General features: G+C 33.9%; 57 protein-coding genes and 1 tRNA gene (2 of these 58 cut by a window edge). 24 read left to right on the top strand and 34 right to left on the bottom strand.

Annotated elements, in window-relative coordinates:
- From BUA98_RS13280 to dnaA, 6 genes are all read right to left on the bottom strand, one after another.
- Positions 1–572, bottom strand: the 5' portion of a protein-coding gene (locus BUA98_RS13280) for an SDR family oxidoreductase (RefSeq protein WP_072973230.1). It extends 310 nt beyond the left edge of the window; only the first 572 of its 882 coding nucleotides appear in the window; its start codon is at positions 570–572; the stop codon falls past the left edge of the window.
- Between the two features lie 74 nt (positions 573–646).
- Entirely contained in the window at positions 647–1,774 is a 1,128-nt protein-coding gene (locus BUA98_RS13275) for a methionine aminotransferase (protein ID WP_072973228.1), read from the bottom strand.
- Positions 1,775–1,905: 131 nt separating this feature from the next.
- The gene (locus BUA98_RS13270) at positions 1,906–2,433 is read right to left on the bottom strand and encodes a hypothetical protein (RefSeq protein WP_072973226.1); all 528 of its coding nucleotides are present in this window, start codon (positions 2,431–2,433) and stop codon (positions 1,906–1,908) included.
- Between the two features lie 333 nt (positions 2,434–2,766).
- Positions 2,767–3,480, bottom strand: coding sequence for an SAM-dependent methyltransferase (locus BUA98_RS13265; protein ID WP_072973224.1), 714 nt, complete (start codon positions 3,478–3,480; stop codon positions 2,767–2,769).
- A 72-nt stretch (positions 3,481–3,552) separates the two neighbouring features.
- On the bottom strand, positions 3,553–4,020 hold the full coding sequence (locus BUA98_RS13260) for a low molecular weight protein-tyrosine-phosphatase (RefSeq protein WP_072973222.1): 468 nt from the start codon (positions 4,018–4,020) through the stop codon (positions 3,553–3,555).
- A gap of 9 nt (positions 4,021–4,029) precedes the next feature.
- The gene (gene dnaA / locus BUA98_RS13255; protein ID WP_072973220.1) at positions 4,030–5,457 is read right to left on the bottom strand and encodes a chromosomal replication initiator protein DnaA; all 1,428 of its coding nucleotides are present in this window, start codon (positions 5,455–5,457) and stop codon (positions 4,030–4,032) included.
- 186 nt (positions 5,458–5,643) lie between these two features.
- On the opposite strand from dnaA, the gene BUA98_RS13250 reads away from it, so the two are divergent.
- A complete protein-coding gene (locus BUA98_RS13250) occupies positions 5,644–6,048 on the top strand; it encodes an acyl-CoA thioesterase (RefSeq protein ID WP_056196383.1) in 405 nt (134 codons plus the stop codon).
- Between the two features lie 31 nt (positions 6,049–6,079).
- On the opposite strand, the gene BUA98_RS13245 is transcribed toward BUA98_RS13250, so the two are convergent.
- From BUA98_RS13245 to ribD, 3 genes are all read right to left on the bottom strand, one after another.
- Entirely contained in the window at positions 6,080–6,712 is a 633-nt protein-coding gene (locus tag BUA98_RS13245; protein ID WP_072973316.1) for an IMPACT family protein, read from the bottom strand.
- 163 nt (positions 6,713–6,875) lie between these two features.
- Positions 6,876–7,478 carry an HAD family hydrolase gene (locus BUA98_RS13240; protein WP_072973219.1) on the bottom strand — a complete coding sequence of 201 codons (603 nt, stop codon included), beginning with the start codon at positions 7,476–7,478 and terminating at the stop codon, positions 6,876–6,878.
- Positions 7,471–8,520 carry a bifunctional diaminohydroxyphosphoribosylaminopyrimidine deaminase/5-amino-6-(5-phosphoribosylamino)uracil reductase RibD gene (gene ribD, locus BUA98_RS13235; protein ID WP_072973217.1) on the bottom strand — a complete coding sequence of 350 codons (1,050 nt, stop codon included), beginning with the start codon at positions 8,518–8,520 and terminating at the stop codon, positions 7,471–7,473. Before ribD ends, BUA98_RS13240 begins: the two co-directional genes overlap by 8 nt.
- Positions 8,521–8,629: 109 nt before the next feature.
- Here ribD and BUA98_RS13230 point away from each other — a divergent pair, with 109 nt between their 5' ends.
- Positions 8,630–9,121: a GNAT family N-acetyltransferase gene (locus BUA98_RS13230; protein ID WP_072973215.1), complete on the top strand. Its 492-nt coding sequence runs from the start codon at positions 8,630–8,632 to the stop codon at positions 9,119–9,121.
- A gap of 79 nt (positions 9,122–9,200) precedes the next feature.
- A complete protein-coding gene (gene prmC / locus BUA98_RS13225; RefSeq protein ID WP_072973213.1) occupies positions 9,201–10,055 on the top strand; it encodes a peptide chain release factor N(5)-glutamine methyltransferase in 855 nt (284 codons plus the stop codon).
- Between the two features lie 225 nt (positions 10,056–10,280).
- Here prmC and BUA98_RS13220 read toward each other — a convergent pair whose 3' ends face one another.
- The gene (locus tag BUA98_RS13220; protein ID WP_072973211.1) at positions 10,281–11,525 is read right to left on the bottom strand and encodes an ABC transporter permease; all 1,245 of its coding nucleotides are present in this window, start codon (positions 11,523–11,525) and stop codon (positions 10,281–10,283) included.
- 241 nt (positions 11,526–11,766) lie between these two features.
- Between BUA98_RS13220 and hisS the strand changes: the two genes are divergently transcribed.
- From hisS to BUA98_RS13165, 11 genes are all read left to right on the top strand, one after another.
- The gene (gene hisS / locus BUA98_RS13215; protein WP_072973209.1) at positions 11,767–13,194 is read left to right on the top strand and encodes a histidine--tRNA ligase; all 1,428 of its coding nucleotides are present in this window, start codon (positions 11,767–11,769) and stop codon (positions 13,192–13,194) included.
- A 120-nt stretch (positions 13,195–13,314) separates the two neighbouring features.
- Positions 13,315–13,385, top strand: a tRNA-Trp gene (locus BUA98_RS13210).
- Between the two features lie 479 nt (positions 13,386–13,864).
- Positions 13,865–14,443: a nucleotide exchange factor GrpE gene (locus BUA98_RS13205; RefSeq protein ID WP_072973207.1), complete on the top strand. Its 579-nt coding sequence runs from the start codon at positions 13,865–13,867 to the stop codon at positions 14,441–14,443.
- A 77-nt stretch (positions 14,444–14,520) separates the two neighbouring features.
- Positions 14,521–15,630, top strand: a complete 1,110-nt coding sequence (dnaJ, locus tag BUA98_RS13200; protein WP_072973206.1) for a molecular chaperone DnaJ — start codon at positions 14,521–14,523, stop codon at positions 15,628–15,630.
- A 163-nt stretch (positions 15,631–15,793) separates the two neighbouring features.
- Positions 15,794–16,723, top strand: coding sequence for an ABC transporter ATP-binding protein (locus BUA98_RS13195; RefSeq protein ID WP_072973315.1), 930 nt, complete (start codon positions 15,794–15,796; stop codon positions 16,721–16,723).
- A gap of 77 nt (positions 16,724–16,800) precedes the next feature.
- A complete protein-coding gene (locus BUA98_RS13190; RefSeq protein ID WP_072973204.1) occupies positions 16,801–18,117 on the top strand; it encodes an ABC transporter permease in 1,317 nt (438 codons plus the stop codon).
- A gap of 75 nt (positions 18,118–18,192) precedes the next feature.
- On the top strand, positions 18,193–19,356 hold the full coding sequence (locus tag BUA98_RS13185; protein ID WP_072973203.1) for a sigma-54-dependent transcriptional regulator: 1,164 nt from the start codon (positions 18,193–18,195) through the stop codon (positions 19,354–19,356).
- A 143-nt stretch (positions 19,357–19,499) separates the two neighbouring features.
- Complete coding sequence (locus BUA98_RS13180) at positions 19,500–20,165, top strand: DEAD/DEAH box helicase (RefSeq protein ID WP_056196354.1); 666 nt, start codon at positions 19,500–19,502, stop codon at positions 20,163–20,165.
- 86 nt (positions 20,166–20,251) lie between these two features.
- Positions 20,252–20,470 carry a putative signal transducing protein gene (locus tag BUA98_RS13175; RefSeq protein WP_026727963.1) on the top strand — a complete coding sequence of 73 codons (219 nt, stop codon included), beginning with the start codon at positions 20,252–20,254 and terminating at the stop codon, positions 20,468–20,470.
- A 127-nt stretch (positions 20,471–20,597) separates the two neighbouring features.
- Positions 20,598–21,425: a Cof-type HAD-IIB family hydrolase gene (locus BUA98_RS13170; RefSeq protein ID WP_072973201.1), complete on the top strand. Its 828-nt coding sequence runs from the start codon at positions 20,598–20,600 to the stop codon at positions 21,423–21,425.
- Entirely contained in the window at positions 21,409–21,939 is a 531-nt protein-coding gene (locus BUA98_RS13165) for a GNAT family N-acetyltransferase (RefSeq protein WP_072973314.1), read from the top strand. Before BUA98_RS13170 ends, BUA98_RS13165 begins: the two co-directional genes overlap by 17 nt.
- Before the next feature lie 99 nt (positions 21,940–22,038).
- Here the strand turns inward: BUA98_RS13165 and BUA98_RS13160 are convergent, their stop codons facing one another.
- Positions 22,039–22,560: a hypothetical protein gene (locus BUA98_RS13160; RefSeq protein WP_072973199.1), complete on the bottom strand. Its 522-nt coding sequence runs from the start codon at positions 22,558–22,560 to the stop codon at positions 22,039–22,041.
- A 491-nt stretch (positions 22,561–23,051) separates the two neighbouring features.
- On the opposite strand from BUA98_RS13160, the gene mtaB reads away from it, so the two are divergent.
- Positions 23,052–24,386, top strand: coding sequence for a tRNA (N(6)-L-threonylcarbamoyladenosine(37)-C(2))-methylthiotransferase MtaB (mtaB, locus tag BUA98_RS13155; protein WP_072973198.1), 1,335 nt, complete (start codon positions 23,052–23,054; stop codon positions 24,384–24,386).
- Positions 24,387–24,470: 84 nt separating this feature from the next.
- On the opposite strand, the gene BUA98_RS13150 is transcribed toward mtaB, so the two are convergent.
- The 7 genes from BUA98_RS13150 to BUA98_RS13120 form a co-directional block, all read right to left on the bottom strand.
- Positions 24,471–25,091 carry an FG-GAP repeat protein gene (locus BUA98_RS13150; protein WP_072973196.1) on the bottom strand — a complete coding sequence of 207 codons (621 nt, stop codon included), beginning with the start codon at positions 25,089–25,091 and terminating at the stop codon, positions 24,471–24,473.
- 2 nt (positions 25,092–25,093) lie between these two features.
- Complete coding sequence (locus tag BUA98_RS13145; RefSeq protein WP_072973194.1) at positions 25,094–25,603, bottom strand: hypothetical protein; 510 nt, start codon at positions 25,601–25,603, stop codon at positions 25,094–25,096.
- A gap of 246 nt (positions 25,604–25,849) precedes the next feature.
- Positions 25,850–26,566, bottom strand: a complete 717-nt coding sequence (locus BUA98_RS13140; RefSeq protein WP_072973192.1) for a 3-ketoacyl-ACP reductase — start codon at positions 26,564–26,566, stop codon at positions 25,850–25,852.
- A gap of 111 nt (positions 26,567–26,677) precedes the next feature.
- Positions 26,678–27,094 (bottom strand): TonB-dependent receptor plug domain-containing protein, encoded by a 417-nt coding sequence (locus tag BUA98_RS13135; RefSeq protein ID WP_072973190.1) that lies wholly within the window; start codon positions 27,092–27,094, stop codon positions 26,678–26,680.
- 92 nt (positions 27,095–27,186) lie between these two features.
- The gene (locus BUA98_RS13130; protein ID WP_072973188.1) at positions 27,187–28,149 is read right to left on the bottom strand and encodes a hypothetical protein; all 963 of its coding nucleotides are present in this window, start codon (positions 28,147–28,149) and stop codon (positions 27,187–27,189) included.
- 2 nt (positions 28,150–28,151) lie between these two features.
- On the bottom strand, positions 28,152–28,652 hold the full coding sequence (locus BUA98_RS13125; RefSeq protein WP_072973186.1) for an RNA polymerase sigma factor: 501 nt from the start codon (positions 28,650–28,652) through the stop codon (positions 28,152–28,154).
- Between the two features lie 364 nt (positions 28,653–29,016).
- A complete protein-coding gene (locus BUA98_RS13120; RefSeq protein ID WP_072973184.1) occupies positions 29,017–29,853 on the bottom strand; it encodes a DUF6929 family protein in 837 nt (278 codons plus the stop codon).
- Between the two features lie 206 nt (positions 29,854–30,059).
- Here BUA98_RS13120 and BUA98_RS13115 point away from each other — a divergent pair, with 206 nt between their 5' ends.
- Positions 30,060–30,935, top strand: a complete 876-nt coding sequence (locus tag BUA98_RS13115) for a PPK2 family polyphosphate kinase (RefSeq protein ID WP_072973182.1) — start codon at positions 30,060–30,062, stop codon at positions 30,933–30,935.
- Between the two features lie 190 nt (positions 30,936–31,125).
- Here the strand turns inward: BUA98_RS13115 and BUA98_RS13110 are convergent, their stop codons facing one another.
- Positions 31,126–31,671 (bottom strand): hypothetical protein, encoded by a 546-nt coding sequence (locus BUA98_RS13110; RefSeq protein ID WP_072973181.1) that lies wholly within the window; start codon positions 31,669–31,671, stop codon positions 31,126–31,128.
- A gap of 236 nt (positions 31,672–31,907) precedes the next feature.
- Between BUA98_RS13110 and BUA98_RS13105 the strand changes: the two genes are divergently transcribed.
- The 3 genes from BUA98_RS13105 to BUA98_RS13095 are packed head-to-tail and all read left to right on the top strand — an operon-like array spanning position 31,908 to position 35,530.
- The gene (locus tag BUA98_RS13105; RefSeq protein ID WP_072973179.1) at positions 31,908–33,293 is read left to right on the top strand and encodes an MATE family efflux transporter; all 1,386 of its coding nucleotides are present in this window, start codon (positions 31,908–31,910) and stop codon (positions 33,291–33,293) included.
- Between the two features lie 28 nt (positions 33,294–33,321).
- Positions 33,322–33,549, top strand: a complete 228-nt coding sequence (locus tag BUA98_RS13100) for a hypothetical protein (RefSeq protein ID WP_072973177.1) — start codon at positions 33,322–33,324, stop codon at positions 33,547–33,549.
- Between the two features lie 37 nt (positions 33,550–33,586).
- Positions 33,587–35,530: an LTA synthase family protein gene (locus BUA98_RS13095; RefSeq protein WP_072973175.1), complete on the top strand. Its 1,944-nt coding sequence runs from the start codon at positions 33,587–33,589 to the stop codon at positions 35,528–35,530.
- Between the two features lie 57 nt (positions 35,531–35,587).
- Here the strand turns inward: BUA98_RS13095 and meaB are convergent, their stop codons facing one another.
- From meaB to BUA98_RS13080, 3 genes are all read right to left on the bottom strand, one after another.
- Positions 35,588–36,682 (bottom strand): methylmalonyl Co-A mutase-associated GTPase MeaB, encoded by a 1,095-nt coding sequence (meaB, locus tag BUA98_RS13090; protein ID WP_072973173.1) that lies wholly within the window; start codon positions 36,680–36,682, stop codon positions 35,588–35,590.
- 139 nt (positions 36,683–36,821) lie between these two features.
- Complete coding sequence (locus BUA98_RS13085) at positions 36,822–37,463, bottom strand: NAD(P)-dependent oxidoreductase (RefSeq protein ID WP_072973172.1); 642 nt, start codon at positions 37,461–37,463, stop codon at positions 36,822–36,824.
- 57 nt (positions 37,464–37,520) lie between these two features.
- Positions 37,521–37,928, bottom strand: coding sequence for an RrF2 family transcriptional regulator (locus tag BUA98_RS13080; RefSeq protein WP_072973170.1), 408 nt, complete (start codon positions 37,926–37,928; stop codon positions 37,521–37,523).
- A 233-nt stretch (positions 37,929–38,161) separates the two neighbouring features.
- On the opposite strand from BUA98_RS13080, the gene BUA98_RS13075 reads away from it, so the two are divergent.
- Positions 38,162–39,091, top strand: a complete 930-nt coding sequence (locus BUA98_RS13075; RefSeq protein ID WP_317614828.1) for an AEC family transporter — start codon at positions 38,162–38,164, stop codon at positions 39,089–39,091.
- Positions 39,092–39,201: 110 nt separating this feature from the next.
- Complete coding sequence (locus BUA98_RS13070; protein ID WP_072973166.1) at positions 39,202–39,840, top strand: peroxiredoxin; 639 nt, start codon at positions 39,202–39,204, stop codon at positions 39,838–39,840.
- A gap of 97 nt (positions 39,841–39,937) precedes the next feature.
- Here the strand turns inward: BUA98_RS13070 and BUA98_RS13065 are convergent, their stop codons facing one another.
- From BUA98_RS13065 to BUA98_RS13055, 3 genes are all read right to left on the bottom strand, one after another.
- The gene (locus tag BUA98_RS13065) at positions 39,938–42,175 is read right to left on the bottom strand and encodes a cation:proton antiporter domain-containing protein (protein ID WP_072973165.1); all 2,238 of its coding nucleotides are present in this window, start codon (positions 42,173–42,175) and stop codon (positions 39,938–39,940) included.
- Between the two features lie 242 nt (positions 42,176–42,417).
- Positions 42,418–43,764: an adenylosuccinate lyase gene (purB, locus tag BUA98_RS13060; RefSeq protein ID WP_072973163.1), complete on the bottom strand. Its 1,347-nt coding sequence runs from the start codon at positions 43,762–43,764 to the stop codon at positions 42,418–42,420.
- Positions 43,765–43,844: 80 nt separating this feature from the next.
- Positions 43,845–44,534 carry an SIR2 family NAD-dependent protein deacylase gene (locus tag BUA98_RS13055; RefSeq protein WP_072973161.1) on the bottom strand — a complete coding sequence of 230 codons (690 nt, stop codon included), beginning with the start codon at positions 44,532–44,534 and terminating at the stop codon, positions 43,845–43,847.
- A gap of 87 nt (positions 44,535–44,621) precedes the next feature.
- Here BUA98_RS13055 and BUA98_RS13050 point away from each other — a divergent pair, with 87 nt between their 5' ends.
- Together BUA98_RS13050 and BUA98_RS13045 are read left to right on the top strand one after the other, a co-directional pair.
- On the top strand, positions 44,622–44,993 hold the full coding sequence (locus tag BUA98_RS13050; protein ID WP_072973160.1) for a hypothetical protein: 372 nt from the start codon (positions 44,622–44,624) through the stop codon (positions 44,991–44,993).
- Positions 44,994–45,056: 63 nt separating this feature from the next.
- Positions 45,057–45,719, top strand: coding sequence for a TrmH family RNA methyltransferase (locus BUA98_RS13045; RefSeq protein WP_072973158.1), 663 nt, complete (start codon positions 45,057–45,059; stop codon positions 45,717–45,719).
- A gap of 78 nt (positions 45,720–45,797) precedes the next feature.
- Here BUA98_RS13045 and BUA98_RS13040 read toward each other — a convergent pair whose 3' ends face one another.
- From BUA98_RS13040 to BUA98_RS13010, 7 genes are all read right to left on the bottom strand, one after another.
- Positions 45,798–47,393, bottom strand: coding sequence for a PepSY-associated TM helix domain-containing protein (locus BUA98_RS13040; RefSeq protein WP_072973156.1), 1,596 nt, complete (start codon positions 47,391–47,393; stop codon positions 45,798–45,800).
- 94 nt (positions 47,394–47,487) lie between these two features.
- Positions 47,488–49,647, bottom strand: coding sequence for a TonB-dependent receptor (locus tag BUA98_RS13035; RefSeq protein ID WP_072973154.1), 2,160 nt, complete (start codon positions 49,645–49,647; stop codon positions 47,488–47,490).
- Between the two features lie 101 nt (positions 49,648–49,748).
- Entirely contained in the window at positions 49,749–50,126 is a 378-nt protein-coding gene (locus BUA98_RS13030; protein WP_244279205.1) for a hypothetical protein, read from the bottom strand.
- 135 nt (positions 50,127–50,261) lie between these two features.
- On the bottom strand, positions 50,262–53,603 hold the full coding sequence (secA, locus tag BUA98_RS13025) for a preprotein translocase subunit SecA (protein ID WP_072973141.1): 3,342 nt from the start codon (positions 53,601–53,603) through the stop codon (positions 50,262–50,264).
- 89 nt (positions 53,604–53,692) lie between these two features.
- Complete coding sequence (locus tag BUA98_RS13020; RefSeq protein WP_007138072.1) at positions 53,693–53,914, bottom strand: DUF2795 domain-containing protein; 222 nt, start codon at positions 53,912–53,914, stop codon at positions 53,693–53,695.
- 239 nt (positions 53,915–54,153) lie between these two features.
- A complete protein-coding gene (locus tag BUA98_RS13015) occupies positions 54,154–54,723 on the bottom strand; it encodes a cob(I)yrinic acid a,c-diamide adenosyltransferase (RefSeq protein ID WP_072973140.1) in 570 nt (189 codons plus the stop codon).
- Positions 54,724–54,806: 83 nt separating this feature from the next.
- Entirely contained in the window at positions 54,807–55,493 is a 687-nt protein-coding gene (locus BUA98_RS13010) for an ABC transporter ATP-binding protein (protein WP_072973138.1), read from the bottom strand.
- A 293-nt stretch (positions 55,494–55,786) separates the two neighbouring features.
- Between BUA98_RS13010 and BUA98_RS13005 the strand changes: the two genes are divergently transcribed.
- Entirely contained in the window at positions 55,787–56,446 is a 660-nt protein-coding gene (locus BUA98_RS13005; RefSeq protein ID WP_072973136.1) for a DUF6565 domain-containing protein, read from the top strand.
- Between the two features lie 56 nt (positions 56,447–56,502).
- On the opposite strand, the gene BUA98_RS13000 is transcribed toward BUA98_RS13005, so the two are convergent.
- A complete protein-coding gene (locus tag BUA98_RS13000; protein WP_072973135.1) occupies positions 56,503–57,282 on the bottom strand; it encodes an O-methyltransferase in 780 nt (259 codons plus the stop codon).
- Between the two features lie 110 nt (positions 57,283–57,392).
- Positions 57,393–57,671, bottom strand: partial view of a hypothetical protein gene (locus BUA98_RS12995; protein ID WP_072973133.1) — the 3' portion only. The gene runs 264 nt beyond the window's last position; 279 of the gene's 543 nt are visible here — the last part of the coding sequence; its start codon lies off the right edge, out of view — the gene reads right to left on this strand; it ends in the stop codon at positions 57,393–57,395.

Raw genomic sequence — 57,671 nt, 5'->3', positions numbered from 1 at the left:
CGGATTCCGTATTTTGCCCACTCTACAGCTAAACTTCTTGTCATGGCTAAAACTCCCGCCTTTGCAGTGGCACTTGGTACTACATAAGCAGAACCTGTCCAGGCATAAGTTGTTACAATATTTAAAATAGTAGCTGATGTTTGTTTGCTGTCAATCCAGTGTTTTCCAAAAGCAAGTGTACAGTTTTTTGAACCTTTTAATACAATATCGATAACAGTATCAAATGCATTTGCAGATAAACGTTCTGTTGGTGAAATAAAATTTCCGGCAGCATTGTTCAAAAGAACATCTACTTTTCCAAATTCTTTCAAAACCGCCTGAAGCATATTTTCTACTTCCTCATAATGACGAACGTCACATTGAAGCGGTAAACATTTTCCACCAGTTTCAGCTTCAAGTTCTGTTGCAGTATTCTTTAGCTTTTCTAAATCTCTTGAAGTAATTGCCACCTGAGCTCCTAATTCTAAGAAATATTTAGTCATCGCTTTTCCTAAACCACTTCCACCGCCTGTAACTACAATAACTTTGCCCTTTAAAGCATCGTCACGTAACATTTTATCTGTATAGCTCATACTTTTCTTTTTTTACAATATTAATTAAAATAATAGGATGCATGCATAACAATGTTATAAAATTTTGATAAAATTTATATATCGCACAATTTTTTTGCTGCTGACTCTAATGTGAAGCTGTCTTTGGCAAAGCAAAAACGTATTAATTTTTGATCTTTATGATCGGAATAAAAAGTAGAAATGGGAATTGCAGCCACCCCATGATCTGTGATTAGTTTTTTACAAAATGTTACATCGTCGTCATCAGAAATAGTAGCATAAGAAGCTACCTGAAAGTAAGTTCCTTCACAGGGTTTTAATTCAAATCGGCTGTTTTGAAGGAGTTTTTGAAAGTAATCGCGTTTTTCCTGATAAAATTTTCCAAGTAAATTCACATCAACAACATCTAAATATTCGCTGATAGCAAATTGAGATATACTATTAACACTGAAAACCAAAAACTGATGTACTTTTTTGATTTCTTTCATTAGATATTCTGGCGCCACGGTGTAACCAATTTTCCAGCCTGTAATGTGAAATGATTTTCCGAAGGAAGAAACCATGATGCAACGATTTAAAAGAAAATCTTTGGTATGGGCTGAAATATGTTTTTCTTCAAAAGTGATGTATTCATAAACTTCATCAGATAAAACCAATAAATCAGGATATTTTGAAAGTAATTTTTCTAATTCTAAAAAATCATTTTCCGTCAAAATTTTTCCTGTCGGATTATGCGGATTATTGATAATAATCATTTTGGTTTTTAATGAGCAGGCTTTCTCGATAGTTTCCCAATTGGGTGTGTAATCATCGTTTAAAGCAACGCGAACAGGTTTTGCATTACAAAGTAAAACGGGAGATTCATAAGAATCATAACTCGGGTCCAGAATAACTACTTCATCACCAGTTTTAATTAAAGCTAAAATTGTAGTGAAAATTCCTTGTGTTGCTCCGGCTGTAACCAGAAGTTCTCTATCAGGATTGATAGTTCTGTTATAAGAATTCTGAATTAATTTAGCAATCTGATTCATCAAAGGCGGATAACCTGCCATTGGTGTATATTGATGCACATTTTCCTTTGTTAACCTCGCTAAAATGTCTGTTAGTCTTTCATCAACAGGAAAATTTGGAAACCCCTGCGAAAGATTAATCGCATTATATTCTGCTGCCATTTTAGACATTACCGTAAAAATACTAGTAGTTATATTTGGAAGTTTACTCATAATTATATTTACAAAAATTGTATTTATAAAAGTAATTGTTTTTTAAAGTAAAATGATTTTTTATTTTTAAAGCATAAAAAAGACATTAAAAGAAAGCTGTATTTTAATGTCTTTTGTTTTTGGATTTTTTCTTATTTTACAATTTCCCCATTTGGTTTTACAACAATTTTACGAACAGTATTGTCTTTTGCGATTTTCAGGTTATATTCCTTTTTTTTGATATCACCTTCCTTTTGGGTATAAAGAAATTTGTCTTTTACTATGGTCCAACCAGGATATTCTTTGTAGATGGCGTAAATTACTTTAGCAGGAAGCTTTACATTCTCATAATTTTCAACTACACTGGTTAACTTTCCATTGTGATTATAGGTTGCAGATAAAGAGCCTTTTGGACATTCTAAGACTACTAAAAAAGAGTCAAAGCCTTCGTAGTCTTTTCCTAAATTATAAGAAATAAACTCTTGTTGAAGTGCAATGACATGTGCATCTGGATTTCTGTCTGGTAAGTAAACAGAAAAGTCTTTTCCTGCGCTTTTAATTACAACTGCAGGTAGTTCGTCCATTTTAATTTCGCCCTCTTTTAATCCAGAGTTTTCACCTTGTGAAAAAGAGTTTGCCGTTAAACTAAAAAAAGATAAAAATAAAAGAAATGTTTTCATGATATTTTATTTTTTAAATTATTAATAGTTTAGGTTAATCTTAATGATTTAAAATATATGAAGGCTTCTTTTTTTTCTTCCCCTTTTTGATGATGTTTTTCTTGTTAAATCATTAAAGTTCAAGGCTTTGAACAATTTTTTTTAATCAGATAAAAGTAACTCTTATACTAATATAGAAGCGTTAAAGTTATCTTTATTGATTGTTAATTAAACAGGATTTTGGAGGTTTTTTTTAAGAGGAAAATGTACTGCTTTATTTGTTTTTTAGTACGAAAAAAAGCGATAAATTACTATGTTGAAAGTAGGAATTGTAAGAAATAAACAATTTTTGTATTACATTTTATGGATGATAAATATAGTAGGTCGATTATGAAGGTCGACTTTTAATTTTTTCCAATCTGAAACTCGCATTGTTTTGATAAATTCTGTTGGCAAAGTAATATCAGTAGCAATACATAAATGTGTTGATGGATTTACAATCTGTAAAATATCTTCAACCAATTTATTGTTTCTATAAGGTGTTTCAATAAAAATTTGTGATTGATTTTTATCCTGAGATAATTTTTCAAAATGTTTCAATGCCGATTTTTTCTCGTCCTTATCAATTGGTAAATAGCCATTGAAAGTAAAACTCTGACCGTTCATTCCGGATGCCATCATCGCTAATAGAATAGAAGAAGGACCAACTAAAGGTACAACCTGAATTCCTTTTTCATGCGCTAATTTTACAATTACAGCACCTGGATCTGCAACTCCCGGGCAACCGGCTTCACTCATTAATCCAACATTTTTCCCTTCTAACAACGGTTTGATGAAGTCTAAATGTTCGCTTGGTTCTGTGCGTTTATTAAGTGTGAAAAGTATTAATTCTGATTGTTTCTTTTCAGGAGAAACTGCTTTTATTGATTTTCGGGCCGTTTTTTCGTTTTCAACAATATAATGATCTATAAAATCAATACTTCTTTTTACGGTTTGTGGTAAAACATCCATCGGATCGCTTTCGCCCATTGTGGTTGGAATTAAATATAGTTTTCCTAGAAGTTTCATGTGATTTATTTTATAGATTATAAAATGAAAATTTTCAATTATTTAATAATTAAACAATTGAAAACAGATAAATTAAGAATGTCTTTTGATGAGCTTTTCAGAGATGATGTCAGCCACTTCGTCTAACATTTGGTAAACGTTGTCAAAACCATTAACAGCTCCAAAATAAGGATCTGGCACATCTACATTTTCGTCCGGAAATAATTCGTTTAAAATAAGATAAACTTTTTCTTTATGTTCAGAAGTTTTGGCAAGATGAATGACGTCGCGGTAATTCGAATTATCCATAACATAGATATAATCGAATTCATCAAAATCTGAAGTTTTAAATTGCCTTCCTTTTTGATTGTCAATACATAAGCCGTTTTTTTGGGCAACTGCAATTGAGCGTTTGTCAGGTGCATGCCCTACATGCCAGGATCCTGTTCCAGCGGAATCAACTATGAAATTGTCTTTTGGTAATTTAGAGGCCAGAATTCCTTCTGCTAAAGGTGATCTGCAAATATTTCCCAAACAAACCATTAAAATTTTTACCGGCATGATTCGCGTTTATAGCGTTAGTTTTTTGTTGATGTCTTCGACAAATTTTTTGAATTGTTTGTCTGTAGAAACTAAATTGTCAACTGTTTTACAAGCATGTAATACGGTAGCGTGATCGCGATCTCCAATTTGTGAGCCAATGTTTGCCAAAGAAGCTTTAGTGAATTTCTTTGCAAAAAACATAGCCAATTGTCTCGCCTGAACAACGTGCCTTTTTCTGGTCTTCGATTGAAGTGTTTCAATATCCAACTGAAAATAATCAGACACAATTTTTTGAATATAATCGATAGAGATTTCTCTCTTCACATTTTTAACAAATTTCTCTACAACACTTTTCGCCAACTCGATTGTAACTTCTTTTTTATTGAAAGAAGATTGAGCAATTAATGAAATAATTGCACCTTCAAGTTCACGAACGTTAGTTTTGATATTGCGGGCAACATATTCAATAATGTCTTCCGGCATTTCAACACCATCGCGATACAAAATGTTTTTTAAGATTGAAATACGAGTTTCGTAATCCGGCTGGTGTAACTCAGCAGATAATCCCCATTTAAAACGGGATAATAAACGTTGTTCAATATCCTGCATATCAACAGGAGCTTTGTCCGAAGTTAAAATTACCTGTTTTCCGTTTTGGTGCAGATAATTGAAAATGTGGAAAAATACGTCCTGAGTTCCTGATTTTCCAGATAAAAACTGAACATCATCAATTATCAAAACGTCAATTAATTGGTAAAAGTGAATGAAATCGTTACGATTATTCTTTTTAACCGAATCAATATATTGTTGTGTGAAAATCTCGGCAGAAATATATAAAACCGTTTTTTCAGGATATTTATCTTTTACTTCAACACCAATAGCATGGGCTAAGTGTGTTTTTCCTAAACCAACTCCACCAAAAATCAATAACGGATTAAATGACGTTCCTCCAGGTTTATTGGCAACAGCCATACCTGCAGAGCGCGCCAAACGGTTTGAATCTCCTTCTAAGAAATTGTCAAAACTGTAGTTGGCATTTAATTGCGACTCAATTTTTAAATTTCTAATTCCGGGAATTACAAAAGGATTTTTAAGTTCAGGATTTAAGTTTTTAAACGGAGCATCAACCTCTTGCGGTTTCATTGGCACTCTGTTGGCACTTGGCAACTGTTCGGTAAACGGTTGTTTATTGCCATAAGTGTTCTCCATTTTAATTTTATAGAGTAACTTTGCGTTTTTTCCTAGTTCTTTGGTAAGCGCAACTTTCAATAATTTTACGTAGTGCTCTTCGAGCCATTCGTAGAAAAATTTACTTGGTACCTGAATATATAATGCGTTGTCGGTTAGCTCAACTGATTTGATTGGTTCGAACCAAGTTTTATATGCTTGATCTTGAATATTGTCCTTTATAAAAGACAAACAGTTTTCCCATACCGATTGAGCAGTTTTAGTCATAGATTCAGATAAATTTTTTATTATTGATAAAGATTCTCCTAATAAAAAAGGAGCAAAATTTTTCCGTTTTTCAGGATAACAAATATGTGAACAAATTTCTGTAAAAAAAAATATTTTGGGGTCTAATTTTATAAAAAAATGTTGTAAGTGAACTTTGGGAAGTTAATTTTTTTTAATCAATAAATAATGAAAAATCATCAAACGCAAGTGCGTGTTCGTTACTCTGAAACAGACCAAATGGGGGTTGTTTATCACGGAAATTATGTGCCATATTTTGAGATCGGACGCGTGGAATGGCTTAGAGACAAAGGGATTTCGTATAAAAGTATGGAAGAAAGCGGAATCGGATTACCAATTGTTTCTATGCAAATAAATTATAAAAAATCGGCGCGTTATGATGAGCTTCTTACGATTCATACTACTTTCAAAAGTCAATCTTCTGTTAAGATTGAATTCGACTGTGCGATCTTTAACGAAGCGAATGAGTTATTAACAACTGCTGTGTTTATTTTAGTATTTATTTCGTTAAAATCAGGTCGTCCAACTGCCCCTCCGGATTATATTTTAGAATTGTTTAAAACACTTGTATAATTGTTAAAACGAGGTAGGTTTTTATATCAATTTATATAATTTTTATATCGATTTCAAACATTAAATCAAAAATGTCGAATACGGATTCGGCATTTTTTTTTCGTGTTTTTGTGATTATTTTGCCAATTGGAAGTCCGGAATCTTCGTTAATTTCCATTTCCTGAGAATTAATTTCCAGTTTTTTTTCTTTGATAACACGCATAACTTTATTCATATTTTTATAATCAAAAGAGATTAAAAAATGAACGTCGATGGTTTTCTCGACAATTTCACAAACTTCAAGTGTCATTTGTGCAGTTGTTTTGTAAGCAGCAATCAATCCGCCAACACCCAATTTAACTCCACCAAAAATTCGAACTACAACAACCAAAACATTTGTTAATCCAAAAGACTGTATTTGGCCATAAATAGGAGCGCCGGCTGTATTACTTGGTTCGCCGTCATCATTGGCACGATAAGATATTTTTGGTGCCGTGCCCAATTGATAAGCATAACAGTAGTGAACCGCGTGAGGATGTTGTTTTCTTAAGTTTTCAATAATAGGTTTTACTTCTTCTTCAGTTGAAATGGGAAATGCATAGCCAAAGAATTTACTTCCTTTTTCTTTAAAAAGTATTTCTTCTGATTCAAAAGCAATGGTTTGATAGGTATCGTTATATTCCAAAAGTAAAATTTCTAAATTATATTGTTTTTTTGCCACAGCGTTAATTTAACCGTAAGGAGCGCAAAGTATATTTTTTTGGTGTATTCTTAGTTGACTTTATTAAGTTCGCAAAGCTTTGTAGCGAACTTTGCGTAAACCCTTTGCGAGCTTTGCGGTTAAGAGGCTAAAGTATTTTTTTATCAAATAAATCCACAACATCTTCCTGACCCACTTGTAAATTCCATATATTAAAACCTAAAGCTGCAGCTGAGTCAGTGTTTTCTTTTTTATCGTCAATAAATAAAGTTCGTTTTGGTGACAACTCGTGTTTGTTAATTAAGTATTGAAAAACGTCAGCATTTGGTTTTCGTTTTCCAATTTCAAAAGAAAAATAAACTTTTTCAAAACATTGGTAGAAATCGCTATAAAACGAAATGCCACTTTTGGTTTCGAAAGTTTCTATATGAATCGAATCAGTGTTGCTCAATAAAAACAATCTGTATTTTTTAGAAAGCATTTGTAGAAATTCTAATCGATATAATGGAAAGTCTGCTAGAATTGCATTCCACGCTTCCAGAATATCTTCGATTGAAGCATTTGGAAGTTGTTTTTGAAAACCTGCTAAAAAATCATCATGCGAAATATCTCCAGTTTCAAACAAAAGATTCAAACGATCAAATTCTGAATTCCATTCGGTCATACCTAGTTTCTGCAATCCCGAAATAGTAGCTTGTTTATCTAAATTGATAAAAATATCTCCAAAGTCAAAAATTATAGTATCAATCATGATTTCTAACGTGTATTAATTCGTCGTTTTGAATGCAGGTTTTGGCTATGGTTTTCTTTTGTATAATTGGAGCTTTTGTTCCTTTAGCAAAAGTGTTTTTTCCGATAAAAATACGAGCTTCATCCCAAATATCGTGGTCGATAAAAGCTTGTAAAGTCTTCAGTCCGCCTTCTATAATAATAGACTGAATTTGGTTTTGATACAAAACAGCTAAAATCTGTGGAATTATATTTTGATTAAAATCGATTACTTCAAAGGTAGTGTTTTCTGCTGAAAAGCTACTTTCAGATTTCGTAAATATGATGGTTTTTACACTGTCATCAAAAATAAAACTCTCTTTTGAAATGCGGTTATTTTGATCTAAAACAACTCTTACAGGATTATTCCCGTACCAATCCCTAACGTTTAATTTCGGATTATCATCAATTACAGTTTGAGTTCCAACTAAAATGGCTTGTTCTTCACTTCGCCACTTATGAACCAATTGTCTGGAATAGGTATTGGTAATCCAAACTGGTTTTCGTTCCTGATCAATTTGTTTTTCTGGTGCCAGAAAGCCGTCCTGACTTTCGGCCCATTTCAATACAATATAAGGCCTGTTCTTGTTATGAAAAGTGAAAAAGCGTTTGTTTAGTTCGTAGCATTCGGTTTCTAAAATCCCAACGGTAACATTAACGCCGGCTTCAATTAATTTTTTGATCCCTTTTCCTGCTACTTTTTCGTTTGGATCTACAGTTCCAACAACGACATTCGGAATTTCATTTGCAATAATTAAATCACAACACGGCGGTGTTTTTCCAAAATGACTGCAAGGCTCTAAACTCACATAAATAGTAGCTTTTTTAAGCAACGATTTGTCTTTTACAGAGCGAACCGCATTAACTTCTGCATGTGGTTCTCCGGCTTTTTTATGCCAGCCTTCACCTATAATTTGGTCATTGTAAACAATTACACTTCCTACCATTGGGTTTGGGTAAGTTGTTCCAAAACCATTTTTAGCAAGTTCTATACAGCGCTTTATGTATTTCTCATGTGTATTCACGGTACAAAAGTAATTATTTTTGAGTTTAGTCCTATAGTTATTGATGTATGATAAGAAACTATCAAAAAACTATTTTTACTTTTGTAGATATTACACGAATAAACTTAATATGGAAAATTGGCTAATTAGAGAAATTAAAAAAGAAGACAATCAGGCAGTTGCAAAATTAATAAGATCAGTTTTTGATGAAATGGAAATCCCAAAAGTGGGTACAGCCTATGAGGATCCCTATTTAGATTTGATGTTTGAGGAATATAATAAGCCACAATCTGTTTATTTTGTGGTTGAAAATGAAGGTAAAATAGTAGGATGTTGCGGAATTGCTCCTTTAGAAAATGGAGATCCTTTAATTTGTGAGCTGCAAAAAATGTACTTTTTACCTGAAACAAGAGGTTTGGGAATTGGTAGTAAAATGATGGAGACATGCTTGGAGCAGGCTAAAGTTTTTGGTTTTGAGCAATGTTATATTGAGACAATGCCGTTTATGCATGCGGCTCAAAAATTATATAAAAAATCAGGTTTTAAATATTTAGATGCGCCAATGGGGTCTACCGGTCATTGTTCGTGCCCAGTTTGGATGTTGAAAGATTTGAAAAATTAAAGTGTAACAAATTAGGTTTATCAATACTTATTTGAAGGAAAATTGGTTTGCGCCAAAAGATAATACTCAAAGACCCGAAATGAAAATTAAACAATACCGCACTCAATTTATAAAAGAATTATCGCCTTTTTACGATGCGTATGAAGCGGAAAGTTTTTTCTATTTAATTTTAGAAGACAGGCATCAATTAAGGCAAATTGACCTGGCGTTAAATCATGAATTGAATTTTTCAGAAAGCGATTTTGTTGTTTGGAATTCATTGTTGGGGCAATTAAAAAAAGAAGTTCCGATTCAGTATTTACTGGGAAAAACAAGCTTTTATGGTTTGGATTTTGAAGTGAATGAAAATGTTTTGATTCCGAGGCCAGAGACAGAAGAATTGGTTGAATGGATTATCAATGAAAATTCAATAGCTGATAAAACTAAAAAACTTAGAATTTTAGATATCGGAACAGGAAGTGGTTGTATTGCTATTTCTTTGGCGAAAAATCTCCCGAATGCTGAAGTCTTTGGAATTGATGTTTCGAAAAAAGCGATTGAAACGGCAAAGAGAAATGCTATCAATAATAACGTAGATGTGACTTTTGTCTTTTTAGATATTTTAGAAGCTGATGTACTTACTTGTAATTTTGATATTATTGTTTCGAATCCGCCTTATGTTCGGAATTTAGAAAAAGAAGAAATAAAAAAGAATGTCCTGGATTACGAACCACATTTGGCTCTTTTTGTGGATGATAATGATGCCTTGATTTTTTACAGAAAAATAGCTGCTTTGGCGAAAAGTAATCTTTTAGAAAATGGTCAGTTGTTTTTTGAAATCAATCAGTATTTAGGAAAAGAAATGAAGGATTTGTTGGAAACAATGGATTTTAAAAATATTGAATTAAAAAAAGATATTTACGATAATGACCGAATGATGAAAGGGAGTATTTAGTTTTCGGTCTCAGTATTCTTCAGATTTCCGGTCACTTTTATCTGTAATTTTACTTTATTGCTTAATTTTTAAAGGTTAACAAAAGTTCTTAAAAGTTAAAAACTTCTAATCTAGCCCCGATAGTAGTGGAAATCCTTTTTTGCTGGGGTTCAGCAAAAAAGATTGCAACGGATAGTGGGACAAGACGTCTTATAAGGCTATTCATTCTGCTTCAAATAAATAAAACTACTCGTAACGTAAAGCCTCAATAGGATCGAGTTGAGAAGCTTTTATTGCGGGATATAATCCTGATACAATGGCTACGGCAAAACTGGTAGCAAAAGCAGCAAAAATTGCCATCCACGGAATTACAAATGCGAAATTCATTACGGCTGCAAAAGCAGAACCTACCAGAATTCCTAATACAATACCAACTAATCCTCCAATTTGCCCAATTAATAAAGTTTCAATAAAAAACTGAACTGAAATGGTAATTTTTGTGGCTCCTAAAGCTTTACGAACACCAATTTCGCGGGTACGTTCTGTTACCGAAACAATCATAATATTCATTAATGCGATTGATGATCCTAAAATGGTAATAATGCTTATGATCCAGGCTGCCCATCCTAAATATTGAGTAATTCCCAAAATTCGGTTGATTAAATCGTCGCTTCGGCCAATGCCAAAATTATTATCACGAACCGGACTTAATTTACGGACTCTTCGCATGGTACTTGTGGCGTTGTCAACAGCTTCGTCAAGAAGTTCTTTTTTAGAAACCATTACACTCATTGTATAATTGATGTTTGGTGCCGTAAATAAGGAACGTGCCACCTGAATTGGAATCAAGACACGTAAATCCTGGCTGTTTCCAAACGTTGATCCTTTTTCTTTTAAAACGCCTATGACTTTAAAACGGGCACCACGAATCGAAATTATTTTATCAATTGGATTAACATCTTTTAATAAACCTTTTTCAAAATCAGAACCTACAACACAGGAATACGTATTGTTGTCAATATCAAATTGATTGAAAGAACGGCCTAGTTTTACTTCTAATCCTGAGTTGCTTATAAAATGTTCGTCGACACCTAGGATTTTGATTTCCGGATCTGTTTTTTGATCTAAATATTTTACTTCGGCTGTTGATGTTGCGGTAAAGGAAAGAGAAGTTTCAGTAAAAGGATATTTGTATTTGTTTTTGAAAGCAACCGCTTCTGGGTAAGAAATAATGGGGTTTACAATTTCGCGTTCATTTCCGCCACGATTTTTAACGTTGTTTTCGTATTGATTGATGTTGAAGGTGTTGGCTCCCATAGAAGCAAAATTGGTCGAAACGGTATTTTCAAGAGCCGTTACAACTGTCAGGATTCCAACAAGTGCTGTAATACCAATCGCGATGATTAATACGGTAAGAATAGTTCGCAGCAATTGTGTTTTGATGGAACCAAAAGCAATTCGGATATTTTCTTTAAATAATTTTAGCATCATGACCAATTTGTCACGAAAATACGTTTTTTGTTACAAGTTTGTTTTCGAACTGCCAATATTTATTTTAAAAAATAAGATATTTGCAGACTTATTTAAGTCGAAAGTTGGAAAGTCATAAAGTCGAAAGTCCAAAGAGCGAACAATCTAAAAGAAAATCTAGAAATAAATTAATTTTAAAGTTTTTAGATTTTAGGTCTCAAAGAAATCTAAAATCTAAAATCAGAAATCTAAAATAAAAAAGATGGCTTCAAAACCAAGCATCCCACAAGGAACAAGAGATTTTTCACCTGCCGAGGTGTCAAAACGTCAATATATTATTCAGACGATAAAAAATAATTTTGAGAAATTTGGTTTTCAACCGATTGAAACGCCTTCGTTTGAAAATTCAGATACCTTAATGGGAAAATATGGTGAAGAAGGTGATCGTTTGATTTTTAAAATATTAAATTCAGGTAATTTCTTCTTCAATAAAAATAAAATTGAATTACCAGAATCTATTGAATCGTTGCAAGTTAATTCGGCTGAAACAATTGATTTGAGTCAAAGAATTGAGCTGAATAAATTCACAGGAAAAATTTCAGAGAAAGCGTTGCGTTACGATTTAACAGTTCCGTTTGCGAGATACGTTGTCCAGCACCAAAACGAAATTGAATTTCCGTTTAAGAGATATCAAATCCAACCAGTTTGGAGAGCTGACAGACCACAAAGAGGGCGTTACAGAGAATTTTATCAATGTGATGCTGACGTTGTAGGTTCAAAATCGTTGTGGCAGGAAGTAGAATTGGTTCAGTTGTATGATACTGTTTTTACATCATTAGGATTAGAAGGTGTTACCATCAAAATCAATAATAGAAAAATATTATCTGGAATTGCTGAAGTAATTGGCGCTTCTGACAAATTGATTGATTTTACGGTTGCTCTTGATAAACTGGATAAAATTGGTGAAGACGGCGTTAAAAAAGAAATGATCGAAAAAGGGATTTCTGAAGAAGCTTTGGTTAAAGTACAGCCGCTTTTTAGTTTTACAGGAACTTTTTCAGATAAAATAAACCAGCTTTCAGATTTATTAGCTTCATCAGAAGAAGGAATGAAAGGAGTGCAGGAATTAAAATTTATTTGTGACAATGTGGCTACTTTAGGATTGTCGACTGCGACATTAGATCTTGATGTGACATTAGCGCGCGGATTGAATTATTATACAGGTGCTATTTTTGAAGTTGCGGCTCCAAAAACAGTTTCGATGGGTTCTATAGGAGGTGGCGGAAGATACGACGATTTGACGGGTATTTTTGGTTTGAAGAACATGAGTGGTGTTGGTATATCTTTTGGTTTAGATAGAATTTACCTAGTTCTGGAAGAATTGCAATTATTCCCGGAAACAGTTGCGGCAACATCAAAAGCGTTGTTTATTAATTATGGAGATGCTGAGGCGTTGTATGCTTCGCAGGCGATTCAGAAATTGAGAAAAGAAAATATAAAAGTGGAATTGTATCCGGACAATGTAAAAGTTGGAAAACAGTTTCAATATGCAGATAAAAGATTAATTCCGTTTGCAGTAATTGTAGGCGAGCAGGAGATTGCTTCAAATTCGTATTCAGTTAAAAATTTAGTGACAGGCGAGCAGGTTTCAGTTGATTTCGAAGGATTGAAAAATACTTTGTTAGGTTAACTGTTTGAAACGTAGGTTTTTGCTGTAGATTGCCCAGATTTAAAGGGATTTCTTTTAAAATCTCTTGTTGAAATAGTTGCTGGAGAAGAAAAAAAACTTTTAATTTGCCCACCTTAAGTTACGGGCGTAGTTCAAGGGTAGAATAGCGGTCTCCAAAACCGTTGATGGGGGTTCGAATCCCTCCGCCCGTGCAATTTTTTTACCGCAAAGGACGCAAAGAATTTGTTTAAGAGTACTTTTAAAAAATACAAAGTTCGCAAAGCTATATCAATAGAAAGCTTTGCGAACTTTGTGTTTTTAAAAAGCTTAAAAGTAAAAAACGTTGCGTCCTTTGCGGTAAAATTTTTTCGCTTTTCAGGTTTTAGGTAGGGATAAGCATAAAAAAAGCTTCGTCTCTTAAGACGAAGCTTTTTTTTAATATAAGGTAAACTTGAATTAATAATTATTTATGAGGCCGAAGCCAACCCTTAAATTCAATTTTGATAGGTAATAATTTAGTTTTTCATTTTGGATACCAAATATACTATAAACTATAACGTAATAGTCTTAAAATTATACTAAATTTTATGGTGCTGTTGTAGTTTTTTAACCCTCTCATTTTTAATAAAGTGACAATTTGACATTTTAAGAGATTTGGCAGTACTTTTGCAATCCAACAGAAAGAATAAAAATGAAGTTTAAAGATATTTTTAAAAATAAAAGTAATATGACTACGGAAAATACAGAGTTCGATCAGGAATTAGATGATGTAACGTTAGAAAACAATGCCAACGGTGAGCAATTAATTGTTGAAGAATTAAGTGTTGAAGAGCAATTGGCTCAAGACTTGGCAAAAGAAAAAGATAAATTTTTGAGATTATTTGCCGAATTTGAAAATTACAAAAAAAGAACTTCAAAAGAGCGTATGGATCTGTTTAAAACAGCAAACCAAGAAGTTTTGTTAGCAATGCTTCCTGTTTTGGACGATTTTGACAGAGCGACAGTAGAGATCAACAAGTCTGACGATGAAAATTTGAAAAAAGGAGTTGAATTGATTCACGAAAAACTTAAAAGCACTTTATTAGCTAAAGGTTTAGAGCAAGTTGAAGTTAGATCAGGTGATGCTTTTAATGCTGACTTTGCTGAAGCAATTACTCAAATTCCTGCGCCTTCTGACAAATTGAAAGGTAAAATTGTTGACGTTATTGAAAAAGGATACAAATTAGGAGACAAAATTATTCGTTTCCCTAAAGTGGTTATTGGAAACTAAAAATGCAAATAAAATTCTAAAATCCAGCTTTTTAAGTACTGGAATTTGGGGTTTGTTATTTGGAATTTAACCTAATTATGAAAAAAGATTTTTACGAAATACTAGGCATTTCAAAAAATGCTGACGCTGCCGAAATAAAAAAAGCTTACCGAAAAAGTGCGTTGAAATATCACCCGGATAAAAATCCAGGCGACAAAGAGGCAGAAGAAAATTTTAAACTTGCGGCAGAAGCTTATGAAGTTTTAAGCGATCCTAGCAAAAAAGCAAAATACGATCAATACGGACATCAGGCATTTGATGGTTCTGGCGGATTTGGCGGTGGTCATGGTGGTATGAATATGGATGACATTTTCAGTCAGTTTGGTGATATTTTTGGTGGAGGATTTGGCGGTTTCGGTGGAGGCGGAGGTGGTCCTCGTCGCGCTAAAGGAAGTAATCTTCGAATTAAAGTTAAATTGACTTTAGAAGAAATTGCAAATGGAGTTGAGAAAAAAGTAAAAGTAAAACGTAAAGTTCAGGCTAAAGGTGTAACGTACAAAACGTGTTCGACTTGTAACGGTCAGGGACAGGTAATGCGTGTAACCAACACAATTTTAGGAAGAATGCAATCTGCATCAACATGTCCTACTTGTGGTGGTTCTGGACAAATTTTAGATAAAAGGCCTTCTGAAGCAGATGCACAAGGAATGATTCTGGAAGATGAAACGGTTTCTATCAAAATTCCTGCAGGAGTTGTTGACGGAATGCAATTGAAAGTTTCTAACAAAGGAAATGATGCTCCAGGAAACAGTGTTCCTGGTGATTTGATTGTTGCAATTGAGGAACTAGAACACGAATTTTTGAAACGTGAAGGTGAAAATATTCACTTTGATTTATACATTAGTTTTCCAGAGGCTGTTTTAGGTGTTTCTAAAGATATCGAAGCAATCAACGGAAAAGTTCGTATTAAACTGGAAGAAGGAATTCAATCTGGTAAAATATTAAGATTAAAAGGAAAAGGTATTCCAAGTATTAATGGTTACGGAAGCGGAGATTTACTGGTTCACGTAAATGTTTGGACACCAAAAACGTTGAACAAAGAGCAAAAACAATTCTTTGAAAATGCTCTTAACGACGAACACTTTGTTCCAAGTCCTGAAAAATCTGAAAAATCATTTTTTGAAAAAGTAAAAGATATGTTTTCATAAGCTAAACTTTTTTAGAAATGTTTAAATAAATATAAAACCCATTCTAACATAAATTTAGGATGGGTTTTTTGCGTATTAGTACTCAGATTCGCTGTGAATTATTTACTTTTACAGGCGCAAAGCCACAATGGTCAAATTGACCGCAGAAAATCTAAAAAATCGCATGAGCAACTTACTCGAAGTACATAAAGTCGTAAAACAATACGGTGATTATGTAGCGCTTAACGAAGTTTCATTAAATGTGCCAAAGGGCAGTATTTACGGATTATTAGGTCCGAATGGAGCTGGAAAAACTTCCCTTATCCGAATCATCAATCAAATTACTTTGCCAGATAGTGGCGAGATTATTTTGGATGGAGAAAAATTGCAGCCCAAACATGTGCAGACTATTGGTTATTTGCCTGAGGAAAGAGGTTTGTATACTTCTATGAAAGTGGGAGAACAATGTTTGTATCTGGCGCAGATGAAAGGACTTTCTAAAGCCGAGGCAAAAGTACAATTGGAATATTGGTTTGACCGCTTGGGAATTCAGGGTTGGTGGAACAAAAAGATTCAAGAGCTTTCAAAAGGAATGGCGCAGAAAATTCAGTTCGTGGTTTGTGTTTTGCATAAGCCTAAATTGCTGATTTTTGACGAGCCCTTTTCTGGTTTTGACCCGGTTAATGCCAATATTATTAAAGATGAAATTTTGGCATTGAAAGAACAGGGTGCAACGATTATTTTTTCGACACACCGAATGGAAAGTGTGGAAGAGCTTTGTGATCATATTGCTTTAATTCATAAATCGAATAAATTAATTGAAGGAAAACTGAGCGATGTAAAACGTCAGTTTAAAACCAATAGTTTCGAAGTTGGAATCCTCACAAGCAATGTTGAAGGTTTGATGTATGATATTACACAGAAGTTTACGGTTTCGCCAGCAAATTTTAAATCACTAAATGATGATTTGAAATTAAACATCCAAATTGGAGATGCTGCGCCAAATGAGTTATTGAATATTTTAACGCAACGTGGACAAGTGACACATTTTGTAGAAAAAATTCCAAGTGTAAACGATATTTTCATTCAAACGGTTACAGAGAGCAAAAACTAAAATCCCAAAAAATAAATTCCAAATTCCAATTTGAACGTTTTAAAATTGGAATTTAGAATTTGAAAATTAAAATATTTATGAGCATCATTTCGCTGATTATAAAAAGAGAATTTATTGCAAAAGTCCGCAATAAGTCTTTTGTTGTCATGACTTTTTTGAGTCCGCTTTTGTTTGTGGCAATTGCTGTTTTTATAGGGTATTTGAGTTCAATGAAAGCAGATACTAAACGAATTGCTATTCACGACGAAACGGGGTTATTTGCAGATGATTTTGTAAAACAGAATAAAAAAGATGCAGAATACAAATACCTTAATTTGTCTGAAATCGATACACAATCTTTGAAAGACAGTATTGCCAAGGAAGATTTTAGTGGTCTGATTGTGATTCCAAAAACAAACAATTTAAAGGATTTAGAAAGTAAAATAGAATTTATTTCGAATAACAGTCCGAGTATTGCTTTTATTGAAAATACACAGGATGTTATTGCAGGAAAGATCACAAAACTAAATCTGGAAAAAGCCAATTTAGATACACTTGCGATTCAGAAAGCTCAGGCTAAAGTTAATATTCATTTGGCAAAAGCATCCGGTGAAGAAAGTTTAAAAGGATTAAACGAAATCAAAATCGGTATTGGTGGTGCTTTCGGATATTTGATAATGATGTTCATTATCATTTATGGAAACATGGTGATGCGAAGTGTTATCGAAGAAAAAACAAACCGAATTATCGAAATCATAATTTCATCAGTAAAACCATTTCAATTAATGATTGGTAAAATTGTTGGAACTTCGCTTGCAGGAATATTGCAATTTATGATTTGGGCCATCATTGGACTTGGATTAATGTTTGCAGCTTCGGCATTTTTCGGAGTAAATGTTGGACCAACAGCCAGAATTTCTCCTGAATTAATGCAATCGGCACAACATGAAATGGGAGGAAAAGCACAAATGTACATTAGTGAATTATGGAATTTACCAATTGCCAGTATCCTGATTGGTTTTGTGGTTTATTTTATCGGAGGTTACTTTTTGTATAGTTCGTTTTATGCAGCAATTGGAGCAGCAGTAGACAATCAAACCGATTCGCAACAATTTCTTTTGCCTATTATTATGCCGCTTATTTTAAGCGTTTACATAGGATTTTTTACAGTAGTAAATGATCCACACGGAACCGTTGCGGTAGTATTTTCAATGATTCCGTTAACGTCACCAATTGTCATGTTAATGCGTATTCCGTTTGGCGTGCCTTGGTGGCAAATTGCGATTTCGGTATCATTATTGTTTGCTACCTTTTTCCTTGTAGTTTGGTTTGCTGCAAAAATTTACCGTGTTGGTATTTTGATGTATGGCAAAAAACCAACATGGAAGGAGCTTTATAGATGGCTAAATTATTAAATTCCAACCCTTACGGGGAAATTCCAAATTCCAATAGTTGGTTTTGGAATTTTTTAAAATTGAAAATTACGAAGAATGAGTAGGATACTAATTATTGAAGACGAAGCAGCGATCAGACGCGTGTTGGTAAAGATTTTATCAGAGGAAAATGATACGTATCAGGTTGATGAGGCGGAAGATGGTGCTGTGGGACTTGATAAAATAAAAAACAACGATTACGATTTGGTTTTGTGTGATATCAAAATGCCAAAGATGGATGGTGTTGAAGTCTTAGAAGAAGTAAAAAAGATAAAACCAGAAATTCCGATGGTCATGATTTCTGGTCATGGTGATATGGAAACTGCTATTCATACGATGCGTTTGGGCGCTTTTGATTATATCTCGAAACCGCCGGATTTAAATCGTTTATTGAATACAGTTCGTAATGCTTTAGATAAAAAACAACTGGTAGTTGAGAATAAAATTTTAAAGAAAAAAGTCAGCAAAAACTACGAAATGGTAGGGGAGAGCGAAGCTATCAGTCATATTAAATTAATGATTGATAAAGTGGCGCAAACCGAAGCCAGAGTTTTGATTACGGGGCCAAATGGAACTGGAAAAGAATTAGTAGCACATCAATTACACGAAAAAAGCGAGCGTGCTAATTATCCTTTAATCGAAGTAAACTGTGCTGCCATTCCGAGTGAATTGATCGAAAGCGAATTGTTTGGTCACGTAAAAGGTGCTTTTACATCGGCGGTGAAAGATCGTGCCGGAAAGTTTGAAGCAGCAGACAAAGGAACTATTTTCTTAGATGAAATTGGAGATATGAGTCTTTCGGCGCAAGCCAAAGTGTTACGTGCTTTACAAGAAAGTATGATTACCAGAGTTGGTGCTGAAAAAGATATTAAAGTTGACGTTCGCGTAGTTGCGGCGACCAACAAAGATTTAAAAACAGAAATTGCCGAAGGTCGTTTTCGTGAAGATTTATACCATCGTTTGGCAGTAATTTTAATTAAAGTTCCGCCATTGAATGAAAGACGAGATGATATCCCGGCTTTGATAAGACACTTTGCAGAGAAAATTGCTTCGGAACAAGGAAATGTAGTGAAAGTATTTTCACAGCCAGCCATAAAACTATTACAGGAATACGATTGGACAGGAAATATCCGTGAACTTCGAAATGTAGTCGAAAGATTGATTATTTTAGGAGGAACAGAAATTTCTGAAACCGATGTAAAAATGTTTGCCAGCAAGTAGGTGCTTCGCGCAATAAGCTGTAGGCTTTAAGCTATTAACGATGTAGAATTTTTGCCTATAGCTTATTGCTTAAAGCTTATAGCATTTTAAATATAAATAATTTTAGCTTACGGCTTATAGCCTAAAGCCTAAAGCATTAAAAAATGAAACTAAAAAAAATAAACGAGAAGTTACAAGATGCCTTAATTGAAAACGGTTTGACAGAAGCAAATATATTGCAGATGGAAACTTTTTCAACCATAAAAAGTGGTGCAGACTGTATGATTGTTTCTCCAAAAGGAACCGGAAAATCGACAACGATCGTATTGAATGTAATTCAGCAATTGGCTGGACATACAGAAGAATCGCCACGCGCTTTAATTATTGTGGAAGACAAGGAAAAAGTATTGGCGATGGAAGCTCTTTTCGAGAAATATGGAAAATATACCAATCTTGAAGTTTACGGCGTTCATGACAAAGGCGATATGGACTACGATAAAAACTATATTTCAACAGGAGTTGATGTTTTAATTGGAACGCCAAACAAACTGAGTGATATGTTTACTACCGCTGGATACAATGTGAATCGCTTAAAAATGTTGATTTTGGATGATGCGGATCCTATTTTGAGATTGCGTAATGAAACTAAAATCATGCGTATTTCAAACAGTATCGCGAAAACACAACGTATCATCTTTGCTGAAATATTGACAGAGCGCATCGAAATTCTGGCAGATAAATTCCTGTTAGAACCTTATTTCTTTGATATGGATGAAGAAGGAGAAGAGGAGTTGGACGAGGAAGAGGATGGAATCGAAGAGGAGGAATAAGTTATCAGTCGCAGTTTACAGTGTGAAGTGAAAACTGGTTCTTTGTAAATCAGCTACAATAAAAAATAACAATAAAATAAAATGTCATGGGATTAATGAAGGTGTTTTCAGGGAGTGAAGTTTTAGCAATTGCTTTACAGGAAAGATTAGAAGAAGCGGGAGTAGAAACCGTAAAAAAAGATAATATTCAATCAGCTCGTTTGGGAGGCTTTGGCGGAACAGATTTGGCCGTTGAAGTTTTTATTCAGGAAACCGATTTTGCAAAAGCGAATCCGGTAATTGAAGATTTCAGAATGAGCATTTAAGAATGTCTTCAGTCCCAGTTTTCAGTCTCAGTACAGAAAACCGATTGTTGTTAATCAAGTAAAAGTTATAAATCGCAATTTTCAGTTCCCATTTTACTGAAAACTGAGACTGAAAACTCAAAAAAATATGCAGTATAAAATGTTAGTGCTCGACATGGATGATACCTTGTTGACAGACGATCATAAGATTTCGGAATTAAATAAAAAAGTACTTCTTGAAGCGCAGGCAAAAGGCGTTTATGTGGTTTTGGCTTCTGGCCGTCCAACATCTGCCATGACCGCTTATGCTAAAGAACTGGAATTAGATTTGAATGATTCTTATATTATTTCCTTTAACGGTGCTATAATTAGTACAGTTAAAGATGATCTTGTTTTATTTGAACAAAAACTGACTGTAGAACAAATCCATGAATTATACGATTATAGTGTGAAAATGAAAACGCATATTATCACGTATCTGGATAATGAAATTATCAGTGAAACAGATTCGGAGTATATTGAAATCGAAAAAGAAATCACAGGATTAGCCCATCTTAAAGTTCCAAGTTTTAAAGATGCCGTTTCTAAACCTGCTGTAAAATGTATTTTATTGGCAGAACCTTCGTATCTGAAAGGGCTAGAGCAGGATTTGAAATTAGCAATGCCTCATTTAAGTATTGCAATGTCAAAACCGTTTTTCCTTGAAGCAGCTCAAAATGGAATCGATAAAGCAGCAAGTATAAAAATCTTAGCAGAGAAATTAAACATCCATCAAAGTGAAATTATAGCGGTCGGAAACGCAGGAAATGATTTAACTATGATCGAATATGCCGGTTTAGGCGTTTGGGTTGATAATGTGATACCTGAATTGCGCGACAGGGCGAATGTAATTGTCGCGTCAAATAATGATAATGGTGTTGCTGAAGTTGTTCAAAAATATATCTTAAATAATTATGTTTATGAAGAAATCAATTGAAACAGAACGTCTGCTTTTGAGGGAATTTGAACTTTCTGATATAGAAGGGATGTTTGAATTGGATTCGAATCCAAATGTACATACTTTCGTAGGGAAAAAACCAGTGACGACTATAGAGGAAAGTATTGCGATGATTGAAAATATTCAACAGCAATACAAAGATTTTGGAATAGGTCGTTGGGCTGTCATTCTAAAAGAAACAAATGAATTTTTAGGCTGGTCCGGAATAAAATTCATTACCAATGAAATCAACAATCATAAAGATTTCTATGAAATTGGATACCGTTTTATAGAGAAACACTGGGGAAAAGGATATGCTACTGAAGCAGGGAAAGTCTTTGTGGATTATGCTTTTAACGAATTGAAAGCAGACGCACTTTATGCGTACGCAGATGAAGGAAATGAAAATTCAAGAAGAATACTCGAAAAACTAGGTTTGAAATACACCAATTCGTTTGAATATGAAGGAGAATCTGAAGTTTGGTATGAATTGAAAAATCCAAATTTGGTCTAAACCAGAGAAATGCGTCCCAAATCTTTGTAAACTTTCCTCATAAAGGTTTGCAAAGATTTGGAAAACAACTCGTAATTTTTTATTCTCTGTTTTTTGGTATTATTTTTTAGCTACAGAAACAAAATATTTATTTCCATCACCCATAGTTAATTTTACACGTTCATCACAAAGATCGATTGCAAAATTTACACTTTCGTAGCAGCTGCAAGTTGTGTTTTTGTCTTTAGACATTTCTGTTTTACAGTTGTTATTTTTGAAGGTTGCTAATTGTGGTGTATATAAACTCACTAAATCTGTTGAAGCAGTAACCAATGAAATAATACTTGCTGAATTATTGTTTGTAATTCTATAAACAATTCTATCAGTATAATTTACTTCATTTACAGTCACTTTACGAATGTAAGTATAAGCAGTTGAACCTTCACCTGGCTCTTTTACTTCAAATTTAAATCCAACCGCACGAATAGCAATGTCAAATTGTGACTGAGAGTTTAAACTCGCCCAAGTTGTTAAAGTGCTAATCGATGGAAAAGGATTACTTGCAGCCGGAGCATTAGTTTGCGCTTGCGAACTAAAAACGGTTAAGAACATCAAGCAGATTGTGGGTAAAAATGCTTTCATATAGAATTTAATTTATAATTTTCGCCTACTCTTTCTGGTTTTCGGCCTGCCCATTTTTTATTATAACAAAACAACAACATAACGAGTAAAAAACAAAATTGTTATGCGTAATTTGTTTATAAAATAATTTACTTGTTTTTAGCGAAGTGAAAAATACTCCTAAAAACTTTCTAAACAAAGTTAAATGTAAGAAAATTTCAATTTAAAGAATGAAAAAATGCATTTAATCGATAATATTTGCATTTAATCGATGTTTTGTCAATTTATTCTTATTGAAAATATTTTTTGTATTTCTAAAATTATCCTGTTTTCAAAATATACTTTGTCCTGCTAACTGTTTTTCAGGCAGATTCAAAATACATGTTCCGTGCAAAATGTTGATATATAGTATATTATTGATTTTATTTTAAAGAATATTGTACGTAAATTTGCAAACTCTTCAAAAGAGATGTAAATATAATATCTTACTACTTAAAACGTAGTCTATTCCTATGGAAAACAGAAAAAAAGTTGCCTTTTATACGCTTGGTTGCAAACTGAACTTTTCAGAGACTTCTACAATCGCCAGAAACTTCAATGATGAAGGTTTTGATCGTGTCGATTTTGAAGAAGTTGCAGACATCTATGTTATCAATACCTGCTCGGTTACAGAGAATGCCGATAAACAATTTAAGCAGGTTGTAAAAAAAGCAATGAAACTCAATGAAAAGGCATTTGTGGCGGCTGTTGGTTGTTATGCACAATTAAAACCAGAAGAATTAGCAGCGGTTGATGGTGTTGATTTAGTTTTGGGTGCTACAGAGAAATTTAAAATTACTGATTATATTCACGACTTAAGCAAAAACGATATGGGTGAAGTCCACTCCTGCGAAATTGCTGAGGCTGATTTTTATGTTGGAAGTTATTCTATTGGAGACAGAACCCGTGCGTTCCTGAAAGTTCAGGATGGTTGTGATTATAAATGTACGTATTGTACAATTCCGTTAGCAAGAGGAATTTCACGAAGTGATGCTCTTGAAAATGTTTTGCAAAACGCTAAAGAAATTTCAGCTCAGAACATCAAAGAAATTGTTTTGACTGGAGTAAATATAGGAGATTACGGAAAAGGTGAATTTGGAAATAAAAAACACGAACATACTTTTCTTGATTTAGTTCAGGCTTTAGATAAAGTTGAAGGAATTGAGCGTTTGCGAATTTCATCGATTGAACCTAATTTATTGAAAAACGAAACAATTGAATTCGTTTCTAAAAGCCGCACTTTTGTACCGCATTTTCATATTCCGTTACAATCAGGAAGCAATGATATTTTGAAGTTGATGAAACGTCGTTATTTGCGTGAAGTTTATACTGAACGTGTAAACAAGATTCGCGAAGTAATGCCGCACGCTTGTATTGGTGTTGATGTTATTGTTGGTTTCCCAGGAGAAACAGATGAACACTTTTTAGAAACGTATCATTTCTTGAATGAAATGGATATTTCGTATTTACACGTTTTTACCTATTCTGAAAGAGATAATACAGAAGCCGTTAATATGTCAGGAGTTGTTCCTGCAAATGTGCGTGCAAAACGAAGTAAAATGCTTCGTGGGTTATCTGTTAAAAAGCGTCGTGCTTTTTACGAAAGCCAATTAGGAACCAAAAGGACGGTTCTTTTTGAAAGTGAAAATAAAGAAGGATACATTCATGGTTTTACTGAAAACTACGTAAAAGTAAAAACACCATGGAATCCTGAATTGATTAATACGCTGCAAGATATTAATTTGACAAAAATTGATGAAGACGGAAGTGTTCGTTTAGAGTTTGTAAACAAATTAGCGGAAGTGTAAAATGATAATTGTGAAATGTAAAATGGTTTATTTTTCTAGAGTTTACAAAAACAGCAAAGCCCTTTAAAAAGGGCTTTGCTGTTTTTAATTTAATTCAATCTTTTTCTTAATCAATCTATAATTTTCATCATTTGGATCCTCTTTAAGGATATACAATGTATTGTTTTCAAGAAAGACTCTCTTTTGTAGCTCTTCGTTATTCAGTTCTTGATGTGCCGTTGGTATCAAAAACGTTTCTACGATTTGTTTCCAATTTGAATTTTGATGTGAATAGGTTGTCATTTCGTAAACAGTTCCATTCATTGGAGCCTGATAGACTGAAAAATCTTCTTTACCGTCCTGATTTAAATCGCCTTCGTTTATTAATTGAGCTTCACAACATCCAATAAGGATTGTCTTTAATTCTTTATTACTAAAAGAGATTGTGTATTCATCCGGAGTTCCATCTTCAACGGGATTTCCTTCACCTTGTTTTGTCTGAGTAATAATTGCGAATTCATCTTTACCATCACCATCAAAATCTCCTTCTATTTTAGGGCCAATTAAAATTCGGTCCGTTTTTTCCGGTTGAATAGATTTTGTTTCGCTTTTTGCAGTATCAATGCTTTTTGCAGTAGAAGAAGATGTCGTTATTTCATTATTGTTTTTTGTATTGCAGGAAAACACTAAAAAAGAAACAATCGTAAAACAGATAATTTTATTCATGCTTACTTTATTTCTTGCTCCAATACCAATTTCAAGGAATTAATATAATCCGTATCAAATTCAATAACTCTGATTTTTTCCGGATTGAAACTTAATTCACCACCAAACTGACCTCTTGTATCCAGGAAGTCGATAGTTAATTCTTCATCATTCAATTCAAGCAATTTGCCTAAATAAGCCGATTTGGCAGATTTTTTTGCAATCTGAAAAATGCCATATTTATTGGTTAAGAAATTTACAATCGAAGCTAAATCCTTAATTGGGATAATATCTTCGGCGCTTGTTTTCAAACCTTTTAAGCGGATCACTTTTTCTGTAAAGGCAAGATCCTGATCTCTGTGAATCGCTTCTATATTTTTGTTTTTCAGAATCACAAAACCGTCCAAAATGTAATCGACCGGATTATTTCGAAGTAAAATCCAGTCATCAGAATAATCAATAAGAAATCCAGTAAAAATTTCTTTTTTATCCGTGAATTCTATTGCAATTAATTGTCTTAAATATTGTTCCATCATTTTCGTTTTAGTAAAATTCCAATCCCGAAGCCTCGGGATAAATTCCAAATTCCAATTCAATCAGTATTTTGAATATGGAATTTAAATATTAAAATTTATATTTTTTAGGCTATTAGATCTTTGTAAAAGTTTTAAACTGTCACAAAGATTAAAGTACGATAGTTTTTAGACTCCAATTTTTTAAATTCTAATCATATAAGAGATGGAATTTGGAATTTAAATATTGGAATTTATTTTTTAAAATTAAGGATTAGTAGACCAAATACTGCTGTTTTTAATAAAAACTCTTCGGTTTAATTTAAGTTGCGCAATCAATAATTCTGCAATATCTTCAGACTGCATTACTTTTTCAGGATTTCCATCCGTTAAGTTTAAATCTTTTGCCATATCGGTTGCAACAGTACTAGGAGTTAAGGCAGAAACGCGGATGTTGTGCTTTCTCATTTCCTGCATTAAAGAATCTGTCAAACCTAAAACTGCAAATTTTGAAGCGCTGTAAGCACTCGTTAATGCGTTTCCAGCAAGTCCTGCAGTTGATGAAATATTAATAATATCACCAGTCTGTCTTTCAATCATATTTGGAATAACGGCGCGGGTTGTATAATAAGTTCCCATTAAATTCACCTGGATGATTTTTTCCCAGGCTGCGGGCTCTAATTCCATGAATTTTCCAAAAGAAGCAATTCCGGCACTGTTTATTAAAATGTCTATCGTTTTAAATTTTGATAAAGCTTTTTCTACAGCGCTGTTTATCGCATTCATATCTGAAACGTCTGCTGCTAAAGCCAATGATTTTACACCCAGATTAGAAGCTTCATCTGCCAATTGATCAATGTCGGTTTGGGTTCTTGAAACTAAAATTACATTTACGCCTTCTTTGGCTAAAGCAAGTGCAATTGCTTTTCCAATTCCTTTTCCCGCTCCTGTAATTAGGGCATTTTTATTTTTTAAGTCTGTCATGGTAGTATTTTTAGAAATGCAGAAAGCATCATTTTAGTAACACAAAAATACAGTTTTTGCTTCCTAAAATAATGCTTTAAATGTTTTCTTAATCTAAGTTTAACAACTTTCTTATTCGTCGTTATTGTTTTGACTATTCTTTTTTGTTGTAATAATTATAACCCCATTTTTTCCTTGATTTCCATAAATGGAAGTAGCTTCAGTGCCTTTTAAAACTTTTATGTCCTGAATATCATTTGGATTAACTTTAGAAAATTGCTTAGCATTTATCAGTCGACCATCAAGAATGTATAAAGGTTCATTTCTTTCCTGAATACTTTTAATACATACAATTCGTAAACTTGGTGGTGAAGAATCCGTTTTTACAAAATTTGAAGAAACTTTTACAGGTGATATCTCAACTTCCGTTTGGACAAATTTAGCTTCTTTTATTTCAGAAATTAAGTCAGTAACTATTTTTTCTTGTGCTTTAGTGCTGAGACCTATAAGCATAGCAATGCCCAATGAAAGAGTTTTGACATTTTTCATGAAAGTGATTTTTTAGATAATTGTTGAGATTTATCTTTGTCAAAGTGTAAAACTTTGACAAAGATTTTTAGGAATCAATTTGAGTTTTGTAATTAATTTTTAGGAGCAGGCTTTCCGTTTTTAGTCATAATAATAACAACTCCTTTTTTTCCTTTTTCGCCATATTTTGCAACGGCTTCTGTATCCTGAAGAATGGTAATAGTTTTTATCTCCTGTTTGTTTAAAGGAGCGTATGGACTAGTAGGGTTATTTCCGAATAAATCATTTTCTGAATAATAGACACCGTCAATAATGTATAACGGTTCGTCTAAAACCACTAACGATTCTACGTTTTCGGGTTGAAAGTTTGGTAATTCTGCCTGCATCATCTCATCTCTTTTTGCATCATTGCTATGAGACATTGCTTTACCATTTAAGATAACCAATGGTGTACTTTTTTTAGCTTTTTCAGCTTGTTGTCCAGCTGCTTTTGCTGCAAAAGCTTCTCTTTCTACCTTTTTTGAATAGCCTAAATCAGCAACTTTATCTTTTGCAACTGAATCTTCTTCGTCATTAACAAAATCTGAAGAAGACACAGATTCCGAAATTGGTGCGATGACTTCAACAGGTTCAGAAACAGTTCCTATACCAACAGCTTCTGCAACTGTAATTTGATCATTGTTAGCAACAACAGTTTGCTGTTCTTTTATTTGTTTGTCTAAGATCTTAACAGCTTCAGCTTTCGGAATTAGTTTTGAATCTTCGATAGCAACTCCATCCTTTTTAATTTCTGATTTCTGAATTACTTCTTTCTCCGTTTCATTTACGACCACTTCTGAAGCTGGAATCGTAGTGTTTTGATCTGATTTTAAAAATTGTGTCCCTAAAGATATTAATAATAAAAGAGAAGCAGCAATGGCAATTTTTTTCCATAATGAAATCGCTTTTTTATCTTCTTTTTTATCGAGTTTATCTTCAACGCGCGCCCAGACTTTATCCATTCCCGGAAACTCCTTTTGTTCCGAGTTGTGCGCGGCTTCTTTAAATTTATCGAATATTTTATCTTGATTGTCCATGACTACTTTGCTTTTTGATAATACAATTTGTTTACTAATTCCTTCAGCTTGGTTTTAGCTGCATTCAACTGTGATTTTGAGGTACCTTCAGAAATGTTTAGCATTGCTGCAATTTCTTTGTGCCCAAAACCTTCAATAACAAAAAGGTTAAAAACAGTTTTGCAGCCGTCCGGAATATGGTTTAGTAAATTGAGTAAATCTTCTTCTTCCAGAGAATTGATTTCTTCTGTAAAAGGTTGTGACAGCAATTTGACATCATCAAGATACATATTGAAATTGGTGTTCTTCCTGATAGTTGCCAAACAGTGATTGACGGTTATTTTTCGTGCCCAAGCCTCAAAAGCTAAAATTTCTTTTAACTGATCCAGTTTTGTGAAAATGGTATAGAAAGCGTCGGCCATCGCTTCTTCAATTTCCTCTTCCTTCTTTAAGTATCGTTTGCAAACGCGATACAATTTTGGAGCCATATGCTCATACACCTGACGCTGGGCATCACGGTGCATTTTTTTGCAGTTGGAAATAATGGTTTCGTTTATCACAATTGTTGTCTTTATACTAAAGAGAGCTTAAAAGATAAAAAGGTTGGGAAGGCTGTGGAAAAAAGTTTTTTTTAAAGGCTCAAAGTTGCTAAGGTTCAAAGGTACAGAGTTTTATTGTAAAGGTTTACAGCAGTGCGTCTTTAAGCGTGGTTTTTATTGAAATGGGTATTCTTTGCGGATTACATACTGCTGTGCACCTCTACTATTACCGACAATTTTTTCAAAATTCTTTGCGTCACTCTGTGATTTCTTTGTGAATCTCTGTGGTAAAGCTTTTACACAAAGATTTACAAAGAATCCGTAAAATTGCACAAAGTGAATGTGTTATTTACTTAACGGGCAAACTCAATTTAAAAATCTTAGTCTCCAATAATTCCGTATCATTATCCTCGCAAAGTAAAAACTCAATTTTATCACTTGATTTTTTATAAAAAGTCAAGCCTTCAAATTTATTGGTTGATGTTATTTTTTGAGTGAAATCGATTTTCATGGTTTTAAGATCTATTCTTCCAATGAAACTACCTAAGATATCACCATCATCATAAGTTGATTTGGTGTCTTCCGCAGTTGATAAGAAATAGATTTTATCTTCAACCAAAATAGCATCTGTAAAACTGGAACGAACTCCTTTTATTTTTGGCAATTTATAATTGGTTGCCACCAAAGCAAATTCTTCGCCCAGACTTTTGGCGTGAATGGTGAAAATGGTGTTTTTGTTGGATACTCCGTTACCGCGGTTGAATAAATACCAATTTTCGCCATCGAAAATAGCGCCTTCCAAATTGAAGTCTTCCGGTTTTATTTCTCCGAAACTTTGCATTAAAGCATATAAATCAACTAAATCATTTTTTTGTAAAATGGTTTTCGACTTAAGATCGAAGGCAATCATTTTGTTTCGTTTGTCTGTAGAACCCGAACCAAAAACATATAAGGTATCATTGTGATGTGTTACCGATTCAAAATCGGGTTTTATGTTTTTCGGAATGTTTTGCGACGGATTATCAATTAAAGGATGATGACTCAATTGCTGATCCTGCATATTGTATTCGTATAAAAATCCACTATTGTCGCCAATGATATAAAGAGAATTGTTATTGAAAAATAATCCTGATGCTGATCCGATTCCGATGATTTGAAATAATATTTCTAATGTAAATTTTTCCATGAATGTTGTTTTGTAAAAGTGTCGCTAGCCCTGATAGAAATGAAAATACTTTGAGGAGAAATTGTATTTTTTACTGACAGAACAAAGCGACCAGCGGAAGCTCTTGTTATGGCTTGTAAAAAAACAATTTATTGAAAAAGTATTGCAATGAATAGCAGGAATATGCTTCGTAAAATTAGTATATTTATAATATAAAATGGAAAAATATGAAATCTATAGACCCGAATGATTTTAAAGTTGTAAAAAAAATAAAGTTATCCAAGATTTCGACTTTGCTCGATATTGATGCAGACGAAGAGACAAAAGAAAAAAAACTGGATAAAGTTCAGGCGAAATTGAGTGACTTACAGGACGTTATGTATTCGCATAATAAATACGGTGTTTTGATTTGCCTACAGGGAATGGATACGTCCGGGAAGGATAGTTTAATCAGGGAGGTTTTTAAGGAATTTAATCCGCGTGGGGTTGTGGTGCACAGTTTTAAAACGCCGAATTCGACTGAATTGGAACATGATTATTTGTGGCGACATTATCTGGCACTTCCTGAGAAAGGAAAATTTGCCATTTTTAATAGAACACATTATGAGAATGTTTTGGTAACACGTGTGCATCCTGAATATATTTTGGGTGAGAATTTGCCAGGAATTAATTCGATTGACGATATTACGCCTCAATTTTGGGAAAATAGAATTGAGCAGATTAATAATTTTGAAAAGCATATTTCGCAAAACGGAACTATTGTAATGAAATTTTATTTGCATTTGAGCAAAGAGGAGCAAAGGGAACGTTTGTTACGCCGTTTGGAAGAAGAAAAACACCATTGGAAATTTTCTCCTGGCGATTTGAAGGAAAGAGAACATTGGAAAGAATATCAGGAATATTATGAAGAAGCCATCAATAAAACTTCGACAGATTATGCGCCCTGGTATATTGTTCCTGCCGATGATAAAGAAATGGCGCGTTATATTGTTGCTAAAATTATTTGGGAAGAAATGCAAAAACATACTGATATTAAAGAACCGGATCTTGATGACAAAATAAAAGCTAATATCGAAATGTATAAAAAAGAATTAGGGGCTTAATTATTTAATTAGATAATGTGCCAATTAGAAAATTAGATATTTTCTTACTGTATTAAACCCGATTGGTTTTTGAAACTTGTCGGGTTTGTTTTTTTTGGGTTGTGCAGACTTTATATAAACAACAAAACCCGACAGACTATGAGGATCTGTCGGGTTCATACCAAAAACAAAAGAATAAATGAACGTATTTTTATAAATCAAATCCGTAGGCAAGACGTAAAGCCACCTGATTGGTTTTGAATTTGTTGTAGTCCTCGTAGCGGACACTGATATCGATATATTTGTTGGCGTACCCAATTCCTGGCGCCCATAAAAAAGTAGTGTCGTCATATCCGTTTGTAACGGCAAAACCAGCACCCACTTCACCTAAAACATAGAATTGATCTTCCCAAATGAAGGCTTTAAAACCAGCTTTTGCAGGAATAAATCCAAGATCTTTTTGATCAACTCCATTGTCGTCTTTTCCCATAAATAGGTTTGTAAAACCTGTGGTCAATGTCAACGATGTTCTTTTAGACAAATCATATTGTAAACGAACATCTCCCCCAAGAGACCAATCGTAAGCATTGTCAGTTGGTAAACCTCCGTTTAAACCAAATCCCAATCTAAAACCCTGATCGTAATTTTTAATTTCACCTTCGGTTTTTGCAGTTGCAGTGTCTTGAGCGAAAGTTGTGTTGGCAGATAAAAAAGCTATAGCAGCTAGGCAGATAAATTTCAGATTTCTTGAGATCATAAAGACAATTTTTTTTGAATTATTAATAGTGTAAAAGTAGTATTGAGGTGTTTTGGAGTCGTTATATAATTTTCCGAAATTGTTATATAATTTTAAAACAGGCTTTATTTTCTATGTTTAAAGTTCTTGGAAATTAGAATTTATTTTTTGGAATTTTTAATATTAGCTTATCTTTTTTAATAATACCACAGAATTCAAAGCTTCTGATTATCTTTGCCGACTTAAAAACAATAGAATTGAACTTAGCACAGTATACAAAGGAGTTTTCGTATAATTTTAAGTTGGCTTATCCCGTAATTTTAGGAATGGTGGGCCATACTTTAATAGGTATTGTCGATAATATAATGGTAGGGAAGTTGGGAAGTACTGAACTTGCCGCAGTTTCGCTTGGAAACAGTATGGTTTTTATTGCCATGTCTTTAGGGATAGGTTTCTCGACAGCCATTACGCCAATTGTAGCAGAAGGTGATGCGGAGAAGAATGATACTAAAGTTCGTTCTGCTTTTCATCATGGCTTGTTTTTATGTACTATTTTAGGATTAATGCTTTTTGGTGTAATTGTTCTGGCAAAGCCAATAATGGAATTACTGCATCAACCCGCTGATGTTATTAAACTTGCAAAACCTTATTTGGACTGGGTTGCTTTTTCATTAATTCCGCTAATTATATATCAGGGATACAAACAATTTGCTGACGGAATGTCGATGACAAAATATTCGATGTACGCTATGATCATGGCAAATGTGCTACACGTAGGTATAAATTATGTTTTGATTTATGGTATTTGGATTTTTCCTAAAATGGGAATTATTGGTGCAGCTCTAGGAACGGTTATATCAAGAATATTTTTGGTCATGTTTATGCACATTATGCTGTCGCGAAGAAATGATTTAAAACGCTTTTTTCAAGATTTCAGTTTTCAGGAAATTAAAAAAGAAACCATAAAAAAAATAATAAGCATTGGTTTTCCATCAGCCATGCAAATGCTTTTTGAAGTGGTGCTGTTTACAGCCTCCATCTGGCTTTGCGGAAATATTGGAAAAACCAGTCAGGCAGCCAATCAAATTGCTTTGAGCCTTGCGTCGATGACTTTTATGTTTGCGATGGGATTAAGTGTAACGTCGATGATTAGAGTTAGCAACCAAAGAGGTTTGCAGGATTTTAGAAAATTGGTAGTGGTGGCCCGTTCTATTTTTTTATTGGCCATCATACTCGAAACCCTTTTTGCTATACTATTTGTTGCGTTCCATAATTACTTACCGTATCTCTTTTTGAATATGGAAAATGGAGGACAATTACTTGATAATAATGAGGTGATAAGTATTGCATCGAAATTACTTTTGATTGCCGCTATTTTTCAAATTTCTGACGGAATACAAGTGGTTGTTCTTGGAGCACTTCGCGGTTTGCAGGATGTAAAAGTGCCAATGTATATAACCTTTGTTGCCTATTGGGTAATTGGTTTCCCGATTTCGTATTATTTGGCAGAATATACGCCATGGAAAGCAGAAGGCGTCTGGATTGGACTTTTGGCAGGATTAACTTCTGCGGCAATATTTCTATACATTCGTTTTCACTACTTAACTAAAAAATTAATTAATAATTCAGTTTCAAATAGCTAAATTTGAAGCATATAAAAACAAAAATAAAATGGAATTACCTAAATTTTTACTTGGAGATAATACTGATTTTCCAGATGATATTTTCATCATTCACCTAGATTACCCAAGATTTATAATCAATTTAAAAGATGATGAGGTTGAGTTTTTAGAAGAAGCGGAAGATCTTGATGAAGCCGAATTAAATGCTGAAATGGAAGGTTTAATTGAAAAAGCAAATGAATTTTATGACAGAGAAATAAATCGTTACGAGGAATAATTTGTTTGATATTTTTTTTACGTTCTAAATCTTTCTAATGAAAAAATTAAGTTTTTTAAAACCTATTTTCAATTTTATAGCAATCGGATTGCTAATTACTACTTTAAGCCGAATATTTTTATTTTTTCTTTTTAAAGACAGGGTTGTCGAAACACCAAATTTCTGGTATATTTTTCCAATCGGCCTTCGAATGGATTTGATTTTACTATGTTATTTGTCTTTTCTTCCGGCTGTTTTAATTACTTTTTTACCGAATAAATGGTTAAAGTTCACTAATAAATTTCTTTTAATTTATAGTTTCTTATTCCTGTTTCTAATTCTGTTTGTAGAATTAGCTTCGCCTGATTTTGTAAAACAATATGATACGCGTCCGAATAAAATCTTCTTAGATTATTTAATTTATCCTAAGGAAGTTGTTGGGATGCTTTTAAAAAGTTACCTGAGTTCTATTATAGTTACGTTCCTGATTTTAGCAGCGGTTATCTATTTTGCTTTCAAAAAAGGAAAAAAATATTTCTATACTTCACTAGCTGATTATAAATTCAAATTAATGGTTTTTCCATTGGTTGCTTTTTTATTGTTTTTTGGAGCACGTTCAAGTCTTACTTCAAAGCGTCCAATTAATGCCAGCAATGCTGTTTTCTCTACAGATCAGTTGACCAATACTCTTGGATTGAATTCATTCTACACGGTTGCATTTGCAGCCTATTCGATCAAAAATGAAGGAAATACCAAGATGTATGGAAAAATGGATGAAGCCGAAGCTATTGCGCGTGTAAAGAAATACATGATTGCAGGTCCAAATGATTTTACCGATGCTGATATCCCGTTTTTACATGTGCAACAACCAGACTCAGCTAATAAGAAGCCTTATAATTTGGTTATCTTTTTACAGGAAAGTTTAGGGGCAGAATATGTTGGAATTTTAGGTGGGAAACCATTGACGCCGGAATTTGATAAATTGTCAAAAGAAGGTTTATTGTTTACCAATTTGTATTGCACTGGAACACGAAGTGTACGCGGAATTGAGGCGGTTGTAACCGGATTTTTACCTTCACCATCAGAAAGTGTGGTAAAACTTGGAAACTCACAACAAGGATTTTTCACACTTGCAGATGCCTTAAAACAAAAAGGGTATGACACTAGTTTTATTTATGGTGGAATGGCGAATTTTGATAATATGGCTTCGTTTTTCAACGGAAATGGTTTTCAGGATATTGTAGATCAGGAAGATTTTGAATCAGATGGAAATAAATATGCTTTCAAAGGCACCTGGGGTTATTCTGATGAAGATTTGGTTACCAAAGCAAATAGTTACTTTAAGGCAAAAGGTGACAAACCTTTCTTTTCTTTAATGTTTTCGACATCAAATCATGAACCTTTCGAATATCCGACAGGAAGAATCCAACCTTTTGACAAGAAACCTGCAACAGTAAATAATGCCATGAAATATGCCGATTTCTCCATTGGGAAATTCTTCGAAATGGCTAAAAAAGAAGCGTATTTTAAAAACACGATTTTCATTGTTATTGCGGATCATAACACAAGAACATACGGTAAAAACTTAGTGCCAATTAACAAATTCCATATTCCGGCTTTAATAATGGGGCCAGGAGTGAAGAAAGGTTCAGTTTATAGCAATTTGGCAAGTCAGATTGATATTCCGCCAACCTTATTAGGTTATTTAGGAATTCCTTTTGAAACGCCAATGGTAGGTAGAAACTTAAATAAGCTGGATGCCAAAACACAAGGAAGATCAATTATGCAGTTTAATGATATCAATGCCTTCAGAGTTGAAAATCAGGTTGTGATTATGCAGCCTAATTTGAAACCATTGCAGTTTGAAATCAAAAATGATACGACTTTAATTCCGGTTAAATTAAATGAAGAATTAGCAAAAGATGCTTTGGCGCATGTAATTACAGCAGGAAATTTGTATAAAGAAAACAAATACAAGTTGAAAGGAAAAGTTTCTAAGTAGCTAAGATTCTAAGGTTCTGAGTTTTTAAATTACTTAGCAACTAAGAATCTTAGCTACTTAGCTACTTTTAGAAAAATACAATTTTAATAAATTTTGAGCAGCTGCAAAAGGTGAAATTTCATCGTTTTGCACTGCTTTTTTATTTTCTTCCAATTGCGAAATAATTTCGGGTTGATTATAGAAGTTGAGTTTCAATTGTTCATTTATGGTTTCCATCATCCAAAAATGATTTTGTTCCTTTCTTTTTTCGGGAAAGAAACCAGTTTCATTTGTCATTTGAACATAATCAGATATGGTGTTCCAGATGTCTGAAATACCTTCTTTGGTAATAGCGCTACAAGTCGTAACTTTTGACTGCCAGTTTGATTTTTTGGGAGGAAATAAATGCAACGCCCTGTTGAATTCTAATTTCGCCTGATTTGCTTTTTTTATATTGTCGCCATCGGCTTTGTTGATGACAATCGCATCGGCCATTTCCATGATACCACGTTTAATACCCTGAAGTTCGTCGCCTGCACCGGAAATTTTTAGTAATAAGAAAAAATCCACCATACTGTGAACAGCGGTTTCACTTTGTCCTACGCCAACGGTTTCAATAATTATAGTGTCATAACCAGCGGCTTCACACAAAATAATCGATTCACGCGTTTTTCGTGCCACGCCGCCTAAAGTATCTCCCGAAGCACTTGGTCTGATAAAAGCATTTTCATCTTTTACCAATTCTTCCATACGGGTTTTATCGCCTAAAATACTCCCGTGCGAAAGTGAACTACTCGGATCAACGGCCAATACCGCTACTTTTTTTCCAAGTTGTGTTAGGAAAGTTCCAAAAGCTTCAATAAAAGTACTTTTTCCAACGCCGGGAACGCCTGTAATTCCTATTCTAATAGATTTATTGGCATTAGGCAAACATCCTTTAATAACTTCATTGGCTTTTTCAGCATGCTCCTGATTGGTGCTTTCGACCAAAGTAATAGCACGGCTCAAAGCTGTTCTGTTTCCATCCAGAATTCCGGCAATTAATTCTTGTGAAGAAGGTTGTTTTCGCCTATTTTTCTGAATTTGACTTATAGCCGATATATTGATAATTTCAGGAGGTGAAATACCGGCTTTTTCTTGTAAACTACTAGATGGCTTTTTTGGACTTGACAAAATACATTTTTTGGTATTGTAAAAGTACAGAAAACAAAAACAGTTTCAAAAAGGATTTTCTTTGAAACTGTTTTGATATGTAACACGAATTTCACTAATTAACACTAATTAATTCGTGTAAATTTGTGGAATTCGTGTTTTAATAACCCGCAGTAAAACGAACCTGGTGGTGTTTTGGAGTTTCTGCTTCATCAGCAATTACAACAGCCAAATCTTCTACAGATAAAATGCTTCTTTGCTCGTCATTGAATACTGGGTTTTCTAAACCTAAACGGTATTTCCCGGTTCTTCCTGTTGTAGTTCCGGCGTGCATTTCGAATGCAGGACTAAAAAAGGCCCAGTCCAGTTCTTTTTCTTCTTTAATGATGTTCAGGTAATCACGTGCAGCAGTCGCAGCAACATAATATTCTTTTGGAAAATCTGGTGTATCCACTGCTTGTAAACCGGGTGCAACAAACAAACTTCCGCCGCCTCCAATTACACTGAAACGTTTTACTCCTGATTTTTTCACTGCTTCCTGAACAGATTTTGAACCGGCAATAAAATCATCATAAATGTTTGGGTTGGTCCATCCGGCATTGTAAGCACTAATGATAAGATCATTTCCTTCTAAGATTTCGGCTAATGCATCTGAATTAAAAATATCAACAGCTACCCAATTTACATTTGCAGTTTCTTTTGGTGTTCTTGCAATAGCAGTAATGTCATGATTTCTGCTTGCTAATTCGTTTAAAATGGCTGAGCCTACAAATCCTGTTGCTCCAATAAGTGCGATTTTCATAATATATAATTTTTATTAGTAATAAAAAATGTTACAGTTTTGTGTAAAAAAATAGTTTTAGAACTGATTAGAAAAATCTTCTAAAGAAATTCCCTCTAATTGTAAACTAACTTTTTGATTCATATCCGCGTATAAAGCGGCTAAATTTTGATTGATTTTTTTTCCAACCGGACAATCCGGATTCGGCTGATTTTTAGCATATCCCAGATTAATGGTTTCAAAAGTCATTTCAAAAATTTCTTTCAAAGTAAGATTCGTTGGATCCACGGCTAATTTAGTTCCGCCATTTTTACCTTCTTTACTTTCGACAATATGATGTGCTTTTAGATTGGCAATTTCTTTTCGTACCAAAACAGGATTCAGATTAATACTTCCCGCAATATATTCAGATGATAAATAATCATTTGGATATTTGGTGAGTAAAGTAAGAATGTGAATCGTTATGGCAAATTTACCTGAAATCATACTGTAATAAAATATGTTACAAATGTAAAGTGTTTTATTGAACAAAAAAAATATTTAACAGTTTTTTAGTTCCTAGTCATTAGTCGTTAGTTCTTAGTAATTAGTTTTGATAAATAAGTAGTCATCTAGGGATTTTAGAAAAATTATCTTTAAAACGATTAGACTAAAAACTAACAACTAACGACTAATTACTAACGACTAAGCACTAATTACTAATTTAGAAATCCTTATTTTTGTCGGGAACCTACGATATGAACAACTTTATTCAGATATTCTTCTTCTTGTTTTTAGGATTGCTTTTGCAAAAGGTAAAGCGGTTTCCAACTCATATCTATAAAAGCATCAATAAAATTGTTATTTATGTATGCTTACCCGCAATCACTTTATATCATATTCCGAAAATAAAATGGAACAATGATCTGTTGTTTCCAATTGGAGCGGGCTGGATTAGTTTTTTCCTGGCATTTGTTTTCTTTCATTTTTTAGGGCGACGATTGGGTTGGTCAAATAAACTTATTGGTTGTTTGGTGTTGACGGCAGGATTGAGTAATTCCTCTTTTTTAGGTTATCCTATAGTGGAAGCCTTATTTGGAAAAAAAGGTTTAGAAACGGCAATTTTAGTAGATCAGCCCGGCACTTTTGTTGTGGTTTCTACTTTAGGTGTTTTTGTGGCGGCATTTTACTCAAAAGGAAGCCCGGATGCGTGGAGTATTTTGAAGAAAGTAATTTTATTTCCGCCTTTCATTACGTTTGTAGTGGCCTGCTCTTTGAATGTTTTTAATTATGATTTAGATCTAAATCTTCAATCTGTATTGTTGAAAGTAGGAAGTCTGGTTACGCCCTTGGCTCTGTTTTCTGTTGGGTTGCAATTAAATTTTGATAGAAGAAGTCAGCATTGGCGATTTTTACGATTGGGACTTTTCTTCAGACTTATCGTAACGCCATTCATTATTATGGTCTTATATGTTTTCATTTTCAATCAACATTCTGAGGCCATTAAAATTACCATAATTGAAATCGCAATGGCACCCATGATTACGGGTGCTATATTAGCTTCAACCTATGGTTTAAAGCCGAAATTAAGCAGCATGATGATTGGTTTCGGAATCCCGATATCTTTTATTACCCTTGCTATCTGGTACTTTATTGTTAGTTTTATTTAGATTGTTTTAAGCTATTTGAGTAGTTTAGAGTAAAATTGATAGAAAAAGTAGAGTTTAGTTTTTTTAATTATATTTTTTAGTAATTTTAGAGGAACTAAAAAAATATAATTATGTCAACATTAAGATTAGGCGATATAGCTCCGGATTTTCATGCAGAAACCACAGAAGGACCAATCAATTTTCATGAATGGTTAGGAGATTCATGGGGAGTTTTATTTTCGCATCCATCAGATTTTACTCCTGTTTGTACAACAGAATTGGGAACAGTAGCCAATTATCTTCCTGAATTTACTAAAAGAAATACAAAGGTTATCGCTTTGAGTGTTGATGGTTTAGAGTCGCACAAAGAGTGGATCAAAGACATTAACGAAACTCAAAATACAATAGTTAATTTCCCGATAATTGCAGATGAAGATAAAAAAATAGCCACTTTGTATGATATGTTGCATCCAAATGCAAGCGATAAATTTACAGTTCGTTCTGTTTTTGTAATTGGTGCTGATAAAAAAATCAAACTGACTTTAACCTATCCGGCTTCGACAGGAAGAAATTTTGACGAATTGCTTCGTGTTATTGATAGTTTGCAATTAACAGCAAATTACAGCGTAGCAACTCCGGCGAACTGGAAAGACGGCGATGATGTAGTAATTACTCCGGCGGTTCCGGACAGTGATATTCCTGCGAAATTCCCAAAAGGTCACACGCCAATAAAACCATATTTGCGTATGACACCGCAACCGAATAAATAAGGGGCTAAGATACTAAGGTTCTAAGGGACTAAGATTCTAGATTTGTTAAGAGTTAAACTCTCAGAACCTTAGAATCTTAGTCCATTAGAACCTTCAATTAAGCTTTTTTCATCAATTCGCTCATTCTTTTTTTATCTCCAACAACCCAGATAATATCATTTTTTCCTAATACGATATTGGATTCCGGGTTTAAGATTCGATTTCCGTTTCTTTCGATTCCAACTACCATTCCGCCCGTTTTTCCTCTAAACTGACCGATGCTTTTGTCAATAAATTCTTCTTGAGAAACTTCGAGTTGGCGTAATACAATTTGAGATTCTTCAACTGATGTAGGTGCTTCGACTTCGTTTTGATTTAAATATTTGGCAAACTCAGTAACTTGTGCATCTGTACCAATTACACATACTTCATCGCCAGGAAAAAGACGTTCATTTTTCGTTGGAATAGAGATCATAACATCACCTCGTTTTATGTAGGCAATATTAATTCCCATTTGCTCGCGAATGCGTAATTCTTCCAATGTTTTCCCCGCCAGATTGGATTCTTTTCCAATATCAAAAAATGACATGTGACCGTCCCATGGCATTAAGTTCGCATAACGTCTGTCTATTTTTTTGTTTTCACGATCGTTGAGGTTTTTTAAGAAGTGACTTTCAATTCTATGATATTGTTCGTTTAATTTTTTCGGGAATATTTGATAAGCGGCAATAGCAATGATAAGGGCTACAAAAGCAACTAATGGAGAGAAGAAAATATTCAGCAAGAAACCAATGAAAAATAATCCTAAACTCATTCTTATCAAAATCATCATCAACAAAGCACCGCGATATTTACGTTCTTCCCACAATAATTCCACTTCTTCGTCAGCTATACGTCGTAATGAAAGTGCCCATAGAAACGGAGCAATAATAACTAATGTTATAAGCGCAGCTAATGTATTTCCAAATCGGGTATCAGCCACTAATGGCGCAACAAATTTTGATGATAATAAAATGACGGCCGTAATAATAACGGTATGGAGAATAATCTGAATGATATAAGCATTCAGTACTTTTTGCCAAATGCTAACCGATTTTATTGCTTGCGCATTGACGCTATAACGGTTAATATTTTTGACCCATTTTCTAGGCAATTTATGTTCTAGAAAATTTGAAAATGGAACCGCATATTTTACCATAAATGGCGTAGTAAACGTTGTTATGGCAGAAACGGCTACCACAACCGGATATAAAAACGAACTTGTAACATTTAATGTCATTCCTAACGTGGCAATGATAAACGAGAATTCTCCAATTTGTGACAAACTCATTCCGGTTTGTACAGATTGTTTTAATGGCTGACCGGCAAGTAGGGCACCAATTGTAGAACTCACAGATTGTCCCACAATAGTGACAAGCGTTAAAATAGCAACTGGCAGCGCGTGTGTGTATAACATTTTTGGGTCAATTAACATTCCCACAGATACGAAGAATATCGCCCCAAATAAATCTTTTACCGGTTTTATCAAATGCTCGATATGTTCTGCTTGGGTGGTTTCGGCAATTATAGATCCCATTATAAAAGCGCCTAAAGCAGGTGAAAAACCAACATTTGCAGCAAAACTAACCATCATTAAACACAAGGCTAATGAAACAATTAATAGCATCTCATCAGTTAATAAATGCTTTGTTTTTTTAAGAAGGGTAGGGATAAAAAAGATTCCGCCTAAGAACCAAACGGTTAAAAAGAAAATCAGTTTTAATACAGACATCATAAGTTCACTTCCCGAAAATTGCTGACTTACTGCAATAGTCGAAAGTAAGACCATCATTAAAATGGCAACAATATCCTGAACAATAAGCGATCCAATAACAATTCCAGCGAACTTTTGTGCCTTAACACCCAATTCATCAAAGGTTTTTAAAATGATAGTAGTAGAGGAGATTGATAAGATAACACCAAGAAATATACTATCCATAGACGCCCAGCCCATCCATTGCCCGACGAGATAACCAATAATGACCATGGTAATAATTTGGGTAATAGCTGTAATAGAAGCCGTACCGCCGACCTTCATTAATTTCTTAAAACTAAATTCGAGTCCCAAACTAAATAACAAAATGATCACACCAATTTCGGCCCAAACTTCAACACTTTTCATTTCGGTGATTGATGGAAAAAAATCAAAATGATTTCCTGCCAGAAAACCGGCAATCAAATAACCTAAAACCAAAGGCTGTTTCATTTTTTTAAAAAGTAACACAGCAATTCCGGCAGTGATCAGGATTAATCCCAAATCACTAATTAAAGGTCTTAAATGGTGGGTAGTTTCTGCAGCAGCGTATAAAGAAATCATAAAGTGGTATTTTTTGTTCAGGAGCTAATCCAGCTTTCCATTTCAAGCTTTTATTCAAAAAACATATTTTTAAAGTAGTTACAGGAGCTTCCGTTGGTCGCTCTGTATCTACAAAAAAAATATAGTTTTTTTCACAAAAGGCTTTTCATTGCAATCTGGGCTAGTTTCCAATCGGGTTTATAGGGAATAAAAAAAGCTATCGTTAAAGATAGCTTTTTTTGAGAAAATATTTTAGGTTTTCTTTAGATTCCTGTGAAATTTGCAGGTGTTATCTGCATTAATTCTGCTTTAATAGCATCAGAAACTTCTAAAGTTGCAATAAAATTATGAATCGCTTTTTTGTCAATTGCTTCATTTGTTCTTGTCAAACCTTTCAAAGCTTCGTATGGATTTGGATACGCTTCACGACGTAAAATAGTCTGAATAGCTTCAGCAACAACTGCCCAGTTTTTCTCTAAATCTTCAGCAAATTTTGATTCGTTTAATAACAATTTGTTTAAACCTTTCAACGTAGCTTCAAAGGCAATAATAGTATGTCCGATTGGAACTCCAATATTACGTAAAACAGTACTGTCAGTTAAATCGCGTTGTAATCTTGAAACAGGTAATTTAGCTGCTAAATGTTCAAAAATAGCATTTGCAATTCCTAAATTTCCTTCGGAGTTTTCAAAATCAATTGGGTTAACTTTATGTGGCATTGCAGATGATCCAATTTCACCAGCTTTTATCTTTTGTTTAAAATATTCCATCGATACATACGTCCAGATATCACGGTCCAAATCGATTATGATATTGTTGATTCTTTTTAAAGCATCAAAAAAGGCAGCAAAATGATCGTAATGTTCAATTTGAGTTGTTGGAAAAGAGTGGTGTAAACCAAGATCTGTTTCTACAAATTTATTCCCGAATTGTTTCCAGTCGATTTGTGGATAAGCCACATGATGTGCATTATAGTTTCCTGTTGCACCACCAAATTTAGCCGCAAACGGAATGTTGAACAACAAACGCATTTGCTCTTCTAAACGCTCTACAAAAACCAAAATTTCTTTACCCAAACGAGTAGGAGAAGCTGGTTGTCCGTGCGTACGCGCCAACATCGGAATGTCCTTCCATTCTACGCTTAATTCTTTTAATTTAGAAATTAAAGAAATTAAAGAAGGCATATATACCTGCTCAAAAGCTTCTTTTGTAGAAAGCGGAATCGCAGTGTTGTTAATATCCTGAGATGTTAATCCGAAATGAATGAACTCTTTGTATTGAGATAAACCTAATTTTTCAAAAGCATCTTTGATAAAGTATTCCACCGCTTTTACATCGTGGTTGGTTACTTTTTCAGTTTCTTTAATCCAAAGCGCATCTTCAGTTGAGAATTTTTTATAGATATCTCTTAAACTGTCAAATAAATTTGGGTTTACACCTGAAAGTTGTGGCAATGGCACTTCGCATAAAGCAATAAAGTACTCGATTTCAACCAATACACGGTATTTGATTAAAGCTTCTTCAGAGAAAAAAGGTGCTAATGAAAGGGTTTTGCTTCTATATCTTCCGTCAATTGGCGATATAGCATTCAATTCGTTTAAAGTAGTCATTGTTATGTTGTTTGTTCGAAAGGTGCAAATATAAACAGAATTTGGGGATAAAAAGTCATGAAAAATCGCATTTATGGGTTTTAAAGTGATTTTAATCGATCTCTTAATTCCGCAACTCCTTCCGAAGCAATTTTGGCAATAACTTCTACTTTATTTTGGATATTCGGAATCGCAATTGGCTTTGGATCAATATAGAAAACCGGTGTAATGCTGTAAGTATAGGATATCAGTCCGGCCGCAGGATATACTTGTAATGACGTTCCGATGACAGCAAAATAATCTGCAGTTTCCGTAATTTCGATTGCTTCTTCAAGTGCAGGAACATCTTCGCCAAACCAAACAATATGCGGTCGTAATTGATGTCCGTTTTCATCAAAATCTCCTGTATATAAATCTTCGGTCCAATCGAGAATATGATTTCTATTTTGAACGCTTCTTACTTTTAATAATTCTCCATGCAAATGCAGAACCTTCGTGCTGCCCGCGCGTTCATGCAAATCGTCAACATTTTGTGTGATAATATGAACATCAAAATCCTGTTCTAATTCGGCTAAAATTTTGTGACCCAAATTTGGTTCTACTTCTTTTAGTTGTTGACGTCTTTTATTGTAAAAATCTAAAACTAATTCCTGATTTTTACGCCAGCCTTCTGGAGTTGCCACTTCCATTACATCATGACCTTCCCATAAACCATCGCTGTCACGAAATGTTTTGATACCGCTTTCAGCACTGATTCCGGCTCCGGTTAAAACAACTAATTTCTTTTTCATTTTTTAAAATTTAATTCTTTACGGAATATCCAGCAAAATTTATTGAAATGGTAAATTGATGACATAGTTTTTTCTTACTTTTATCAAATGAAAAAGCTGTTTTTATTAATGCTGTTTTTAGTTAGCACGATTCTTTTTGCTCAAACCAAAAATAAAAAATTATTTTGTGCTGATAGTACAATAACTTCTTTTTCATTTGTTAAAGTAGTACCATCTTCCATTAGTGACTATAAAAAGCTCCTCAATTCAGTAGAAGCATATTCGATTTATAATCCAAAACCTGGATTTGAGCCAACGAAGATAAAATTGCGAGACTATTATTCTTTGACCAATACCAATAAATTGTTAAAAAGAGAAATGAGTAATATAGAACCAGCGCCAATTTTTCCAGATCAGGAGAGACAGAAATCATTTGGACAAGCTATTTTTGAAGGTGTTGTAAATTCTATTTTGGATTAAAAATGAAAATAAAGCAATAAATACATTTCTTTAAAATGTATTTTTGCGGGAAATTATATTAAAATGATTGATTTAGATTACCTCGCTTTTCTTGAAAATATATTAACAGACAATCGCAAAGAAAGATTTCTAAATGTATTGGGAAATCGTACAAAGCATTTCACAATCGTGGTCGAAGACGTTTTTCAGATGCATAATACAAGTGCCGTAATGCGCAGTTGTGAAGTTTTCGGAATTCAGGAATTGAATGTTATCGAACAGCGTTATGGGAAAAAAATCGATAAAGAAATCGCAATGGGTGCCCAAAAATGGGTTGATATTAATCAGTTTGATTCCATTACAACCTGCGTTTCTACTTTAAAAAATCAAGGTTATCAAATTATTGCTACTACACCTCACGAAAATGATTGTTTGTTGGAAGATTTCGATATCACAAAACCAAGTGCCTTATTTTTCGGAACAGAAAGAGACGGATTATCAGAAGAGATTCTACAAAAAGCAGATGGTTTTCTTAAAATCCCGATGGTTGGTTTTACAGAGAGTTTGAATATTTCAGTTTCAGCTGCGATCATCATTCAAAACTTAACCAACAGATTAAGAAATTCAGATATCAAATGGCAATTGTCAGAAGAGGAAATTCTGGAGAAACGTTTGGCCTGGGCTAAAAGTTCAATTAAAGATATTAAACGAATTGAAGCTCGCTATTACGAAGAAAATTCAAAATAAGATACTAAGCGGCTAAGTTACTAAGTTGCTAAGAAAAAAACTTAGAACCTTAGCAACTTAGAACCTCAGTACCTTTTTTTACTTCCTCAAAAACAAAATAAAACCCAAAACACTAACAATCAAAATGGTCAAAGCCGCCAGAACCATTGTTAGATCCCGAATGTTTTTTCCTGCCCAATCCATAAATAAAAATTTGTGGAGGATAGCAAACGAATAACCTTCGATCCTATCAGAGCTTTTAATTTTAGCTGCTAATCTTGAAGTTGCCGTTTCAATGAAATAAGTTGTTTTTTCCGGAGTGTCATACGCCAATTTAACAACTGGCAATCTTTTATTTACAAAGCCGTATTCTCTGCTTTCAAAATCCGTCAGAACTTTAGATTCTAAAAGTTTTGTATTTTCTAATGAAGATTCCGGTTCGTCTGAACTTTCTACCATTTCACAACAAGCAGCTTTTGGAGCTCCATCTGTAAAATAATACGCCAAAAACTCGGCATAATGAATGTCCATATTTGGAACAATTTTATTCGTTGTAGCGTTGATATAAACTACTTCCGATTTTTTATCGTCTTTTTTATTCCATTTCGAATTAGAATCGGCTTTTGGTTTTTTGAATTTTTCTTTTTCTAATAATTGACAACGGAAATAGGTTGTGTCGTTTAAAGTAATAATACTTGCATTTTGGAAACGACTCCAGTCTAAATTCAAAGTGTTACTAGCTAAAGGAATTTCTTTGGTTTCAAAAGTTGGTTCGTAAACCATTTGCGATAAAGTATACGGAGCCCACTTTGTAGTAGCGTGATAAGCACCGCTAAAAGCAAAAGTTAAAGTGAAAAGCGAAACCCAGATCCCAATTTGGCGGTGATATTTTCTAAGTCCTTTTTTGGGTTGTAAACTATCTGTCTTTTTGAATTGTTTCCACAATAAACCATAAATTAAAATTCCGCTCAAAGCAGAAAATCCAATTATAGAAAGCAAGAAAATCATTGTGATAATTCGGATGCTGTTGTTTGAAATAGCATCTACAAAAGACCAGTTATGAAAAGTATCGAAAAACCAAATAAACCATTGTCTTGACGTTGGATTATAAGTAGCCAGTTTACTGGAAGAAGTTTCTACATAAACTTCCATAGTATCAGGACGATCAAAACTCAGTTTATAAACTGGTAAATAACGGTTTACATATTTATATTGTGAAGTGAATTCAGTCACAACTTCGCTTTTTGTTACAGTACTTTTTTGATCATCTAAAAAATAACGGGAAAGCCATTCAGCATATTTTTGATCTCCGTTTTCGAGTTTTTTTGCATTTGAAGTATCAAAATACAATAGAGCACCAGAAATCGTTTTTACCTGATAATAAGTACTATTATTAAAGGAAACAATCCTGAAATTCTTGAATTCGTTAATGTTGTTTTTTTGTAAAACTTCCTGAATCGAAAAATGCAGTTGATTTTTATCAATAATTTGCGGCTCCAGTTTATCATGGGCAATCTCCGGTTTGAAAAAATGCGCCATAAACGGGTGCATCAAACCAGACAATGTCCAGAAAATTACAGGAATAATGGTAATCAAGCCAATGGTACGATGCCATTTGTAAATATGCTGCTTGATTTTCTTGACAAGCTTAGAATCTTTCTTTTTAGACTTTTTCTCTTTTATTTCTTTACTCATTTGTTCCGTTTTAGCCCCGATAGAGCCGATATCCTTTTTATGGCTTTTTCTGCCATAAAAAGATAAAGGCGAAAGCGGGATTAGCTTCTAATAATTATTTTTTTAATGATAAATTGTACTGAATTCCGAAAACAAAAGTCCTTGGCGCCGCTGCTGTGTAGGTTGGCTGAGCGTTTGTTGTATTGGCTCTTGTAACGTTATAAGCATACAATTTGTCCGTTAAATTAAGTACGTTTCCATAAATTTCAATTCCTTTCCATTGATAACCAATTCGGGCATTGAATATGTTGTAACCATCGTATTTCACCGTATTGATCTGATCCTGGTAGTAACTTCCGACAAGTTGCCATTCGATCGACGTTCTTAAATTTGGAAGCCAGTTTGGATAATAACTTAACTCCGAATTTCCAGACCATTTTGGAGCTGAAGGCATTTCTTTGCCATTTAGGTTCTGAACCGGATCAGAGGGTTTGTCTGAAAGCTTAAAGTCGATATAGGTGTGTTGCGCATAAGTTCCGCCAAGACGAAAGTTGATTTGTTTTGAAGGTCTGTATGACATTCCAAATTCAACTCCTTTATGACGTGTCTCTCCAGCCGAACGATAATCAGTTGAATTATCTGCAAGTTTGATATTTAAAAGCTCATTTTTTCCTTCCATATAATACAAGGCGTAATCAAAATTTAATTTATTTTGAAGGAAAGAAAGCCACCCGCCAACTTCGTAATTGTTGAAAGTAGCAGGTTCTAAATTATAATAGAAATCAGCAGGAACACCAGTTGTTCCGCCAGTACCTGGTTTTGTTCTGAAAATAGAAGTAATTCCCGGAGGTGCAAATCCCTGAGAATAATTGCCATAGAAACCAGCAAATTCAAACGGATTATAGTTTGCTCCGGCCTTAAAAGTCATTTTGTCATAAACTTTACTTCCTGTCGAATTATCCAATGCGTTATCATAATTCACTTTCATGTTGTCATAACGGCCGCCAACAGTAACAACTAGTTTTTCTATCGGATTAAAACTTACTTGCGCATAACCAGCTGTGTTGAAAATATCAGCGCTATAATCGGCTAATTTAGAATCTGGATGTTCTGCAATAATTTCATAAGAATCTACGGTTTGTTTCCCAGGTTCTCCCGGATTTAAGTTCGCTTTCAAATCAATTACATAAGACCAATAGGTAACAGGAGAATAATCGTATAAGGCTCCGGCAACAATTTTAGTATTTAAGAAGTCGAATTTTTGAGTATGCTGGCCGATAGCACCATAACTTTTGAAGTTATTCGAATTTACTTCGCCTTTAGCCGTTGTTGGATTTACAGTTGGACTCCATTTAATCCCGTACGATGGATTTTGTCCTAATTTATTATCACGTAAATAAGCCGTAATATAACTGCTTGAATTATCGTTCCAATCGTGTTCTAATGTTAAACGAGTTCTTAAAGCATCCGATTTTCTGTAGGTAAAATCCGTTGTGCTTTTGTAAGTTCTGTTATTAAATGCCTCTTCGTTTACACTTCCACTCATATCAGAATAATATTTTCCATACATGGTATTACTAATCAATCGGGTAGAAGGAGAAATAGTATAGTCGATTCTTGCATTCAGATTGTCTTTGTTGTAATCAGAATACGTCATCCAGCCATTTTCCTGTAAGCTTGAAATTCCGGCAATATGAAAACCAACTTTTCCAATCGTTGCGCCACCGGCGGCCTGAAATCTTCTGTAACCATAATTATCAGCCTGAACGCCAAATTTAAATTCAGGATCAACAGGTGGTTTTACTGAAATTAAATTAATAGTTCCGCCAACTGCTTCCGGTCCATATAAAGAAGAAACTGGCCCTTTTACCACTTCAATACTTTGTAAATTGTATTGATTGATTTCGAGTAAAGCATTGTGATTGAAGATTCCCATCGGGCGAATTGGTAAGCCATCTTCCAAATACAAATAATAGGCGTTGGTTGTCATTGGCTGGCGAATCGACATCATATGCTGTTCGTTTCCTAAATTAACCATTAAAACTCCTGGTGTTTTATTGATGATTTCGTAGACTGCTGTTGCTTTGGTTTCGTTGATCGTTTTTGCTGTTATTTTACTAATAGCAACGGGAGTTTCCTTTCGAATAGTTGCAGTACGATTGGCAGTTATAAAAACGTTTTCTAATTCTTGAGATTTTGTTGTGTCCTGCTTAACTTCATTCTGAGCAAAGACACATTGCCCTATGATGAGTAGGGTAAAGTATATTTTTTTCATTTTAAATTATATAAATTTTAAAAAGTAACATGTCTTTTTCCCTGACATAAAGCCAAGAAAAAAATCTTCTCAATTTTGAAATTGAAAAGCGCAGCTAAAATTTATATAAAATAGGATGGAGGGTGGAAAGTGCTATTTGAAACCGAAATTGGTTTTTTATCAAAAGAAGCAAAAAGCTTTGCTTTGGATTCAATAGGAGTTACTAATTTAAAATTAGCAGTTGCTGTGTTTTGAATGTAAACTACTTCTGCTTTTTCTTTCAGATTGTTTTGCATTCTTTTTTCGTTGTCAGCGTATTTTTTTAAACTTTTTTGAAGTTCGCATCGACCATTACAGGAATTAAAAACCATTTTTCGTTGTACGCAGATGGTTTTTGAAATTTCTTCCTGATTTAATTTAAATGAGGTGTAAACAAAGAAACTACCAAATGATGGTAGCAAAAGCATGCAGGAAAGAAATATAATTAAAATTCGCTTCAAAGCTTTGTTTGTTGTTTACGCTGGCAAAAATACAGTTTATTCGTTTTAGAAAGAATAAATATTAGATTTTTTGCAAAAAAAAATCCCCAATTACTTTTGTAATTGGGGATTGAAAATGTATTTGTTTAAAATTTATTATTTAACAAGAACCCATTCGCCATTAGCGATTAAAGATTCTGCTTTTTTAAATTTCATTGTTTCAGTTTTGCCTGTTGCAACTTCCTGAACTGTTACAGTATCATTACGGTTGATTTTCGGCATATCTCTCACAATCGTTTCAGTAACCTGACGTTGCTGTGTTTCTCCAGCTTCGCGGTTAATGTCTTCGCTACTTGGAATTTCATCTTTGCTTAATTTGAAGTTTTCTTTCTGACGAACTTCTCTTGCTTCGTGAATTTCAGGAACGTTTTGAGCTGGTAAATCACCTTTGAATAAGAATGAAATAACTTCTTTATTAACGTTGTCCAACATTCCTCTAAACAAGTTGAAAGCTTCTAATTTGTAGATAAGTAATGGATCTTTTTGTTCGTGAACAGCCAATTGAACAGATTGTTTCAATTCGTCCATTTTACGTAAATGTTTTTTCCATGCCTCATCAACAATAGAAAGTGTGATGTTTTTCTCAAAATCAGCAATTAACTGAGCACCTTCGCTATCGTAAGCTTTTTTCAAGTCAGTTACCACATTCAAAGTTTTGATTCCGTCAGTAAATGGCACTACGATACGCTCAAAATGATTGTTTGGCTCTTCGTAAACTCCTTTAATAATTGGGAAAGCTTCTCTTGCGCTTCTTTCTGTTTTCTCTGTATAGAATGCTAAAGTCTCTTTGTATATTTTTCCTGTGATTTCAATATCAGTTAATTTCTGGAAATCAGCTTCTGAGATTGGAGAAGTGATAGAGAAATAACGGATTAAATCGAATTCGAAATTTTTGAAATCGTTAGCTGGTTTTGTCTGACTTACGATTAATTCGCAAGTATCATAAAGCATGTTGGCGATATCTAGTTTCAAACGCTCACCAAATAACGCGTGACGACGGCGTTTGTAAACTACTTCACGTTGTGAGTTCATAACGTCATCATATTCTAATAAACGTTTACGAACACCAAAGTTGTTTTCTTCTACTTTTTTCTGAGCACGCTCGATAGATTTAGTCATCATAGAATGCTGAATAACTTCACCTTCCTGTAATCCCATTCTATCCATTACTTTGGCTACTCTTTCAGAACCAAATAAACGCATTAAGTTATCTTCAAGAGAAACATAGAATTGAGAACTTCCCGGATCTCCTTGACGTCCTGCACGACCACGTAACTGTCTGTCAACACGACGAGAATCATGACGCTCTGTACCAACGATTGCTAAACCTCCGGCAGCCTTAACTTCTGGAGATAATTTAATATCGGTACCACGACCAGCCATGTTTGTTGCAATTGTCACAACTCCGGCTTTACCTGCTTCTTCTACAATTTGAGCCTCTTGTTTGTGCATTTTAGCATTCAAAACGTTATGCGTAACGCCTCTCATTTTCAACATACGGCTTAATAATTCTGAAATCTCAACAGAAGTTGTTCCAATTAATACTGGTCTTCCTGCATTTGATAATTCAGTAACATCTTCAATTACAGCGTTGAATTTCTCACGTGTCGTTTTGTAGATGTAATCTTCTTTGTCTTGTCTTGAAATCGGACGGTTGGTTGGAATTTCAACAACATCCAATTTATAAATCTGCCATAACTCTCCAGCTTCTGTAACCGCTGTACCCGTCATACCACCTAATTTGCTGTACATTCTGAAATAATTCTGTAATGTAACAGTTGCAAAAGTTTGTGTAGCGGCTTCGATTTTTACATTTTCTTTCGCTTCAATCGCCTGGTGTAATCCGTCAGAATAACGACGACCATCCATGATACGACCAGTTTGCTCATCGACAATCATAATTTTGTTGTCCATGATCACATACTCTACATCTTTTTCGAATAAGGCGTATGCTTTTAAAAGCTGAGTCAGCGTGTGAATACGCTCACTTTTTACTCCAAAATCCTGGAATAATCTTTCTTTAGCTTCTGCTTCAGCATCTTTATCTAGTTTTTGTTTTTCAATCGCAGCAATTTCAGTTCCAATATCTGGTAAAACGAAGAAATCGGAATCAGTATCTCCAGAAAGGTATTTAATACCATTATCAGTCAATTCAACCTGATTGTTTTTCTCTTCAATCACAAAATACAAAGCTTCATCCACTTTATGCATTTCGCGATTGTTATCCTGCATGTATTGATTCTCCGTTTTCTGAAGCAATTGTTTAACTCCTTCTTCACTTAAAAATTTAATTAATGCTTTGTTTTTAGGTAAACTTCTGTAAGCTCTCAATAATAAGAAACCGCCTTCTTTAGTGTTTCCCTCTTTGATTAATTTTTTAGCTTCCGCTAAGAAACCATTTGCTAACTGACGTTGTTGAGCAACTAAGTTTTCGATTTTTGGTTTCAATTCATTAAACTCATGACGATCTCCTTGAGGAACTGGCCCTGAAATAATAAGTGGTGTTCTTGCATCATCAATCAATACAGAATCGACCTCATCGACAATAGCGTAATTGTGTTTTCTTTGAACCAAATCATTTGGCGAATGTGCCATGTTATCTCTTAAATAGTCAAAACCAAATTCGTTGTTGGTTCCGTAAGTGATGTCAGCGTCGTATGCTTTTTTTCTTTGTTCTGTACTTGGCTGGTGATTATCAATACAATCAACAGTTAAACCGTGAAATTCGAATAAAGGCGCTTTCCATGTACTATCACGTTTTGCCAAGTAATCATTCACCGTTACTAAGTGAACTCCGTTTCCAGTTAAAGCATTTAAGTAAAGTGGGAGAGTAGCCACTAAAGTTTTACCTTCTCCTGTTTGCATTTCGGCAACTTTACCTTCGTGAAGTACCATACCACCAATTAACTGAACATCATAATGAATCATGTCCCAGGTAATTTCTTTACCAGCAGCATTCCATTTATTAGCCCATGTAGCTTTTTCACCTTCTATAGTAACATATGTTTTTGTAGCTGAAAATTCGCGGTCTTTTGGAGTTGCAGTCACTTCAATAAATGAATTGTCTTTAAAACGACGCGCCGTTTCTTTAACTACAGAGAATGCTTCAGGAAGAATTTCCAATAAAGTTTTCTCTGAAATTTCGTAAGCTTCTTTTTCAAGAGCATCAATTGCATCATAAAGATCTTCTCTTTTATCGATGTCTTCGATGTTTTCTACTTCCGCTTTAAGCGTAGCAATTTTAGCATCTTTGTCAGCTCTGGCTTCTTTTATTTTTTCTTTAAAATATGCGGTTCTGGCTCTCAATTCGTCGTGAGACAAACTCATTAAGCTGGTTTCGAATGTTTTAATTTTGTTTAAATAAGGTTGTAAAGCTTTGACATCTTTCTGTGATTTATCACCTACAAAGACTTTTATAATACTGTTTATGAAACTCATGATTTGTTATATTTCTATTATATGTAAATGTTGTATTTAGAACCAAAAAAAAAGCCTCTGTGATGAGACTTTTTCCTTTGGTTTATTTTTTAATATTCATCCTCATTCCAAAGATAATCTTCGTCTGTTGGATAATCAGGCCAAATTTCTTCCATTGATTCATATATCTCGCCTTCGTCTTCGATTGATTGAAGGTTTTCTACTACTTCTAATGGAGCACCAGCTCTAATAGCGTAGTCAATAAGTTCGTCTTTGTTAGCAGGCCATGGCGCATCACTTAAATAAGATGCTAATTCTAATGTCCAATACATCTGTTATCTGTTTAGTTTGTGCAAAAATAAATTTTTTACTGAAAAAGACAAGTAAATTTTGATTTATTTTAATAAAATTTAAGAACGTCCTCTTGAAATGCCAAAAAATAAATTCCAAATCCCATTAAAAGGAATCTAAAATTGCCAATATTTGAAAATTTCTATATTATTTAAATTCGCAGAATTTTTAATTTTTCCTTGGAATTTGGGATTTCAAAAAATTGGAATTTAAAGAAGTTTTACTTCCTCGGAATCCATTTCACTTCCTCCGCTTTTAAGTCTGAGGACAACTTCCGTGCCAAGACAAAAAGGTAGTCAGAAAGTCGGTTTAAGTACATGATTGCGATTTCAGGAACGTGTTCATTATGACTTAAATGCACTGCCAAACGCTCCGCGCGACGACATACACAACGTGCAATATGACAATATGACACGGTTTGGTGGCCTCCCGGTAAAACGAAATGCGTCATTGGCGGAAGGCTTTCTTCCATTTTATCTATTTCATTCTCTAATAATTCAATATCAGTATCAATGATGCCTAGATTTTTCAATCGAAGCTCGCCGTTTTTTAAAATTTCTTTTTCTTGTGGCGTTGCTAAAATTGCACCTACAGTAAAAAGACGATCCTGAATTTCAATTAAAATAGTTTTGTAATGTGAATCCATTTCCTGATCACGAATTAATCCTATATGAGAATTCAGTTCGTCAACAGTTCCGTAACTGTCAATACGAATATGATCTTTAGGAACGCGCGTGCCTCCAAAGAGCGCTGTTGTTCCTTTATCTCCGGTTTTTGTATATACTTTCATTTTTTTCTGAGTTGCTAAGGTTCTGAGATGCTAAGACTCTAAGTTTCCTTGCCATTTAAGGATTAACCAAATAAATGGTTAAACTATTTAGTCGTGTCGCTTTCGATTAAACCATCTCTTAAACGAATTACGCGATGTGCGTAAGCAGCAATGTCTTCTTCGTGTGTTACCAGAATGACAGTATTTCCTTGTGCGTGAATGTCTCCAAAGAGCTTCATGATTTCTACAGAAGTTTTACTATCTAGGTTTCCGGTTGGTTCATCGGCTAAAATGATCGAAGGTTTGTTAACCAAAGCGCGGGCAATGGCAACACGCTGACGTTGACCTCCTGACAGCTGATTGGGTTGGTGATCCATTCTGTCAGCAAGATTTACCTGTGTTAAAACTTCTTTAGCACGTTCATTTCGGTCAGATTTAGAATATCCTGCATAAATCATTGGTAACGCAACATTATCTAAAGCGGTAGTTCTTGGCAAAAGATTGAAAGTTTGAAATACAAAACCAATTTCTTTATTTCGAATTCCTGCCAATTCATCATCTTTCATTTGGCTGACATCTTTTCCATTTAAAACATAGTTTCCGGAAGTTGGTGTATCCAGACAGCCTAGCAAATTCATTAGAGTCGATTTTCCGGATCCTGATGGCCCCATTAGAGCCACATATTCTCCTTTATTGATTTGTAAATCTATTCCTTTTAAGACATAAACGATTTCATTACCGAGTACAAAATTTCGTTTAATGTCAGTTATTTTAATTAATGGATTTGCCATTTCGGTTTACAATTTTGGTTTTAAAAGTACAAAACACTTTTCAATAAACGATAAGTAGTGTGAAATTGATTTTTGTTACAAAAAACATCTTTTGGTTTACAGGCCTATTAAATGATGAACATAATTTTTTGAATTAATTATATTTTTTTTGATTTATTTTATAAAATTATCATTATTCTATGAGTTTTACATGTTTAATATCTTTTTAATATTAAAAACATGGTAATGATGTAATTTTTGATATTAGGTTATTAGATACATTTGTTAATGTATTAATTAAACAATCAATAATTATGAAAAACATACAATTATTATCAGGAATTGCATTAATTGCATTGAGTTTTACATCGTGTAAAGACGAAAAACAAGAAAAAGCTCAAAAAACAATTGACGCTTATGTAGCTTACGTTGACTCAGTAAAAAATGTCAAAGCTGATGATTTGAAAGCAGATTGGAAAGATGTTGAAGCTGAATATGACAGAAGAGCTGAAAATGCACAACTGGCACTTGCTGACATTAAAGATAACGCTGCTGAAACCGAAAGGATAAATGCAAGTAAAACAAAGTACGAGGAATTTAAAAATGAAATGACCACCGTTTTTGCCCCACCTGCTCCAAGTCCGAAACAACAATTGCGTAACGCTTTGTTTGGTGAAGGAAAAATTGGAGACGACATGAGTTTTTCTTGGGTAAATGCCCAAAATATTCATAGTGTTTACCAACAATTTGTTCATACAGTTGAGGATAATAAAGATAGTTATTCTCGTGAAGACTGGGATGAAATTAAAGTATTGTATGAAGCACTTGACAGCCGAAAAAATACGGTTGAAAAAGAAGGTTTAAGCTCTGAAGACAATAGAAAAATTGCAGGTTTAAAAGTGAAATTTGCTCCAATGTATACTGTAAACAGAATGGGAGCTAAATCTGAAGAAAATAGAGAAGCTAAAAAATAAAATTTAAATAAATTGAATTAGTACTAAAAATGGCAATCAGAAATGATTGCCATTTTTTATGCTCTAATCACAAAATGTTCTTTTTTCTGTTCGTATCTAAAAAAGACAAATCCCCATTGAAAAGTATCAATGGTAACGGTCACTTTTGGATGATTTTTAATGATTTCCCAGGCATCTTCCATTTCTTGCGACCAATGTATATCATCAAAAATCCAAACGGAATCATTGTTAATAGTTGGTAATAACAGATCAAAATAGGCTAGAGTTGCCTTCTTAGAATGATTACCGTCAAAATATATTAGATTATAGATTGTTGATTGTAGATTTTCAGAAATTAGAAAAGACTCAAATTCTGAAATTACATTTTCAACATTATTACAATCAAATTGATGTAGTTGATTTTGGGCAACATTTGCAGTTTGCGGACAACCTTCTAATGTAATTACATTTGCATTGGTATTACCCAAAGCCAGGGCAGAAGTCGCTAAACCTAATGAAGTTCCTATTTCCAGAATAGTTGCAGGTTGAAAATAATTGGTAACTCTAAATAATAATTCTGCCCGTTTTGGAGAAATTCCTGCAGTTGATGCAATCTTCGAAATTTGTCTTCTGTTTGATTTAAAAACCTTTGAACCGGCACCAAAATCGGTTACTTCAATAAAATTTTTATTTTGCAATAATGATTTTCGATAGTTTTTTAAAATTGCATACTCAGGCTTTGACTTCTTGTCATAAAAACATTTTGTCAATAAATTAAAAACAAATGGTGAATGTACTCCATGTTCGTTTTTGGAGTTCCAAAGAAATTTTAAATAGGCTTTAATTTGAAATAGCATAATCTTATTTGCAAGAGGGCACGAAGATACGAATCAGAAATTAAAATAATTTAATGAAAAAAGCCTAATCTAAATAAAGATTAGGCTTTTGTATAATAAAATTTAAATACTTATCTGTATACGTTTACACCATTATTTGCTTCCCATTGCTGTTTAAAATATTCAGCATCCTCGTTATTACGTGGATGAACGCCTAATACCACATGGCCGTCTTTAATTCCATCTTCATAAATTTTTGCTCTGTCTTCAGGAATTCCTGATCCTACTAAGGCACCAATTACACCTCCTGCAATTCCTCCTGCACCAGCACCCGCTAATCCTGCTGCCAATGGACCGGCAACAATTAATCCTAAACCAGGAATAACAGGACTAGTTCCTAATGCAGCAAC

This window comes from Flavobacterium saccharophilum (genome assembly GCF_900142735.1).
In the GTDB taxonomy this organism is placed as follows: domain Bacteria; phylum Bacteroidota; class Bacteroidia; order Flavobacteriales; family Flavobacteriaceae; genus Flavobacterium; species Flavobacterium saccharophilum.
This window is presented reverse-complemented; position numbering and strand designations above follow the sequence as displayed.

Excerpts from the sequence above, each read along its gene's own strand:
- BUA98_RS13020 (WP_007138072.1), bottom strand. The coding sequence starts at position 53,914 with ATGTATTGGACATTAGAATTAGCATCTTATTTAAGTGATGCGCCATGG.
- BUA98_RS13115 (WP_072973182.1), top strand. The coding sequence starts at position 30,060 with ATGAAATCTATAGACCCGAATGATTTTAAAGTTGTAAAAAAAATAAAG.
- prmC (WP_072973213.1), top strand. The coding sequence starts at position 9,201 with ATGAAAATTAAACAATACCGCACTCAATTTATAAAAGAATTATCGCCT.
- BUA98_RS13165 (WP_072973314.1), top strand. The coding sequence starts at position 21,409 with ATGAAGAAATCAATTGAAACAGAACGTCTGCTTTTGAGGGAATTTGAA.
- BUA98_RS13190 (WP_072973204.1), top strand. The coding sequence starts at position 16,801 with ATGAGCATCATTTCGCTGATTATAAAAAGAGAATTTATTGCAAAAGTC.
- BUA98_RS13265 (WP_072973224.1), bottom strand. The coding sequence starts at position 3,480 with ATGAAACTTCTAGGAAAACTATATTTAATTCCAACCACAATGGGCGAA.
- BUA98_RS13010 (WP_072973138.1), bottom strand. The coding sequence starts at position 55,493 with ATGGCAAATCCATTAATTAAAATAACTGACATTAAACGAAATTTTGTA.
- BUA98_RS13150 (WP_072973196.1), bottom strand. The coding sequence starts at position 25,091 with ATGAATAAAATTATCTGTTTTACGATTGTTTCTTTTTTAGTGTTTTCC.
- BUA98_RS13035 (WP_072973154.1), bottom strand. The coding sequence starts at position 49,647 with ATGAAAAAAATATACTTTACCCTACTCATCATAGGGCAATGTGTCTTT.
- BUA98_RS13250 (WP_056196383.1), top strand. The coding sequence starts at position 5,644 with ATGAAAAATCATCAAACGCAAGTGCGTGTTCGTTACTCTGAAACAGAC.
- BUA98_RS13175 (WP_026727963.1), top strand. The coding sequence starts at position 20,252 with ATGGGATTAATGAAGGTGTTTTCAGGGAGTGAAGTTTTAGCAATTGCT.
- BUA98_RS13230 (WP_072973215.1), top strand. The coding sequence starts at position 8,630 with ATGGAAAATTGGCTAATTAGAGAAATTAAAAAAGAAGACAATCAGGCA.
- BUA98_RS13100 (WP_072973177.1), top strand. The coding sequence starts at position 33,322 with ATGGAATTACCTAAATTTTTACTTGGAGATAATACTGATTTTCCAGAT.
- BUA98_RS13110 (WP_072973181.1), bottom strand. The coding sequence starts at position 31,671 with ATGATCTCAAGAAATCTGAAATTTATCTGCCTAGCTGCTATAGCTTTT.
- mtaB (WP_072973198.1), top strand. The coding sequence starts at position 23,052 with ATGGAAAACAGAAAAAAAGTTGCCTTTTATACGCTTGGTTGCAAACTG.
- BUA98_RS13005 (WP_072973136.1), top strand. The coding sequence starts at position 55,787 with ATGAAAAACATACAATTATTATCAGGAATTGCATTAATTGCATTGAGT.
- BUA98_RS13085 (WP_072973172.1), bottom strand. The coding sequence starts at position 37,463 with ATGAAAATCGCACTTATTGGAGCAACAGGATTTGTAGGCTCAGCCATT.
- BUA98_RS13220 (WP_072973211.1), bottom strand. The coding sequence starts at position 11,525 with ATGATGCTAAAATTATTTAAAGAAAATATCCGAATTGCTTTTGGTTCC.
- BUA98_RS13195 (WP_072973315.1), top strand. The coding sequence starts at position 15,794 with ATGAGCAACTTACTCGAAGTACATAAAGTCGTAAAACAATACGGTGAT.
- BUA98_RS13040 (WP_072973156.1), bottom strand. The coding sequence starts at position 47,393 with ATGAGTAAAGAAATAAAAGAGAAAAAGTCTAAAAAGAAAGATTCTAAG.
- BUA98_RS13160 (WP_072973199.1), bottom strand. The coding sequence starts at position 22,560 with ATGAAAGCATTTTTACCCACAATCTGCTTGATGTTCTTAACCGTTTTT.
- BUA98_RS13080 (WP_072973170.1), bottom strand. The coding sequence starts at position 37,928 with ATGATTTCAGGTAAATTTGCCATAACGATTCACATTCTTACTTTACTC.
- BUA98_RS13270 (WP_072973226.1), bottom strand. The coding sequence starts at position 2,433 with ATGAAAACATTTCTTTTATTTTTATCTTTTTTTAGTTTAACGGCAAAC.
- BUA98_RS13070 (WP_072973166.1), top strand. The coding sequence starts at position 39,202 with ATGTCAACATTAAGATTAGGCGATATAGCTCCGGATTTTCATGCAGAA.
- BUA98_RS13045 (WP_072973158.1), top strand. The coding sequence starts at position 45,057 with ATGATTGATTTAGATTACCTCGCTTTTCTTGAAAATATATTAACAGAC.
- BUA98_RS13140 (WP_072973192.1), bottom strand. The coding sequence starts at position 26,566 with ATGACAGACTTAAAAAATAAAAATGCCCTAATTACAGGAGCGGGAAAA.
- BUA98_RS13000 (WP_072973135.1), bottom strand. The coding sequence starts at position 57,282 with ATGCTATTTCAAATTAAAGCCTATTTAAAATTTCTTTGGAACTCCAAA.
- BUA98_RS13120 (WP_072973184.1), bottom strand. The coding sequence starts at position 29,853 with ATGGAAAAATTTACATTAGAAATATTATTTCAAATCATCGGAATCGGA.
- BUA98_RS13205 (WP_072973207.1), top strand. The coding sequence starts at position 13,865 with ATGAAGTTTAAAGATATTTTTAAAAATAAAAGTAATATGACTACGGAA.
- BUA98_RS13050 (WP_072973160.1), top strand. The coding sequence starts at position 44,622 with ATGAAAAAGCTGTTTTTATTAATGCTGTTTTTAGTTAGCACGATTCTT.
- BUA98_RS13185 (WP_072973203.1), top strand. The coding sequence starts at position 18,193 with ATGAGTAGGATACTAATTATTGAAGACGAAGCAGCGATCAGACGCGTG.
- BUA98_RS13275 (WP_072973228.1), bottom strand. The coding sequence starts at position 1,774 with ATGAGTAAACTTCCAAATATAACTACTAGTATTTTTACGGTAATGTCT.
- BUA98_RS13055 (WP_072973161.1), bottom strand. The coding sequence starts at position 44,534 with ATGAAAAAGAAATTAGTTGTTTTAACCGGAGCCGGAATCAGTGCTGAA.
- BUA98_RS13135 (WP_072973190.1), bottom strand. The coding sequence starts at position 27,094 with ATGAAAAATGTCAAAACTCTTTCATTGGGCATTGCTATGCTTATAGGT.
- BUA98_RS13170 (WP_072973201.1), top strand. The coding sequence starts at position 20,598 with ATGCAGTATAAAATGTTAGTGCTCGACATGGATGATACCTTGTTGACA.
- secA (WP_072973141.1), bottom strand. The coding sequence starts at position 53,603 with ATGAGTTTCATAAACAGTATTATAAAAGTCTTTGTAGGTGATAAATCA.
- dnaA (WP_072973220.1), bottom strand. The coding sequence starts at position 5,457 with ATGACTAAAACTGCTCAATCGGTATGGGAAAACTGTTTGTCTTTTATA.
- BUA98_RS13125 (WP_072973186.1), bottom strand. The coding sequence starts at position 28,652 with ATGCACCGTGATGCCCAGCGTCAGGTGTATGAGCATATGGCTCCAAAA.
- BUA98_RS13015 (WP_072973140.1), bottom strand. The coding sequence starts at position 54,723 with ATGAAAGTATATACAAAAACCGGAGATAAAGGAACAACAGCGCTCTTT.
- BUA98_RS13240 (WP_072973219.1), bottom strand. The coding sequence starts at position 7,478 with ATGATTGATACTATAATTTTTGACTTTGGAGATATTTTTATCAATTTA.
- dnaJ (WP_072973206.1), top strand. The coding sequence starts at position 14,521 with ATGAAAAAAGATTTTTACGAAATACTAGGCATTTCAAAAAATGCTGAC.
- BUA98_RS13180 (WP_056196354.1), top strand. The coding sequence starts at position 19,500 with ATGAAACTAAAAAAAATAAACGAGAAGTTACAAGATGCCTTAATTGAA.
- BUA98_RS13145 (WP_072973194.1), bottom strand. The coding sequence starts at position 25,603 with ATGGAACAATATTTAAGACAATTAATTGCAATAGAATTCACGGATAAA.
- BUA98_RS13130 (WP_072973188.1), bottom strand. The coding sequence starts at position 28,149 with ATGGACAATCAAGATAAAATATTCGATAAATTTAAAGAAGCCGCGCAC.
- purB (WP_072973163.1), bottom strand. The coding sequence starts at position 43,764 with ATGACTACTTTAAACGAATTGAATGCTATATCGCCAATTGACGGAAGA.
- hisS (WP_072973209.1), top strand. The coding sequence starts at position 11,767 with ATGGCTTCAAAACCAAGCATCCCACAAGGAACAAGAGATTTTTCACCT.
- BUA98_RS13260 (WP_072973222.1), bottom strand. The coding sequence starts at position 4,020 with ATGCCGGTAAAAATTTTAATGGTTTGTTTGGGAAATATTTGCAGATCA.
- BUA98_RS13065 (WP_072973165.1), bottom strand. The coding sequence starts at position 42,175 with ATGATTTCTTTATACGCTGCTGCAGAAACTACCCACCATTTAAGACCT.
- BUA98_RS13095 (WP_072973175.1), top strand. The coding sequence starts at position 33,587 with ATGAAAAAATTAAGTTTTTTAAAACCTATTTTCAATTTTATAGCAATC.